Consider the following 57,671-nt stretch of genomic DNA (forward strand, 5'->3'; position numbering starts at 1 on the left):
GGTGTATGCGGCGGTTGTAAATGGCAGGTTCTCCCCTATTCCGAGCAAATCAAGTATAAGCAAAAACAAGTAACGGACAACCTCACCCGCATCGGCAAAATCGAATTGCCGGAAATCTCTCCGATATTAGGTTCAGAAAAAACTCAGTTCTACCGGAATAAACTGGAGTACACTTTTTCCAACAAACGTTGGCTGACGACAGAAGAGGTTCAGCAGAATGTAGTGTACGAACAGATGAATGCCGTAGGCTTCCATATTCCCAATGCTTTCGATAAAGTGCTTGCCATAGAAAAGTGCTGGTTGCAGGACGATATATCCAACCGCATCCGCAATGCGGTACGCGACTATGCCTACCAGCACAACTATTCCTTCATCAACCTGCGTACGCATGAAGGAATGCTACGCAATATGATTGTGCGTACCTCTACCACCGGCGAACTGATGGTAATCCTCATCTGCAAGATAGAGAAAGAGGAGGAAATGGCTCTGTTCAAGCAAATGCTGCAATACATAGCAGATACATTCCCCGAAATCACTTCCCTGCTATACATTATTAATAATAAGTGCAACGATACCATCACCGACCTCGAGGTACACACCTTCAAGGGAAAAGACCACATCTTCGAGGAAATGGAGGGACTGCGCTTCAAGGTAGGTCCCAAATCTTTCTATCAGACCAACTCCGAACAAGCCTACAACCTCTACAAAGTAGCACGCAACTTTGCCGGACTGACCGGTAACGAGCTTGTTTATGACCTTTATACCGGCACGGGTACCATTGCCAATTTCGTATCCAAGCACGCACGCCAGGTAATCGGCATAGAATATGTGCCCGAAGCCATTGAAGACGCCAAGGTCAATGCCGAGATTAACGGAATTAAAAACACATTGTTCTTTGCCGGAGATATGAAAGACATGCTGACACAAGACTTCATCAACCAATACGGCCGTCCCGATGTCATCATCACCGACCCTCCCCGTGCCGGAATGCACCAGGATGTAGTGGATGTCATTCTGTTTGCCGAGCCCAAACGCATCGTATACGTCAGCTGTAATCCGGCTACGCAGGCGCGCGACCTGCAACTGCTCGATGCGAAATATAAAGTGAAGGCCGTTCAACCGGTAGACATGTTCCCGCACACCCACCATGTGGAAAACGTAGTATTATTGGAATTAAAAGATTGAAAGTACAAGTAGTTTTCAATCGTAAATTGTAAATTGTCTAATCGTAAATTAAAACCAGTCGTGGCAAAAGAAAAAATTACAGCAAGAGCCCGCACACAATATACGGACTACATGGTGAAGGAACCGATGGAGCTCATGGAGTTTCTGGCAGCTAAAATGCCGGACGCCAGCCGCACCAAGCTGAAATCATTGCTGAGCAAACGCATTATATATGTGGACAGCGTTATCACTACACAATACAATTTTCCCCTGAAACCGGGTATGAAAGTACAAATCAGCCGTGAGAAGGGACGTAAAGAGTTCAACCATAAACTGATGAAGATTGTATACGAGGATGCCTATATCATCGTGATAGAGAAGATGCAGGGTTTGCTGTCCGTCAACACTGACCGGCAAAAGGAACGTACCGCCTATACCATCTTGAATGAATACGTGCAACGCTCGGGCAAGCAGCACCGTGTACACATCGTGCACCGCCTGGACCGTGACACCTCCGGCTTGATGATGTTTGCCAAAGACGAGAAGACCCAACGTACACTACGCGATAACTGGCATGGCATTGTAACAGACCGGCGATACGTAGCCGTAGTGGTCGGCGAGATGGAAAAAGATGCAGGAACCGTGGTTTCTTGGTTGACAGACCGTAAGCTGTATGTATACTCCAGCCCGACAGATGACGGGGGACAAGAATCCATTACGCATTACCGTACCATCAAACGAGCCAATGGATACTCTCTCGTTGAACTGAACCTGGAAACGGGACGAAAAAACCAGATACGTGTACACATGCAGGATTTGGGGCATCCCATTATCGGCGACGGACGCTATGGACTGGAAGACGTAAATCCTATCGGACGCTTGGCCCTGCATGCTTTCAAACTCTGTTTCTATCATCCCGTCACGGGAGAGCTGATGCGGTTTGAAACACCTTATCCGGGAGAGTTCAAGAAATTGGTTTTGAAGAATAAGTAAAAAGCTGACATACAATAAAAAACGGAGCAATTGATTTGCTCCGTTTTTTATTGATAAGCATGTCGTCATTGCCGACGCATACGAAAAGGCTGTCCGTGAATATTATCTTGATATTCCCTCCAGCTATTATACCAAGTACCACTGAAAGAATAAGAATCAGCCATGGCTCCTTCAATGTAAGCCATGCTGCCATCATCATAGAATTCCAATTCCATCAGATTGTAAGCCCCACTAACCCAATTCCATCTGAAAAGCAAATAATTCGGGTCGCCATATGAACCAATAGTACCTTGGTTGCGCGCGTTAAAGGTCATAATCGTCCCCCTACCCCAAGTATATGCCCCGAAATCTATTTCTTCAGATGTATACCATTCACCGGGCAGATTATATTCCGTTTCTTCCTCACTATCACATGATGTCAATCCTAATACAAGGACAAACAACAATAACATTTTTGTGTATTTCAACATATTATTCATAAGCCATACTTTATTTATAATTAGCATCTACCATCATAACAACCACTCCATCCAGTTTACCGGATAAATAATGTTCGCGCACCCATACATTATCAAAGTACTTGATTTCACCGGCACCATAATTCAGAGTCAACCCCTCCATAGACTTATCCATCCATTTCCAAGTAAAAGTACGTGAAGTCGTTTCATAGGGACGGGACTCGCCTCCGCGATAATACTCCCAGATTTCCTGTCCAGAATTATCAGCCTTGGCAAACTTCAGCTGATGACTGCATAACACTTCAACTCCATCTTTGTTTTCCGTCTGATATTCTTCTATCCACGTCTTCCCACACAATTTGTCGTCGCTATTCTGCATGGTATAATATACATCATCCCCACAAGACGCCAGCCCAATCGTAAATACACACAACAGCAATATCTTCACATAATTCAAAGTCTTCATAAGTTATCGAGTTTAGTTAATACTTGCGGACAAACATACACAAAAAAAATGAAACACTTAATACTTATCCTGGAATTTCTTGTAGAAGACAAGGAATAAAATAAATCCCATCAGTGCAAACGGTACGCCTGCCAATGCGGGATAACGGTATCCTCCACTCAAGGCAAGACCTCCGATATAGGCTCCGATAGCATTCCCCAAATTGAAGGCCATCTGCACACAAGCGCCTCCCAACATTTCTCCTCCAGGGGCCACACGAATCATCAACACCTGCTCCGGACTGGAGACGGCAAACAAACCTGCCGTACAGAGTGTCATCAATATTGCCGAACACCACGGATAGGGCGAGAGTAAAAATATCAATAATAAAATAACACATATCATCCCTTGCACCACCGTACCTACCTTTCCCGGAGTGTACCGGTCGGACATGCGCCCACTGACCAGATTGCCGGCAACCATTCCGAATCCTGCCAGTACCATCAGCGCCGTAATGCTTTCCGCACTAAAACCGGAAACCTCAGTCAGCAACGGGGTGATGTAGCTATACCAGCAGAATACGCCACCGTTGCCCAAAGCCGTAGCTCCCAATATGAGCCACGGCGCCGGCTTCTTCAAAAAACGGAACTGTCCTTTAAATCCCGTGTCTTTCAGTCCTTCGACCTGCGGTACCCAACGCCAAATGTAGTACAATGTTATCAATCCCCAGGCACCTACCAGCAGAAACGTGGCACGCCAAGACAGTGTATGGCTCAACGAAGTACCCAACGGCACCCCAAACAGATTGGCCACAGTCATTCCCGCTATCATAATTGAAACCGCCTCCGAGCTTTTCCCCTTATCAGCCAATTTTCCCGCAACAATGGAAGCCACCCCAAAATAAGCGCCATGAGGAAGTCCGGAAACAAAACGTCCCAACAGCAAGACCCAATAATTGGGTGCCATAGACGCACAAATATTACCCACAATCATTAATGCCATCAAGACCAGCAGAATCTGCTTCAACGGGCGTTTACGGGCCAGGAGCAGCATGGGCGCACCAAAACAAACACCCAACGCATACGCAGAAATGAAATGACCGGCCACGGGAATGCTGATTCCCAAATCAGTAGCCACATAGGGCAAAATACCCATCATCGTAAATTCGGCAATCCCTAGCCCCAATGTGCCGAACGCCAATGCAATAAGACTCTTCTTCATACCTTAAAAAACAACCTATATTTTTTACCGGGCGCAAAGATAATGACATTGCATTCTCCAAATAAAAAGGATACCGAATTATTTTCAGTATCCTTCTTCATTTTTTATCTTATATCAATTGTATACCCACCTTTAAAGACTCCTCCCGGCGCCAAGTGCTGCATCCAGTCCTTATCCTTATATTCGCCCTTATAATGGGCACGGTCACAACGCCCGTACCACGGCTCGATGCAGACAAACGGAGCATTCTTGGCCGGAGGCGACCACAACCCCACCACCGGAGTGTCGAAATACAGACTGAGATAGGGCTTCTTCTCCTTATTATATAATGTAACTTCTTTCACTTGACTGTTTTCCAGAATCAGGGCATCTTTATCAAAGGAGTGGATGTCCAAAGGCAGCAGGCCATCTGTCAACTCAAGCAAATATTCCTTATCCGGAGCGGCACATCCTTTCTCGGAGATAAGGATATAGTGCAAACCTTCCGTCTTATCAAAGCCGAAATATCCACGGTCCGTTGTCTCCGTATCATAGTCCGGGTAATAGAAAGCCGGATGGGCCCCTATCTGGAAGTGCATTTCGCGTGTTCCGGTATTGATGACTTTCCAAAGCACCTCAATCTTCTTTCCCTCTATCCGATAGCCTATCTCAAGGCAAAACGGGAAAGGATATTTCTTGCGTGTTTCCTCACTGTCAACCAGTCGATAACGCACTTCATCTTCCAGTTCAAGCATCAATTCAAAATCCATATCGCGGGCAAAACCGTGTTGCGTCAATGCATAGGAAACGCCTTCGTGGCGGTATTCATTCTCCCAAACGCTGCCTACAATGGGAAAAAGCACCGGAGAATGCCGTTTCCAGAAAGCGGGGTCTGCCTGCCAAAGATATTCTTTTCCATCATGCAAGATACTGCATAACTCGGCCCCATGTGGGGAGACTTTAATTGTCAGTTCTGAATTAGAAAGTGTTTTCATATCATATATCATTTTGTTATTTTCTCATATAGTGTGGCATCTCTCCGGGTATTTCCATCGAAATCTCCACCAGGCCACCGACCACCCCGTCCTGCTTCCATGCCGTCTGATAAATCATTTTCTTGACACCGTTCTTCTCAATGGTGTAGGCATTCACTCCCCTCGTCTCCAGCAGTTCGCGTATCTTGGCTTGCGATTGCGGGTTGTGGCAATCAAAGAGATTCTTGCCTATCAGGTCACCGTGTTTGGCAAACGTACGGCATGCTTTCTCGTTCATATATAGGATGATTCCCTTTGTGTCGCATACAGTTACGGCACAGTTCATTTCATTGGCCCATTCGTACATAATTCTTTATTTTTAATTGGCTATTTTCTATGTACTTGAAATACATTTACAGAAAACTCTTCAAAGTCAAATGTCCTTTTCTCTATCGAATTATTATTGCATTAATCCTCCTTCTATGAAGAAAACGACTTCATTCAATCGTTCTCTATTCGATTCCTCACCTTTGAAAATAGCTGGAGTGAAGATTATCCTATCTTGAATCAGATTATCTACCAAATCCCACATGACTTCATGGTACAGCATCACCATTGCCACTTTTTCATTGTCAATACCATATTGGCTTGCTAAGGAGCCACAATTATTCTTTAGTTCCGCACTGATAGAGTTTACCAATTTTTCAGTTATTTGATGAAAGCGGTCTTGCCGTTTCTTTATAATAGGAAATAATACATCTCCATTATCATCTACCAGCCCATAAGGTTTTAACTGAGAAACGAGTTTGGCATCTGTTACTTTTCCGAATTGTGCTATTTCATCAGCACAATGATCCATAATGTCGTTGTCAGGAGCAATGCCGCTATTGATGTAAGTCAAAATCAAATTCTGTTCTCCGAAACCATTCGTACCGCATGCAAAGCCATTTCTTGATTCGTATAATACCCAGTAACAGCCACTCCAGCTTGTATAATTGTCAACATCCTCAAACAAGACTAACTTTGTCCACATTTTTCCATCCAGAAGGTATGAAAAAACAAGTGAGAGTACATTGTTCTTGAATCCCATTTCACTGATAGTTTGTGTCAATGATATAAAGTCTGCCTTTGTTTTGACATACATGGATTCAGCAATCTCCTTACTTAAGCTTCTTAGAGAATTGGTCTGTTCTTTGTCGAGAATGGGTATAGTAGTTTCCCATTTCCCTTTTGTTTTACTGACAAGTCCACCTACTTCCAATAACAATAATTGGCTATCAGAGCATTTAATACCCATTTCACGAAGTTCGGCTTGAGTACGTGGAGTCCGTAAATTGTATAGTATTTCCCAATTATTATCTGGCGTTACATAGTCTTCGGGCTGATGTCCGTTCACTGCAACAAACTGGGTTGCTTCCCATTCGCTATAAGGTCTTATCGATATTTGTGCTTTAATCATTGTGGTAACGGACAATAAGGCAAACAACAATAATAAGTCCGGATAATGTTTCATATATCGCTTAATTTTAGTTTTGTTCATCATTCATGCACTTCTCTTATGTAACAAAGATAACGTTTTTTTCAATTCCTCTCTCAAACCTATAACAAAAAACTTCCCGACTACCAATAAAAAACTTCCTAACTACTAATAGTAAAGTTTGCAAGTATAGAGATAAAGAATTACCTTCGCCCTTGGTTTGTCTATCCCAAGCCTTGGGATAGAAATCCCCAACCTTGGCATACACATCCGCAACCTTGGGACAAACTCTGTAAGCCCCAATAAACAAACGAACCTCATAACAACGCTACCATCATGGCAGAATACAACATGCAGGAACTGAACCTGCCGGGAGAAGACGGCAAACGCATCCTCTACCCACGAATGAAACTATACGGGCAGGTGGACTTGGAAACCATCACCGAAAAGATAGCATACGCCTCATCCTTCACACGAGGAGACATCATCGGACTGATGCAAGCCATCACCGACGAAATAGCCTACCAAATGGGGCAAGGTTACTCCGTGAAGATTGACAACTTAGGAGTATTCACCCCTGCCCTCGGTCTGCGGCAAGACCGTGAACGGGAGACGGGCGAAGAAGGAGACACCAAGCGAAACGCCGTCAGCATCTGCCTGAAGGACATACATTTCAAGGTGGACAAAGAACTACTGTACCGTACCGCTCGCCATTGCCACCTGAAACGTTCCACCGACAAATTCCAACGCTCCTCACAAGTGTTTTCTCCGCAGGAACGGCTGGAACGGGCAAAAAAATACCTGGAAAAGAACAGCTTCATGACCCAAGCCGACTATTGCCAACTGACCGGCTTATTGAAGTCCGCCGCCTCCCGCGAGTTGCGCGAATGGATAGCCAATCCCGAATCGGGCATCGACTACAAAGGACGAGGAACACACAAGATTTATATTCTAAGGAAACCATAACCCACATCCATTGAAGTAACAAAAACAATGAAGATACTACATACCAGCGACTGGCACCTGGGACACACCCTCTACAACTACGACCGCACCGTCGAACAGCAGGCCTTCCTACGGCAACTCACCCGCATAGTAACCGAAGAGCAGCCCGACGCCATGGTGGTAAGCGGAGATATCTACCACTACTCCTCTCCCGCTGCCGCCACGCAGAAGATGTACACCGACGCCATGCTGAACATTCACCAAGCCTGCCCCGAAATGACCATCGTAGTCACCGCCGGAAACCACGACAGCAGCTCCAAATTGGAGATAGACAGCAGCCTCTGGCAGCACTTCGGCTTGAACGTTGTGGGAAACATCGAACGTACAGCCGAGGAAGTGAATCTGGACAAGCACATCATCGAGATAAACAATGAAAAAAAGACAATAGGCTACGTCATTGCCGTGCCCCACGTCTATCCGCAAAACTTCCCCCTGCTGGACACTGAAACACCGCGCGACCAACGGCAGGCACGCTTCTTCCAGGCACTGCTGGACGAAGTGAAGAAACGGAATACGGCACAGCTTCCCGTCGTCCTCATGGCCCATCTCTCCATTGAAGGCAGCGACCGTAGCGGGCACGATGAGAGTATCGGCGGAATAGAGTATGTTCCCCTCAGCGCTATGGGAGAAGGGTACGACTACCTGGCACTCGGACACATCCATTGCCCTCAGGACATCAAAGGCAGTCATCACCACGCACGCTATTGCGGCACTCCCCTCCCCGTCAGCTTCGACGAAACCTATCCGCACTCCGTCTCCATCATCGAGTTGGAGAAAGGGGCAGAGCCACAAATCAGTACAAGGGAAATTGAAAATCCGATTCCGCTCGTCACACTTCCCCATGACCCGACACCTTTCGAAGACGCCTTGAAACTGCTGGAAGAATATCCGGAAGAGAAACCTGCATACCTCCGTCTGAATGTGCTGACAAAAGGCTACCTGCCCCCCGACTGCAACGAAAAAGCCTCGAACGCCGCCAAAGGCAAGGCATGCAAATATTGCTACATCAAGACTACCCGAGAGCGGCAGGCCGACACTGACGAGAGCAAGCCTATCTCCATCCAAGAGATGCAGGAAATGTCTCCCCTGGAAATAGCCAGACTCTACTACCGCGAAACCGAAGGAGAAGAGATGGACCCAGAACTTTGCCAGCTGATGGAGACTGTCATGCAAAAAGTGAAAAGCAAGAACAACTCCTAATCATTTGTCCGGAACATGAAACTCCAGAAACTCACCATAAAGAACCTTGCCTCCATAGAAGATGCCGTCATCGACTTTGAGAACGGACCGCTAAGCGAGGAATCCCTTTTCCTTATCTGCGGCGAGACGGGTGCAGGGAAGACAACCATTCTCGACGCCATCTGCCTGGCACTCTACAACGAAACGCCCCGCATGGACCATGCCGAGAACGAAAAATACAAAGACCTGAGCCAGACTTTCTCTGCCAAAAAGGAAGATGTTGCCATCAACGACAGCCGGCAACTGATGCGCCGTAACACCAGTGAAGCATGGACGGAGCTGGAGTTTACCGGCTCGAACGAAATGCCCTACACCGCCCGATGGTACGTGGCACGGGCACACCGCAAGATTTCAGGAGCCGTGCAGGATGTGCGCTGGACACTGGAAAACAAGAAAAGCGGTATACAGCTCAACAAAAAGAATGAGATAAAGGTGGAAATACAAGCTGCAGTGGGGTTGACCTTCGAACAATTCTGCCGCACCACCATGCTGGCACAAGGCGACTTTACCAAGTTCCTGCAAAGCAAGGAAAGCGAAAAATCGGACATTCTGGAAAAGCTGACCGGTACAAGTATCTATTCCGAAATAGGTGCCGAAATATATGCCGCCACCAAGGAAAGACGGACGGAATACGAAAACCAGAACCGGAAGCTGGAAGGCATCCACATCCTGGCAGAAGAAGAAGTCACTGCAATCAAGGAAGCCATAGCCACGCAAAATGCCGGAGTCAAGGAAGCCAATGAGCAGAAAACTACCGCCCTCGCAAAACGGGACTGGCTGAAGAAATACTCCGAACTCCTCCTCACCCGTGAACAGCAAAAGAAGATGTGGGAAGGGAAGCAAGCGCAACTGCAATCGGACGAATTCAAACAGAAAGAACTCCTGATTAAAGAATGGAATGCCACCGCCGACGCCCGCAACTGGCTCTCTACCTTGAAACAGCAGCAACAGCAACAACAACAGAACTATGCACAAGCCGGAATGTTAAGAGCATCCTTTGCCCGGCTGGACGGAGGAAGCAAGTGGCTATGCGGTTTCCTGAAAGAGCAAGAAGACAAGCTGCATCGTGCCGAGAAGTACTTGCAAGAGCATTCGCCCTTACTGCCCATGTTCGAGCAAAGCCAATCCATCATTACCGGCCTAAAATCCGCACTCGATGCCCAAACACGCATCGGCACCTACAACGCGCACCTTGAAAGACTTGCCGCGCAACAACCCGTAAAAGTCAAGGAGCGTACCGACAAGGAAGCTGCCCTCACCCGGAAAGAACAAGAGAACCATACATTGCAAAACGAAATAAACCTCCGGAACAAGCAGCTTGAAACCATGGACCGCCCTGCCCTGCAAGACAAGAAAAACAAACTCGATGCCGGACGGGAGAACCTGCTGCAAGCATTGAGCGCCTTGTCTTTACTGGCTGAAACGGAAAGGACACTGAACGAGGCAAAGGAAAACGAAAAGGCTTTGAACGCCAAAGTGGAGGCGTGCCAAAAGCAATACGTCCTCCTGCAAACGGCATTCGACAGCAAGAAAACAAGTTATGATGACATCCGCACCCTCTACGACAAGCAAAAGGAAGCCGTAGAAGAGTGGGCAAAGGAAACACGCTCCCGGCTTGTCGTCGGGGATACTTGCCCCGTGTGCGGACAAGAAATAAAATCGCTTTGCAAAGATGAAGATTTCCAGTCTGTCCTTGCTCCCATACGCACCTCCCTGGAAACAAAAGAGAAAGAATACAAGGAAACCGAGCAGGCATTGAACAACAACCGGACAGAATCCAATACCTACGGAACGCTGGCAGAGAATGCCCGTCAGTCCACAGCAAGAGCGCTCCGGAGCTACAACCTTGCCCGTACTGACGCACAGGCCAAATGCGCCCAATGCAACGACGTCGGCCTCTCCACAACCACCGGCGAAACCCTGAAGAAGCTACTGGAAGAGAACAAGCTGGAAGCAGACAAACTGAACGAAAAGCTCACGGAAGTTCAAAAGCTCAGCGCACAAATCATAACTCTGCAACGGCAAAAGGACGAATACCAAAAACATGTGGACGCTGCACGCCAAGCCTTCAACTCTGCCGACAGAGTGCTGAATGAGCTGAAAAACAACATCGTCAATTACGAGTCGCTCACCGCCAACGAAAAAGAGAACATACGTGCCACCATGGACCGCGTCACTCCCCACATCCTCTGGGAAGGATGGAACACGGAATGGGAGAACTCCCCCCTCTCCTTTATTGACCGCCTGACGCAAGCTACGCGCAACTACCGGCTGGCACAGGAAAAACAAAGAGAACTGAAATCCGCCATTGCCCTTATCCACAAAGAGCTGGAAGGGATAAACATCAACAAGGAAAGCATCGATGCCGCATTCCCCGACTGGCGCAACGCACCTGCAGCTACACAGGAAATGGAAATCAAGAACCTGGGGATTGCCTGGAATAATCTGAATACACAAGCAAGCGGACTGAAACAAAGCATATCCTCCACCGCAGACCAAATGGCAAGGCTGCAAAAGGATTTAACCGGGTTCTATGCCGCCAACCCCACTCTCGACGAGAATCGTATCACCGTCCTATCCGCTTGGTCCGGCTTCCGGATAGAAGCATTGCGTGCCTCATTGCAGACACTTAAAGAGGAAGAAGTAGCTGCATCGACCGCCTTTCATCTGGCCACCGGACAAGTGGAAGAGCACATCGGCCGGAAACCCCAAATAGAAGAAAACGAAAGCCTCGAAACCCTGGATGCACTCATCGCGAATCTCGAAGAAAAGATAACCGCCGGCAACCAATCCATCGGCCAGCAGAAGTTACGCCTGGAAGAAAACACCCGCAACATCGACCGGATAAAGGAAGAAAAAGAACATACCGACCAGCTGCGCGAAGAGTATCTGAAGTGGGACCGCCTCTGCCGTCACTTCGGCGACGAACGGGGAAAGAACTTCCGCAACATAGCCCAGAGCTTCGTCTTGAAAGAACTGCTGGCAGGCGCCAATTTCTATCTGCAACGCTTGACCGACCGCTACGAACTGGAATGCCAGGCCGGTTCGCTCACCATCCTGCTGCGCGACTTCCATCAAGGAGGCTCGGCACGTCCGGCATGCACCTTATCGGGCGGCGAAAGCTTCCTGGTATCTCTGTCACTTGCCCTCGGACTTTCTTCCCTCAGCCGCCAGAGCCTCTCGGTAGACACACTGTTCATCGACGAAGGCTTCGGCACACTGAGCAGCGACTATCTGAACACCGTTATGGACACATTGGAAAAACTGCACCGGATGGGTGGCAAGAAGGTAGGCATCATCAGTCACGTGGAAGGACTGAAAGAGCGCATAAAGACCCAGATACAAGTACGGAGGATAGACAGTTCAAGAAGCGAAATAGAAGTGGTAAATACCCTCTAAGCTGGTATCGGGATAAAGAAAACGAATGTTTTTTCGGCTCTTGATAGTACAAGCACCTGCATTATTTTACTATTTTTGCAGTCTCATAAAAAAGAAAAGACAATGAAAAAGTTCATGAAAGGAGTCCGGTTTACTCCTAAAAACTATTCCGACGAAGTAGAAGCCAAAATTCAACATTATAAGAAAGAAGGATATAAACTGCCGATGCGAAGCGCACTCCGCACCGAGGAGCAGTTGGCCGGTATCCGCGCAAGCGCCAAAATCAACACTGCCCTGCTGGATTATCTCTCCGAGAACATTCGCGAAGGCATGTCCACAGCTGAAATTGACCATATGGTGTATTGCTTCACCACAGACCACGACGCCATCCCCGCCCCCTTCATGTACGAAGGCTTCCCCAAAAGTGTGTGTACCAGCATCAACGATGTAGTGTGCCACGGCATTCCCAGCACCAGGGAATTCCTGAAAAGCGGTGATATTGTAAATGTCGATGTATCCACCATTTACAAAGGTTACTTTGCCGACGCATCACGCATGTTCATGATTGGCGAAGTCAGCCCCGACATGCAGAGACTGGTACAGGTCACCAAAGAATGCCGTGACATAGGCATACAGACCGCACAGCCCTGGGCACGCCTCGGTGACGTAGGCGCCGCCATCCAGGAGCATGCGGAAAAGAACGGATACAGCGTGGTACGCGACCTCTGCGGACATGGCTGCGGCGTCAAGTTCCACGAAGAACCGGATGTGGAACACTTCGGCAAACGTGGTACGGGCATGCTGATAGTGCCGGGCATGACGTTCACCATCGAACCGATGATTAACATGGGAAGCTACGAAGTCTTTATCGACGAAGCCGACGGATGGACCGTCTGCACAGACGACGGACTGCCTTCTGCCCAATGGGAAAGCCAAATCCTGATTACTGAAGACGGAAACGAAATATTGACACAATAAGGCGGACACTTCAAAACACCTATGGAGATAGTATTACTGATTATAGGGATAATCATCGGAACCGTAGTCGGCTATCTGGCGGCAGACCGCAAGTCTGCCGCACTGAGGGCAGAAATCAGCGGGACAAAGAAGGAAATAGAATTATTGAAGCTGCAGAAGGAAGAAGCCGAAGCGTTGCACAAGCGCATGAACACCGAGTTCGAGAATCTCTCCAACCGTATCTTCCAGAGCAAAGCCGAAGACTTTACCAGGCTGAATACCGAACACCTGGGCAATCTGCTCCGCCCGCTGGGCGATAACCTGAAGGACTTCCGCCAAAAGGTGGAACAAGTATACAGCACCGAAGCCAAAGAACGCTTCTCGCTGGGTGAACGCATCAAGGAACTGGTGGAACTGAACAACCGCCTCAGCGAAGATGCCAACAACCTGACCCGTGCCCTGAAAGGAGACTCCAAAATGCAAGGCAACTGGGGCGAAATGATTCTGGAACGTTTGTTGCAAGCCTCCGGACTGATTGAAGGCGAACACTACTTCCGCCAGGAGTTTCTAAAAGACGAACGGGGCGAAGCCATCATCAACGAGGAAAGCGGGCAGAAGATGCAGCCCGACATCATCGTGAAATACCCCGACGAACGGGAAATGATTATCGACTCCAAAGTGTCGCTGACTGCCTATGCTGCCTACACCTCTGCCGAAAGCAAGGAGGAGCAGGCACACTTCCTGAAAGCACACCTGCAATCTGTCCGCTCCCACATCGACGAGCTCAGCCATAAAGACTACTCGCATTACGACGCCCAATCACCGGATTTCGTTATGATGTTCATCCCCACCGAAGGTGCCTACCTCCTCGCCATCCAAAGCGATGCCCACCTCTGGGAATATGCCTACAACAAAAAGGTGGTACTAATGAGCCCCACCAACCTGATTAGCGCCCTGCGCCTCTCGCTCGACCTTTGGAAGAAGGAGAACCAGGTAAAGAATGTGCAGGCCATCATCAAGCGCGGCACCATCTTATATGAAAAAATCGCAGGCTTTACCGACACCTTCCTCGGTATCGGCGACCGGCTGGCCAGCCTGCAAAGGGATTACGATAAAGCCTTCAACCAGCTCTCGGACGGTAACGGCAGTGTAGTACGCCAGGCCGAAATGCTGAAAGGCATGAGCCTCACTCCCAAGAAACGCATTTCTCCAAGATTGCTGCCCAAAGACACCATTCAAGAAGAAACAGAAGAGGAAAACGATAACATTCAATAAAACATCCAACATGAAAACTCTGAAAGACCGCATTCTCCTTCACCAAGAACCATTCATACGAGGTCTGTGTCAACAGGAATTACCACCGGAGAAGTAACAGCCATTCTGGCAAATGCACTGATTCATATCAAGGAATAAAGAAAAAGCGACGAAGAATCCACTCCACTTTCTTTCATTAGAGAGGAAATGCCCCGAACAAAAAACTCCGGCAAAGCCCTGAAGGACAAGCCGGAGTTTTTTTTATCTCAAGACGGACAAGGAAGATTATCCGCCAAAGTTATCGAACATCAGGTTCTGAGCCGGAACACCGAGGTCGTCGAGCATCTTCTCAACAGCTTTCGACATCGGACCGGGACCGCACATGTAGTATTCGATGTCTTCGGGAGCTTCGTGGTCTTTCAAGTAAGTCTCGTAAATTACGTTGTGTACGAAGCCCGGAGTGTACTTCACGCCCGCTGCATCGGCTGCCGGATCGGGACGGTCCAGTGCAAGATGGAACTTGAAGTTGGGGAAATCCTTTTCAATCTGCAGGAAGTCTTCCAGATAGAACACTTCATTCAATGCACGTGCACCGTAGAAGTAATTCATCACGCGGTCTGTAGTGTGCAGCGTCTTCGTCATGTGCATAATCTGTGCACGCAACGGAGCCATACCGGCACCACCGCCGACCCACATCATCTCCTTCTTGGAGTCGAATATCGGATGGAAGTCTCCGTAAGGGCCACTCATGGTTACCTTATCACCCGGTTTCAGGGTAAAGATATAAGAAGAAGCGATACCCGGCATTACATCCATGAAGCCCGGGCCCTGGTCTTTCGGCTTGAACGGAGGCGTGGCGATACGTACCGTCAGCATAATGCGGTCGCCTTCGGCAGGATAGTTGGCCATAGAATAGGCACGGATGGTTTCTTCGTCATTGCGGCACTTCAAGCCCAGCAGACCGAATTTCTCCCATGCAGGCAGATACTCATCACCGATAAGGCTCTTGTCGATGTCCTTATCATAATCCATCGAATATTTAGGAATCTTAATCTGCGCATAAGAACCCGGAACGAAATCCATGTGCTCGCCTTTGGGCAATGCAACGATGAACTCTTTGATGAACGTAGCCACATTCTTGTTGGAGACAACCTCGCACTCCCACTCTTTTACGCCCAGTACGCTTTCGGGAACCTTGATGGCCATATCGCCTTTCACTTTCACCTGGCAACCCAGACGCCAGTGATCTTGTATTTGCTTACGGCTGAAGTGCGGAGTCTCAGAAGGCAAGATTTCACCCCCACCTTCCATTACCTGGCATTTGCACTGTCCGCAGGAACCTTTACCACCGCAAGCGGAGGAAAGGAACACACCGTTTACAGACAGCGTATTCAGCAATGTAGAACCGGAAGCTACGTCCAGTTCCTTGTCGCCATTGATAGTCAGTTTTACATTACCCGAAGGCACCAAGAAATTCTTGGCAACCAGCAGGATAACAACAAGCAGGATGACAACCACGAGGAATACTCCAATGCTTGCTAATATCATATTCATATCCATTGTTTTATTCCTTTCTTTTAGATGTTCAAACCAGAGAAACACATAAATGCCATTGCCATCAGACCTACAGTGATAAACGTGATGCCCAGCCCTTTCAGTGGAGCCGGAACGTCAGAATAGGCCATTTTCTCACGGATGGCAGCCAAGCCTACGATAGCCAGCAACCAACCGATACCGGAGCCCAACGCATAAGAGACAGCATCAGCAATGCCACCGATGAATTTCGGGTCGCTCTCACCCAGCGTGATGCGCTGCTGCATGAAAAGGGAAGCACCCATGATGGCACAGTTTACAGCAATCAGCGGCAGGAAGATACCCAGTGAAGCATACAGCGAAGGGCTGAAACGCTCTACAATCATTTCCACCAACTGAACGATAGCTGCGATTACAGCAATAAAAAGAATAAAGCTCAGGAAGCTGAGGTCAACGCCTTCAATGATTGCGTTGGCAGCCAGCACCTTGGTCTGCAATAAATAGTTGACCGGAAGCGTAACCACCAACACGAAAGTTACGGCGATACCCAGTCCTACGGCAGTCTTCACATTCTTCGATACGGCAAGGTAAGAACACATACCGAGGAAGAACGCGAATATCATGTTGTCCACAAAAATAGAGCGGACGAATAAACTTATTAAATGTTCCATATCTCTTCGATAAATTAAGAATTAAAGAATTAAAGAATTAAAGCAATGAGAACTTGTACTGCAGCAGAGCAGCCCATTTTTCATTCTTTCATTTTTCATTCTTCATTTATTTATTACTGCTTTTCCTGCAATTCTTTGTGACGTGCACGCTGATACCAGATGATGCAAGCGCAGAGAATCAACGCCATTGGCGGCATCAGCATCAAGCCGTTGTTCACATAGCCCAACTTCTGCAGAGGTTCATAGTTCAAGATGTTGAAACCGAGCAGCGTTCCCGAACCCAGAAGCTCGCGGAAGAAGGCTACGATTACCAGAATCTTGGCATATCCCAAACCATTACCCACACCGTCAAGGAATGATTCCCAGGGACCGTTCTGCATGGCAAATGCTTCCAAGCGTCCCATCAGGATACAGTTGGTAATAATCAGACCTACATATACAGAAAGCTGCACACTTACATCGTAAGCAAAAGCTTTCAGAATCTCACTTACAATAGTTACCAACGCGGCAACAACCACCAGCTGAACGATGATACGGATACGGTTGGGTATCGTCTTGCGCAGCAGTGAAATCACTACATTGGAGAATGCTGTAATCACCGTCACTGAAAGACCCATCACAATGGCAGGCTCCAGTTTGGCAGTAACAGCCAAAGCAGAACAGATACCCAATACCTGCACGGTAACGGGGTTGTTCAGTCCCAGCGGAGTAGAGAATACTTCTTTATTCTTCTTTGAAAACAATTGTCCCATATTCTTATTCCTCCTCATTATTATTAGTTAAAAAGTTCTTGTAGCTGCTCAGACAAGCCTTCAACATGGCATCCACACCTACAGAAGTGATGGTACCACCGGAAATGCCGTCCACCTGATAGTCAGGTTTCTCTACCTTACCGTTTTTCACAACACCGAGGACTACCTCGCCGTTCTCCAACGTTTTCTTTCCGGGGAACTCTCCCTGGAAATGCGTGCTGGCGATTTCGGCACCCAGACCCGGAGTCTCACTGGCATGAGAGAAGTAAACACCATAAACGGTATCCTTGTCGCTGTTCAGCGCAACATATCCCCAGATAGCGCCCCAAAGACCGGCACCGTAAACGGGAAATACATATTTCTTCTCACCGTCAACCTCTGCCACGAATACGTGCAGACGGTTATTTTCTTTGGCTTCCTTCTCGTAAGCGGTAGCAAATGCACCGGTATTCTCTGTCAGAGTACCGTCAACGTTCATCAGCATATCGCCCTTTACATATTTATTATATTCAGCTTCGGCATCCTTCACGTCCTTGATGTTGAGTGCAGCAAGAATCTGCTTCTTCGTGTCAAGTTCCACATTCTTGTTCTGCGTCTCGCGCAAGGAAGAACTTACGAATGCCAGCAGGAATGCAACGATAACAACCATTACCGAAGCATAAATGATAGTATAACTATTACTATTGGTATTCATTTCTTTTCCGGTATTTAATTGTTAGACTTGATTGCACGTTTCTCGCGACGTCTGATGTTACCCTGTACCACACAGTAGTCAATCAGCGGAGCGAAGATATTCATCAGCAGGATGGCAAGCATCATACCTTCGGGATAACCGGGGTTGAGCACACGGATGATGATAGCCATAGCACCAATCAGGAATCCGAAGATATACTTACCGGTCTCTGTACGTGCCGATGTAACGGGGTCGGTAGCCATGAACACGGCACCGAAGCAGAAACCGCCCAGCACGAGGTGTTCGTACCAAGGCATCTGTGCCATCGGAGTGTCGGGACCGATTGCATTGAACACCCATGCCATGAAGGCACCGCCTACGAATACGGAGAACATCGTCTTCCAGCTTGCAATACCCGTCCACAACAGCAGAATGGCACCCAGAGCGATGGCGATAACGCTTGTCTCACCGATAGAACCCGGAATAAGGCCGGTCACCATGTCCCAGGAGAACTCCGGAACGGCGCCCGAGGTAGCGGCTGCACCCAACGGAGTAGCTACCGTCAGACCATCTACCGACTGTCCCAGACCGAAGATACTGTCGCCCGATACCCAAACGGCATCACCGGACATCTTCGTAGGATAAGCAAAGAATAAGAATGCACGGGTAATCAAAGCTACGTTGAACACGTTCATACCCGTACCACCGAATACTTCCTTAGCAAAAATTACAGAGAATGCAGTAGCCACCGCCAGAATCCACAACGGGCAGTCTACCGGAACAATCATCGGAATCAAGATACCGGAAACCAAGAAGCCTTCCTGAATCTCCTCCTTCTTCCACTGAGCCACTACGAACTCAATGCCGAGACCTACTACATAAGATACAATGATTTTTGGCAATACAGCCAGAAAACCGTAGATGAACATTTCCCAGAAGCCTCCGGCAGCACCGGTAGCGTGGAAATGCTGGTAACCTACGTTATACATACCGAACAGCAGCGCCGGTACTAACGCAATGACCACCATCGACATGATGCGTTTGCTGTCAATGGAGTCGTGAATATGCGTTCCCGATTTCGAAGTGGCATTGGGCACGAACAGGAATGTTTCGAAGCCATCAAACACCGAACGAAATGCGTGGAATTTGCCGCCTTCCTCAAAGTTCGGCTTTATCTTGTCGAGATAATTTCTTAACGCTTTCATTAATATATTTACGATTTTACGATTTACAATTTACGATTTGCCATACGCCCCGATTATGCCATTTCGGCACGAAGCATATCGAGCCCTGCACGTACGATGCGCTGCACTTCCACTTTGGAAGAACATACGAATTCGCAGAGAGCGAAGTCTTCGGGAGCTACTTCGTAGATACCCAGAGCCTCCATACGGTCGATGTCACCTGCAATGATTGCTTTCACCAAGTATTCGGGGAAGATGTCCATCGGAAATACGCGGTCGTATTCGTTGGACATAATCATGTGACGTTCACCACCCTTGATACGGGCATCTATCACATATTCCTTCTTGCCCATCAACCAGCTGAAGTAAGAGCGGTTGACGCTGAACTGATTGAAACGCGGCATAATCCAACCCAACATTTCATGGATTTCATCTCCTTCGGGAATAACGGTCAGCTGGCTGTCGAAAGAGCCGAGGAAGCCGTTCGGAGAAACTTTCTTACCGGTCAGCACGTTGCCGCTGATGTAGCGGAGGTCTTTGTCGGTAGTCACGTTACCTTTGAAAACGTTCGTCAACAGAGCGCCGACTTTCAGCTTGCAATAAGCGGGTTTCAACACTTCGGAACCCGTTACAGCCACCGTACGGGTCATGTCCACACGACCGGTATTCATCAGACGTCCGATGAAGAGTACGGCTTCGGCACTGATGGTCCAGACCGTTTCACCCTTCACTACCGGAGAGATGTGGTTAATCTGTACACCCACGTTGCCTGCCGGATGTGGTCCGTCGAAAGCTGTTACGGTAACGTTCTTTGCCTGCACAAGAGCAGCAGACTTTTGTTTTACACTAATACCCAGATACGTCTTTGCCATCTTTGACAAAGCGTCGAGTCCCGTCTGGAAGTTTGCTTCTTCTCCCTTCAGCGCGAATTCAAAATCGGGAGCCAGCGGATTGCTGTCGAAAGCCGAAATGAAGATAGCTTTCGGAGTTACCGTCGGATCAGCGATAACGTCGTACGGACGTTGGCGGATGAAAGCGAACATACCTGCTTGCAAAAGAGCTTCTTTTACTTGCTGGCCGCTCATCTTGGACGGGTCCATCTTGCCGAATTCCTCATAGTCTTGCTCAGTGGCAGCCTCTACGACGATGTTCAGCACCTTGCGGCGTGCACCACGCTCCACGCTTGTCACTACGCCGCTAACGGGCGAAACAAATTTCAATTCAGGATGATTCTTGTCGATAAACAAGGGTCCCCCGGCCATCACATATTCCTGCTCTTTGACCACCACTTTCGGAGTGATGCCTGTATAGTCATCGGGAACCAGCGAATAGAATCCCGGTTCCTTAACAGACACAAGTTCCTGGGCAGCAGCGCCTTTCAGGTTGATGTCAAGGCCTCTACGTAACTTAATTACATTTGCCATGCGTTTATTTAAAATAATGGTTTCATTAATTTGCCGCAAAAGTAGCAAAAAAGAACGTGAATAAAGAGTAAAAAAGAAAGGAATTACGGAGAAATTTCCGTAATCCCTTTCGTTAACGAACACGAGAACAAGGATTAGGGGTTAAGGATTAGGGATTAATACCCTGCGGAATCATAGTGCAGCCCACTAATCCTTAATCCCTAACCCCTAATCCTTATCATCACTTTTCTTCAGCGAACATCGGGTCCCATGCCGGCAGGCAGACGGGCTTTTGTTTAAACAGTTCCATCACTTTGGCGGGAACATACTTTGTCTCCACTACCAGACGGAACATGTATTCATTGAACCACTCGTCGGTCATGATGAGATGTCCCTGATAACCGGAAGCGGCTCCCCAACTGTTCTCTACCATCCATTTTACGGGCTTTCCGTCTTTGTTCAAGTCAACGGCCATCAAGGTCATGGCGTGGGAAGAGCCACTGGAGAAAGTCTGGATACGTTGCTTCTTGTCCATCCCGAAGGTGGTGCCCATCAGTGATTCGTAGTCATAGTTTTTCACATCAAGCAGACCGCGTTCGGAGTTCAGGAACTTGCCCACATCGCAAGAGAAGTACATCATGGTGCTGTCCTTCAAGGAGGCAATGGCCATCTCTTTGATGTCCTCTACGGGCAGGTTGACATAAGTCCAGTTCTTGCCGTCGTAACGATGGCGGTCATAGTCTATTTCATAGCACTTGTAATACTCGCGACTGGGGTCGTTCATCAGCATTACGTAGTTGGTCAGCAGTTGTTTGTCTCCATATTTCTCAAGGAAAGACATGGGAGTGTGATGCTCTGTCTCCACAGGATTACCCTTGGCATCGTGGCGGACATAGTCGAACTCCGTGGGAGGTACACCGAGGTTCAGCACCAGCATGCGGTAGATGGTTCCGAGCATCGTAGTTTTCTCCTTCTCCAGAGCTTCGGGCTTGGCACCGGCGGCAGCCATGTCACGCAGTTGCAGACCATACTCTTTCAGCTTCAGAGAGATGAGGTTGGCCATGCGGGAGGTATTTTCACTGCTGTTTGTTTCGGGCATGGCATCTTTGGGAACAAGGCCGTATTTGGAAACAATGTCGGCCACACCGGTAAAGGTACCCCCATCGCTCAGCGGATGCTGGAAGAGCCATTCCACGGTCTTATCAGTCAGGGGACTCTTGGAGGTGTCGATGATGCCTTGCAAGAAGAGGTTTGCCTTCTCCAACTGGTCCCAGAAGAAGGGATAGACTTCGGAGAACTCGAAAGACTGGAAACCGTATTCGGCAAGGGTCTTGGCACGCATCACATTCAGCCCCGTAAACAGCCAGCAACGGCCAGACGACTTCTGGTCGGTGATACCTTTGGATTCTACCTTGATGGAGAAGTGGGTATCCATGCCCTGCATATTCTCCTGGTTGAGTGCCAGTTTACGGATGTCATTATTGCCTATGGCATTGCGGAGCGCCTTGTCGGCAGCCGTGCCTTGATAACTTTGCTTGATTTGTCCAAGCATTTCGGGGCTGATACCCCCTTTTCCCTCTTGTGCCTGCACGGAGAGCAGTGCGGCACTCAGAACAATTACAGATAAAAATCGTTTCTTCATTCAGATTATGTGTTTTTAGTTATTGATGTCTTGCTTCGTGAAGCAGACAAAAGTAATGTCTTTTTTGATAATTTTAGTGACATCTTTAGATTTATTATCTATTACAGTGAAAACTATTCGGGATAAAATAGTTTCCTTTGCACCCACATTTCGTACGACATGAAAAGATATATACTAAGCATTATCGCACTGGTGCTGTTCGCCACCACCTTTTATGCCCAGGAACAGACTGCGGCCGCCACAAACGACAGCGTTCCTGCACTGACCAAAAAAGAACTACGCAAGCAAAAGGTAGCGCGTCGGAATCTGCATTACAATATTCTGGGCGGACCCAGCTACACCCCCGACTTCGGTGCCGTGCTGGGAGGAAGCGCCCTAATGACCTTCCGTATGAACCCCAGCGACACCACGCAGCTGCGCTCCGTAGTGCCCATGGCCATCGCCTTCATGTTCAACGGTGGCATCAATCTCTTCTCCAAACCGCAACTCTTCTTTAAGGGCGACCGTTTCCGTATCTTCGGAAAGTTCAGCTATAAAAATACGGAAGAAAACTTTTACGGCATCGGCTATAATACCAATAAAGATTATGTACGAAGCGACAGTACCAGCAAATACCGGTACAGCGGCGTGCAAATCAACCCCTGGTTCCTTTTCCGACTGGGCAACAGCAATATCTTTGCCGGACCTCAAATCGACATCAATTACGACCACTTGACGGAGCCCGGCAAGTTCTTGGTGGACGAACCCTCGTACAAAGAGGCAGGCGGTACGGCTAATGGCTATAACAACTTCAACTCCGGCCTCGGTTTCCTGCTGACATACGACAGCCGTGACGTCCCTGCCAACGCCTACCGTGGTATGTATCTGGATTTCCGCGGCATGATGTACGCCAAGTTCATCGGCAGCGACCAGACCTTCTACCGCCTAGAGATAGACTACCGCCAATACAAGTCACTGGGCAAGCGCAGGGTGCTCGCGTGGACGGCACAGACCAAGAACGTGTTCGGTGACGTCCCTCTGACGCAATATGCCCTCACCGGAACGCCTTTCGACCTGCGCGGCTACTACATGGGGCAATATCGCGACAAGTCCTCGCATGTGGTCATGGCAGAGTACAGACAGATGCTCAATACCGACCGCAGCACTTGGGTGAAGCGGATGCTCAACCACATAGGTTTTGTAGCCTGGACCGGCTGCGGCTTCATGGGCCCCACTCCCGGCAAGATAGAGGGTGTACTGCCCAACTATGGTGTAGGTCTACGCATTGAGGTACAGCCACGCATGAACGTCCGCCTGGATTTAGGCAAAAACACGGTAAACAACCAGATGTTGTTTTACTTCAATATGACAGAAGCGTTTTGAGTAACGCCCTGCCTACCTGCCCATCCCTTTCCTATGGAGAATGATGATTGAAAGCCTTTAATCGCCTCTCACTCACAAGGTTATTCAAGCTCACCTCTATAGGAAGCTCACTTCCTTATAACATCGGAACACCTTGAGAAACAAACATTTTATTTTTCTTTTCTTTTTCTTGCATCGGTAAAAGATTATCCATACTTTTGGCAATCACATTTCTTTTTATCAAAAAAGAAAGCAAACGAGCGGATACATGAAAGCCCTTGAAGTACTCTTCTGGATAAGTTTATTCATAGTGTTCTATACTTATATAGGATATGGTATACTATTATATATCCTGGTCAAGATAAAAGAATGTTTCCGTAAGCCTGCGCCCCGTCCGATGCCTGCCGACGATGCTTTACCCCCATTGACGCTATTTATCGCCGCCTACAACGAAGAAGATGTAGTGGATGAAAAAATGCACAACTGCCTGGAGCTGGATTATCCCGCCGACAAGCTACGCATCCTCTGGGTGACCGACGGCAGCAACGACCATACCAACGAACGCCTCTCCCACTGGCCGCAAGCCATCGTCCTCCACCAACCCCAACGCCAAGGCAAGACAGCCGCCCTGAACCGCGGTATACATTTCGTAGAAACGCCCCTTGTCGTGTTCACCGATGCCAATACTCACCTCAACCGCGAAGCCCTGCGGGAGATAGTGCACGCCTTCACCGACCCTAAAGTGGGATGCGTGGCAGGCGAAAAACGTATCGCCGTGCAAAGCAAGGACAATGCTGCCTCGGGGGGAGAAGGGCTATACTGGAAATACGAATCCACCCTCAAAGCGCTCGACGCACGCCTCTATTCGGCAGTAGGCGCAGCGGGTGAACTGTTTGCCGTGCGCCGCGAGCTGTTCGAGGAAATGCAGACAGATACGCTGCTCGACGACTTCATACTCTCCCTGCGCATCGTCATGCAGGGACACACCATTGCCTATTGTGCCAATGCCTATGCCGTAGAAAGCGGCTCGGCAGACATGCGCGAGGAAGAAAAGCGCAAGGTGCGCATCGCTGCCGGGGGCTTGCAGTCCATCTGGCGGCTGCGTCCGTTGCTCAACCCATTCCGTTACGGCACATTCTGTTTCCAATATATTTCCCACCGGGTGCTGCGCTGGTCGCTCACTCCTATCCTATTGTTCCTATTGCTTCCCCTCAACACAATTCTCATCTTTACGACAAGCACGCCATTACTGTATGCCATCATCTGGCTGTTACAAGCTCTTTTCTACCTCATGGGAAGTTGGGGGTACTACCTTTCAATGAAGCATATAAAAAACAAGATACTTTTCATCCCCTACTATTTCCTCTTCATGAACGTCAACGTCATACGAGGATTCAACTACCTGCACAAGCGCAAAGGCAATGCAAGCGGCGCATGGGAGAAGGCCAGAAGGGCATGAAACTAATACTGTAAGAATGAAAAACATTTTGAAACAAGCTGAAAACGCCGAGAGACTATTGAAGCTGACGTCAGATACCATGCTCCTTCTGAACCGGGACGGCATTTGCATGGACATCGCAGTGCACAATGTAAACCTTTGGTTCATGAAGGAAGAAAAGCTGCTGGGCAAGAATCTGTTCCAACTGATACCGCCGTCCACTTACTACCAAGTATATCCGGAGTTCAAGAAGGTACTGACGCAAAAGGTACGTTCAGTCCATAATTACGAAATGACACTGGGTCACACTACCTATTACTTTAAATGCATCATGTACCCGTACGACGGCATGGTCCTCTGCCAGTACCGCGACATCACAGAACGCAGCCAGCGCAAACTGGAACTCGAAAAGAAAAACCACGAGCTCAACGAAATACAAAAGGCCGCCCTCATCGGAAACTGGCAATACGATACCCAGACCCGCATATTCTGTTATGCAGGCCATACGGGTATCATGTGTTCGGAAGAGGTGCAGCACATCAATATGGACAATTATCTGGAACTCATCCTTCCTGAAGACCGGAAAAGCTTTACCGGCTGGATGAAAGAGAATCTGAAAGGCAAGATGGAAAACAGCGTGGACTACCGCATCTTCCTCAAAGGAAACATTTTCTATATCCGCCTCAAAGCGTTTGCCCGCGAACGGCAGAAAGACGGGAATGTCACTATAGAAGGATACATACAGAACATTACCGACATACAGAAACGGCGCAACGACATCAATCTGCTGACACATGCCATCAACAACTCCACCGAGGACATTTATTCGGCACACGAAGACGGCACGCTGATATTCTGCAACCGTTGCTTCAAGGAACGGCATGGCATCGGTAATGGCCAAGACATCACCCGGATGAAGATATACGACCTGCCCTCATACGGCAGGGATGAAACATCCTGGAAAGAGTTTGCCAACCGTGTCAAACGTGGAGAGACGAACCACGGATACATCGTCTACCATCCGCTGCCCAAGCGTCCGGAAGTACTCGCCATTGAAGGAAACGCTTATTGGGTGACAAGCGACAAAGGGGAAGGAACCATCTGGACATTCGGAAGAGACGTATCGACACGCATCCGGCATGAGCAGCAAATCAAACAGTTCAACCAGATTTTGGACAAAATCATCGAAAACCTCCCGGCAGGCATTGTTGTGAAGGACATCAACAACAACTTCAAATACCTCTACCGCAACCGCGAATCATATAACCGCGAAATCCCCATACAAGAGGCATTGGAAAAGGATGACTTTGACTTTTATCCCCTGGATACTGCCCAGGAAAAGAGGGCGCAAGACATCGAAATAGCCAGAACCGGCAAAGAGATGCACTGGATTGCGGAAGAACGCGACGGAAACGGAAATCCCATCTATCTGGACAAACGGAAGATGAAGATTGAAAGCAACGACTTCTCCCCCATCCTGCTGAACATCGAATGGGACATCACGGAAATGGAACAGATGAAACGGGAACTGCTCGTAGCCAAGGAGAAAGCCGAGACCTCCGACCGGCTCAAATCTGCCTTTCTCGCCAACATGAGCCACGAGATACGCACACCGCTCAATGCCATTGTAGGCTTCTCACGAATTATTGCCGAAAGTACCGACGAGGAAGAACGGCTAGGCTATTACGAAATAGTGGAATCGAACAACGAACGCCTGCTCCAGCTCATTAACGAAATCCTCGACTTATCAAAAATAGAATCGGGCATCGTGGAGTTCACCATCACGCCCGTACGCCTCCATCCACTCTGCAAGGAGATACACGACGCACATATTTTCCGCTGTCCCGAAGGAGTGGAACTGATATACGAACCCTCTGACGAGAATATCGTGATTGACGGAGACAAGAACCGGATTTTCCAGGTCATTTCCAATCTGATAGGCAATGCCTTCAAGTTCACCACCACCGGGCACATCAGTTACGGGTATCGCCAGGAAGGCAAGTATGTAGCATTCCACGTCACCGATACGGGTATGGGCATTGCACCGGACAAGGTGGACCGGGTATTCGAACGTTTCGTCAAGGTGAACAACTTTGCCCAGGGCACCGGATTGGGACTTTCTATCTGCAAAACCATCATCGAACGTCTGGGTGGCAACATATCCGTCACTTCAGAGGTGGGTAAAGGCACCACATTTACTTTTGTTCTCCCGCTGGAATCCACCAGCAAAACAGAGGCGGAAAAGAAAGAAGAGGACAACCAGGAAACGACAGCAGAGACACACTCCACAGAGCAGAGGGGCAAAAATGCAGCCCCCGGAGATTCCCCGAAGAATGAAGAGGTCGGAGCACTCCCTACCCCTCCTTCCAAGACCATCCTGATTGCCGAAGATACAGAAAGCAACTTCATCCTAATTAACGCCATTTTAGGCCGACTCTATCGGCTGAAACATGCCAAAGACGGCATGGAAGCCGTAACGATGTTCGAGGAAGTCCACCCCGACCTCATCTTGATGGACATGAAAATGCCCAACCTTGGCGGAATCGACGCCACTCGCATCATCCGTGAACTGGTACCGGACATCCCCATCATCGCCCTTACGGCCTATGCCTACGAGCACGACAAGCAAGCTGCCCTGGAAGCAGGTTGCAACGACTTCCTTACCAAACCCTTCACTCAAGAAGTGCTGAAGGAAACCATCAAGAAATGGCTGGATGATAAAGGATGACTGAAAAACAGTCATCCTCCACTTTATGCAAAAATATCACTTCGCTGGATATAAGCAATCACATCCCCTTTATTGACCACATCCCCTTGCTTGGCACAGACTTCCACCACACGTCCGGTAAATCCGGTCCATATCTTCTCGTATTCGCCCCACGGCGTAGAGATGTAGCAGAACACCTCATCATGCTGGTACTTGCGTCCGATGAAAGGAGCAGAAGAAGGACCTTCGACGGAAACCTCCCAAAGCACTTGCCCCTTGGAAGGCGCGATTATCGGGTCTGCCTTGGCACGCTTCAGCTTCTTGATTTCTTCTTCCGAGTATCCGTTTTTGGCCATCGCCGCATCCTTGGCACGCTGCAGGTCATCCTCAAAACGTTTCTTGGCAACGCCGGATTTATAGTCGCGATACTGCCGGTCGTGCATGGCAAGCTCGAAGAGTTCCTCGTCATCATCGCCATATTCCCAACCGTTTTCGTCCATCTCTTTCCGGTATGTATCCAGAGCATCCGGGTAGTTCAGCTGCGGGTCCGTATCCACGAACTCAAAGCCTTTGGACTTAGCCAGTTCCACTATCTCGGGCGCTAAAGTACCGGGGAGGCGTCCACTCTTGCCCAGAATCATGTCCCACGTATGGTTGTCTATCATCGTCCAACGCTCCTCTCCCTTTACCTGCTGCATGAGGTTCATCAAAGCCACATTCTTCACATACTGGCTGAAAGGAGTCACCAAAGGAGGATAACCCAGCTTGGGCCATACATATTCCACTTCGTCGAACAGCATGACGAGCAGGTCGTCCAGACTGAGTTCCGGCTCGTTCTTACCGCGCAGTATCATGTTGATGCCGGAATGCACTCCCTTCAAGTCGGCCATCATGGAGCCCATCATGCCACCCGGCAAACCGCACTTCAGCAAGAGTGAGGACATATGTTTATTGGTGGGGTCCATGAAATAACCCAAGAACTCGTCAATGAACTCCTGCGTCATGGCACGGGCTTTCATGTAGGCTTTCATGTTTATGTCGGGCACTTGGAAACCCAGGTCTTTCAGCATGGCCTGCACGGAGATGATGTCCGGATGAACCTTGCCCCACGACATGGGTTCCATCGCCACATCGATGATGTCGGCACCGTTCTCACAGACTTCGAGAATGGAAGCCATGGAAAGTCCGGGACCGCTATGCCCGTGGTATTGTATCAGCACATCGGGGTGCTTCTCCTTAATGGTTCTGACAAGCTGTCCCAGCATACCCGGACGTCCGATGCCCGCCATATCCTTCAAGCAGATTTCAGGTGCCCCGGCTTCAATCAACCGGTCGGCAATACTGGCATAGTATTCCACCGTATGGACGGGAGAATACGTGATGCAGAGCGTAGCCTGCGGTATCATGCCCGCTTCCAGAGCATATTTGATAGAAGGAATTATATTCCGCGTCTCGTTCAATCCGCAGAAGATACGGGTAATGTCCACACCCTGGGCATGCTTCACCTTGTACATCAGCCGGCGCACATCTGCCGGAACGGGATACATGCGCAGTGCATTTAGCCCGCGGTCGAGCATATGCGTCTGTATGCCTGCTTCCCTAAAAGGTGCGGTAAAGGCGCGTACAGCCTTGTTGGGATTTTCACCATACAGAAGGTTTACCTGCTCAAAAGCTCCTCCGTTTGTTTCAACGCGTGCAAAACAACCCATTTCAACTATCAACGGAGCAATACGTACCAACTGGTCTACCCGGGGTTGATACTTACCGGACGACTGCCACATGTCCCGGTAAACAAGACTGAATTTAATTTCCTTTTTCATCATAGTCAATAATAAGAGATTTTCCTTCGGTTAACTTAACATATACAAATATAAAGGATTATTCTGACATATAGTCAAGAATAACCCTTAAAAATTCATCAGAAGCAATATGTTATATATCATATTGCTACTATCAAATTATTATCAGATGAAATCTTTCAATTCATCCTGCAACTTCTGGCGCGTAAAGAAGATGCGGCTTTTCACCGTTCCGAGCGGAAGGCCGAGGCGTTCGGCAATCTCGCGGTACTTGAAACCGGACACATGCATGGAGAAAGGGACTTTATAGTCGCGTGGAAGGGCATTGACGATGCGATGCATTTCTTTCAGGTCGTAGGCACCCTCGGTACTGGCAAAACCAGAGTCCTGGGGCATGCTGAGGTGATACTGATTGTCCGTCTGGTCCACAAAAGTCTGTTCGCGAACTATTTTCCGGTAATTATTGATAAAGATGTTGCGCATAATGGTATACATCCAACCTCTGAAATTGGTGTCGGGTTCAAATTTGTCTTCGTTATCCAAAGCCTTGAGAGATGTCTCTTGCAACAAATCATTCGCTTCTTCCCGGTCGGCTGTCAACTTGTATGCAAAGCGAAGCAGTTCTTCTTGCACTGCAAGCAAATCTTTTCTAAAACTGTAAGTATTCATACTTTGCTCAATTTTTAAATAGTTAATAATGGTTTAGGTTTTACGATTGCAAGTATAAGGAAGATTTGAAGCCCCGGGGGACGGAATACGGTTTTTATTAGGGGTGAAAACTATCATTTGACAGTTTACACCCCCTCTCTGATAGTTTACGGGTGATATTATATACTGAAAACCATCATTTTTCCGAAGATTTCGTAAATGTTACGTGATTTTTTTATAGCTTTGCCTACATATAGGAAAACACTTTTATTACATAAAAACACTTTATTTTATGAAATCATTTCAATTTAAGTCACTTCTTCTGCTGGCTGCCCTCATCATTTCCCTGCCCTCCTTCGGACAAGGACTGAAGGCGTTCAAGCTGAAGAACGGTCTTTCCGTATATATATGGGAAGATGAATCCAAATCGGACGTGTTCGGACTGGTAGGCGTACGTGCCGGTTCCATCAACGACCCCGAAGAGTACACGGGACTTGCACACTACCTGGAGCACGTCATGTTTAAAGGAACAGACAAGATAGGCGCGCTGAACTGGACGGAAGAAGAACCGATCTACAAGGAAATCATCGCCAAGTACGACCAGATGGCCGAAGAAGCCGACCCGGCAAAAAAAGAAGCCATCAGCAAGGAAATCAATGAGCTGACCGTCAAAGCTGGAAAATTGGGACTTCCCAACGAATACTCCAACCTGATGGAAAGCATGGGTGCCAAAGGGGTGAATGCAGGCACCTACTATGACTGGACCTTCTATCACAGCTCCTTCCCTGCCTATCAGATAAACAAATGGCTGGAAATCTCCTCACAACGTTTCCTGCATCCCGTATTCCGTTCCTTCCAGTCGGAGCTGGAAAACGTGTACGAAGAATATAACCGTTCACAAGATGACCAGGGACGTGCACAGAACCAGTTCGTGATGGAGAAAGCTTTTGAGGGACATCCTTACTCCCGTTCCATCATCGGCCTGCCCGAACATCTGAAGAATCCCCGCCTGAGCAAGCTGATTGAATTTTACGAACAATGGTATGTCCCCGAAAACATGGTACTGGTACTCGTAGGAAACATCAAAGCCCAACAAATCAGCGGACGCATCAATGCCGCCTTTGGACGTCTGGCTGCTAAGCCCGCACCCGAGCGCAAGGTCTACCAGAACCTCGAAATAAAGGGCCGCAAACAGTATTCGGCTAAAGTAGGATTCTACCCGCAAGTGGCAATGGTATTCAATGGAGTACCTGCCGGACATCCCGACGAAGACGCTCTGGACATCGCTCTGGCACTGCTGAACAACAACAGTCAGACCGGAACTATGGACAAGCTGGTACTGGACGGTGAACTGACCAGCGCCGGAGCCTACACCCGTACTTTCCGCGAACAAGGACGCGCCATCGTAGCGGCCATTCCCCTCTACGACGAAAACCAGCGCCGTTTCGAGTCGACCAAGAGCGCCGAAAAGAAAGCCTTGAAAGCCATCCAGCAAATCGCCAACGGAGAATTCGAGGACTGGAAAATTGATGCCATCAAAGCCGAGAAATGCCGCCAGTTCGACCTGGAAATGGAGTCGAACGAGGACAAGGCCATGATACTGATGAACGCCTTCTACAACGAGCAGGACTTGGGCGACATACTCAATTACAAGGACAAGATTATGGCCATCACCACTGACGACATCAAGCGAGTAGCCAAGAAATATCTGTCAGACAATTACCTGGCCCTATATATCGAAAAAGGAAAGCCTGACAAGAACGCCAAGATTGAGAAGCCGGGTTACAAACCCGTAGAACCTCCGATAGGAAAAGAATCGCTCTATGCAACACAATTCAAAAACCTGCCCATCGGACAGATGGAGGAGAAATTCGCAGACTACGGCGAAGTGCAAATCAAGCAACTGAACGACCGTTCAAAGATGTACTACACACCCAACAAGGAGAATAACGTATTCCAGTTGGTTGTACAATACGGAGCCGGTGAACGCGAATTCCCAAAACTTGGCTATGCCGCCCAGTTGATGAACAACGCAGGCATCATGGGGGCCTACGAACCGCAAGAGTTGAAAGAAGAACTCAGCAAGCTGAACGCAACCTGCCACGTGACAGCCGATGATGACAACCTCTACATCATCATGGAGGGCTACGAAGCCACCCTGCCGCAAGCCTGCCAGCTACTTTCACGCCAGATTTTGATGCCAAAACTGGACGAAAAGCAACTGGCACGTCTGAAAGGTTCGGCAATGGGTATGCGCCAGCAGCGCAAAGACAACGTCAGCATCCTGAACGAAGCACTGCGGCAGTACATGCTCTACGGAGAGAAATCAGACTACATCAAGGAACTGACCGACAAGGAGATTTACGAATTACAGATTTCAGAACTGACGGGCGACATCAACCGCGCCTCCAACTACGAGGCAAAGGTGTTCTTCACCGGAACACTCCCCTTCGACCAAGTATACGATATCCTGAGCAAGAACCTCCCATTGGTGGCCAACGAACGCCCGTCCAACTCCCCACAGGCAAAGGACATGATGCCGGTGACCGAAAACACCGTCTACTTCCTGCCTAACAACGATGCAGAACAAGCCCAAATCCACCTCTACATCCCGATGCAGAAGGCTGACAAAAAGGACGACGTGCTGCGTAGCGCATTCAACCAATACTTCGGTCTTGACTTCACCGGCATCGTTCTGAACGAAATCCGCGAAAAACGCTCCATGGCCTATACAGCCTATGCATTCGTCGGCACGCAAGGCATAGCCGGAAAAGCAAGCTATCTGCGCGGCTACATCGGTACCCAGAACGACAAGGCAAACGATGCATTGGACGTACTGATGGGTCTCGTCAACGACATGCCGAAAAATCCGGAACGTATCGACAACATCAAGAGCTACCTCCGCCAAGCCATGCTGACCAGTCACCCCAGCTTCCGCAACAAAGCCATGGAACTGGTAGACTTGGGCTACAGAGGCTACACAGACGACCCAGCAAAGGAAAACCTGCCGAAAGTAGATGCACTGACCTTTGACGACATCGTGAAATTCTACGAAGAGAACATCAAAGACAAACCTTACTGCATTTCCATCATGGGCAACCCAAAGAACATTGACCTGAAGCGACTGGAAAAATTCGGCAAGGTAGTGAAACTGAACGAACGCAAACTTTTCAACACGAAGGATGCATTGTTCTAACCTTGTTTTATCCCTTTAGCAATCCCATCCTCCTTCCCCCTTATCAGGGGAACGAGGAATATGAAAGATTCCCCGACATTTCGGTTGCAAATGCCGGGGAATCTTATTTTTAACACCTGGAGTTCTTTTGCACATTGCCCGGAATTTCACCGGAAAATCCCTGAGATTCTCAGACAGCAGACAATGGACTACATTTCCCGCTCCTCCTCATTGCCCGAAAGGATAGGCAGGCAAATCCTATACTTCACCGCCAGTATGCGAGTAACGAACACCGTCACACCGCCCACAATCTGACACACGAAAGACTCCATCCCCAGAAGATGGCACATCCAGTAGAAGGTCCCTCCTACCACACAAGCCATCGCATAAATCTCCTTCCGGAATATCAGCGGAATTTCGTTGATGAATACGTCACGTATCACACCTCCCGCAGCCCCGGTGATGCTGCCCATAATGATGGCCACCCAAAAGGGATAGCCCAGCGCGATGCTCTTGCCCACGCCGACCACCGTGAACAGTGCCAGGCCAATACTGTCGAATATGAAGAACGTATTGTGCAGATGGATGAGATGTTTACCGAAGAGGATGACCCACAACAAGGCCAGTCCGGTACAAATCAAGTAAATGGGATCCGTCATCCAGCCCGGGGTGACGTCCAGCAACAGGTCGCGTATCGTACCGCCGCCAATGGCCGTCACAAAACCCACCACATACGCTCCAAACCAGTCGAACCGCTTGGCCGAGGCCAGGCGTATGCCACTGATGGCAAAGGCAAATGTGCCAATGAAATCGAGTATCTGAACAAATGTTGGCATTATCACTTTGAGAATTAAAAATTATAAATTAAACATTGAATAAGTGTGTATTTTCAACAGACACTCTGAAAATAATAGGCAAAGTAACAAATAATTTCCCTAAGAAAACGTATTTTTGTCGTATCATTTTTCACCAACTACGACAATGAGAATAACAATCGTATCGGGCGCACGCCCCAACTTCATGAAAATAGCCCCCATCTGCCGCGCCATCGACGCCGCCAGAGAGGCAGGAAAGAACATCTCCTACCGCATCGTCTACACCGGTCCGCAGGATGACACCAGCCTGGATGCCTCGCTCTTCTCCGACCTTTCCATGAGGAAACCGGATGCCTACCTCGGTGTCACCGGACACAACCACTCGCAGGTGGCAGCCTCCATCATGCTCGCCTTCGAGCGGGAGTTGGACGGGCATCCGGCACAAGTCGTACTGGTGGTAGATGACATGACCGCCACTATGAGCTGCTCCATCGTCGCCAAGAAGCGCGGACTGAAGGTGGCGCACGTCATAGCCGGCACACGCTCTTTCGACATGAACATGCCCCGCGAGGTGAACCGCACCATCGTGGACGCCATTTCCGACTATCTCTTCACCGCCGGCATGGTGGCCAACCGCAACCTCAATCAGGAGGGCATGATACCCGAATATATCCACTACGTGGGCAACATACTAATTGACACCATCCGTTTCAACCGCCACCGCCTGGTGCAGCCCATGTGGTTCTCCAGCCTCGGCCTGCGGAAAGGGAACTACCTGCTGCTCACCCTCAACCGCCGCGACCTGCTGGAGAAGAAAGCCGTACTGCACTCCCTGCTCCAGACCGTCATCGAGAAGGCCGGCGGCATGCCTATCGTCGCCCCGCTACACCCCTACGTGCAAAAGGCGGTGAAGTCGCTGGAAGTGAATGCTCCCAACCTGCACATCCTGCCTCCGCAGAGTTACCTGCACTTCGGATTCCTCATCAACCAGGCACGGGGCATCGTCACCGACTCGGGAAACATCGCCGAAGAAGCTACCTTCCTCGACGTCCCCTGCATCACCCTCAATACCTATGCCGAGCATCCCGAAACCTGGCGCATCGGTACCAACGAGCTGGTAGGCGAAAATTCCTTCGCCCTCTCCGCCTCGCTCGACAAGCTGCTGCACGGAGAATGGAAGCACACCACCCTGCCCGACCGCTGGGACGGACGAACGGCGGAACGCATCGTACAAACACTACTGAACGGCAACAATTCATAATCCTCCATAAACTCTATCCCAAGCTTGCAAACGTCTATCCCAAACCTACGGACGCTTATCCCAAGCTTGGGTCTTTCTATCCCAAGGCTTGGGATAGAACTTTCTCCATACGTCGTGCAACTTTATCCTTTATATCCGGCAACTTTTCTATAAGGATTCTGTACGTTTTTTATCTGTATCCGGCAAACAAGACATACGACTTTCACGTTCATTTAACCATATCTCCCGTTTCTTTAGTCTATATTTGCTTCTTGATTAACCTTAATTTGTTAACTTTGCGCCCGAATTATCTGTAACTTATGAAGCAAAGATATACAATTTACGCCCTTTTCCTGCTGTCACTGTTCGTCTCCATCAGCGCATCCGCCCAGATAAAGGGTGTCATCACAGACTCCCTCACGAACGAACCGCTGATGTATATCACCGTACAGTATGAAGGGAAAGGTGTAGGCGGCATCTCCAACGCAAACGGTGAATACCAGGTGGAAACCCGCAAAGGCTGGGATGAGCTGACGTTCTCCGCCGTAGGCTATATCACCAAGAAAGTAAAACTGAAACCCGGCACCCGGGTGCTGAACGTCAAACTGCAATCGGATGACATCATGCTCTCCGAGGTCGTCGTGAAGCCCAAGAAGGAGAAATATTCCCGCAAGAACAACCCCGCCGTGGAGTTTATGAAGAAGGTCATCGAGAACAAGAAGGCCCTGAAACTGGAAGAGAACGACTACTATCAGTATCAGAAATATGAAAAGATGAAGATGTCGCTCAACGATGTCACCCCCGACAAAATGGAGAAAGGTATTTACAAGAAATTCTCCTTCTTCAAAGACCAGGTGGAGGTATCGCCCAAGACCAACAAGATGATTCTACCCATCTCCATCAAGGAGACGGCGAGCAAGACCATTTTCCGTAAAAGCCCCAAGAGCGAAAAGACCATCATCGAAGGCATGAACTCCACTGGTATCGAAGAGTTCTTCAACACCGGAGACATGCTGGGGACCATCCTTACGGACGTATTCTCCGACATCAACATCTACGACGACGACATCCGCCTGCTGCAACGCCGCTTCGTCAGCCCCATCGGCCGCGGAGCCATCAGCTTCTACAAATACTACTTGATGGACACGCTCATGGTGGATAGGCAGGAGTGCGTGCACCTCACCTTCGTTCCCCAGAACCCGCAGGACTTCGGTTTCACGGGGCACCTCTACGTGGTGAAGGACTCCACCTATGCCGTGAAGAAATGTACCATGAACCTGCCCAAGAAGACGGGTGTCAACTTCGTGGAAAACCTCGACATCGTGCAGCAGTTCGAACAACTGCCCGACGGAAACTGGGTGCTGACCGATGACGACATGACCGTGGAACTGCACTTTGTGAAAGGCATCCAAGGCCTGGAAGTACAGCGGACCACCAAGTACAGCGACTATCAGTTCACAGAGATAGAACCCCGCCTCTTCCGCCTGAAAGGAAATGTCATCAAGGAGGCGAACATGCTTGCCAAGAGCGACGAGTATTGGGCGAAAGTGCGCCAAGTGCCTCTCACCAAGAAGGAGAGCACGATGGACGTATTCATGAACCGTATCGAACAGATTCCCGGCTTCAAGTACGTCATCTTCGGAGCGAAAGCCTTGATTGAGAACTTCGTGGAAACGGGCAGCAAGAAACATCCCAGTAAGTTCGACTTCGGTCCTATCAATACAATGATAACCAGCAACTACGTCAACGGCACCCGTTTCCGTCTGAGCGGTATGACAACCGGTAACCTCGACCCGCATTGGAGCCTGAGCGGTTACGGCGCCTACGGAACCAAGGACAAGAAATGGTTCTACTCCGGGCAGGTGGCCTACTCCTTCAACAAACGCGAATACGTATTGTGGGAGTTCCCGAAGCACTACATCGCCTTCAAGTACACCTACGACGTGATGTCTCCCATGGACAAGTACCTCGCCACGGACAAGGACAACTTATTTGTCGGCTGGAAATGGACCACGGTAGACCAGATGTCCTACATGCGCGATGCCACGCTGACCTACGAGCTGGAAACCAATACCGGCTTCTCCGTACAGGCCATGGCACGCCACCGCAACGACCAGCCTGCGGGGCAACTGCAATACTGGAAGAACAACGGAGAAACACCCGGACAGTGGGATGAAAAGAATACGCTGGTGCACGACATCACCACTACCGAGCTGGGTGTGACCCTGCGTTACGCTCCCGGCGAAACCTTCGTCAACACCAAACAGCGCCGCGTGCCCGTATCGTTGGATGCGCCCACCTTCACCCTCTCCCACACCGCCGGATTCAAGGGCGTGCTGGGTGGAGAGTACAACTTCAACCTGACGGAAGCCAGCATCCGGAAGCGCTTCTGGCTCGGCTCGTGGGGCAAGCTGGACGTAACGGCACGTGCCGATGCGCAATGGAACACCGTTCCCTTCCCCCTGCTGAACCTACCGATGGCAAACCTCTCGTACATCACGCAGAACAACGAGTCCTTCAACCTCATCAACAACATGGAGTTCCTGAACGACCGTTACGCCTCCCTCAACCTAAGCTACGACATGAACGGAAAACTCTTCAACCGCATCCCGCTCATCAAGAAGCTGAAGTGGCGTGAGATGTTCCGCATCCGTGGTCTGTGGGGCACGCTGACGGACAAGAACAACCCATACAAGAGCAACAATCCCGACTTGTTCCTCTTCCCCATGCGCGACGGTGTACCCACCAGCCACGTCATGGGCAAGACTCCCTATGTGGAAGCCAGTGTAGGTATCTACAATATCTTCAAGCTGCTCCACATAGAATATGTACGCCGACTGACCTATACGGATATACCGGGAGTGAAGAAGGGCGGTATACGCTTCATGATATTAATGATTTTTTAAGAGTTACATACTATGCAACCATTAGCAGAACGGCTTAGACCAAGAACATTAGATGAATATATCGGTCAGAAACATTTAGTGGGACCGGGTGCAGTGCTGCGTAAGATGATTGATGCAGGACGTATCTCTTCGTTTATCTTATGGGGCCCTCCGGGAGTGGGAAAGACAACCCTGGCACAGATTATCGCCAACAAGCTGGAAACCCCTTTCTATACACTTAGTGCCGTGACCAGCGGTGTGAAGGATGTACGCGACGTGATAGAGCGTGCCAAGAGCAACCGCTTCTTCTCGCAAGCCAGTCCCATCCTCTTCATCGACGAGATACACCGTTTCAGCAAGTCGCAGCAAGACTCGCTGTTGGGAGCCGTGGAGCAAGGCACCGTGACGCTGATAGGTGCCACCACGGAGAACCCTTCGTTCGAGGTCATCCGCCCGCTGCTGTCCCGCTGCCAGCTCTATACCCTGAAGTCACTGGAGAAGGACGACCTGCTGGAACTGCTGCAACGCGCCATCACCACGGACACCGTGCTGAAGGAACGGAAAATAGAACTGAAAGAAACCACTGCCATGCTCCGCTTCAGCGGAGGAGACGCCCGCAAGCTGCTCAACATCCTCGAACTGGTGATAGATTCCGAAGCCACCGACCCTGTCCTCATCACCGACGACATGGTGACCGAACGCCTGCAACAGAACCCTCTTGCCTACGATAAGGACGGCGAGATGCACTACGACATCATCTCCGCCTTCATCAAATCCATTCGCGGCAGCGACCCGGACGGTGCCATCTACTGGCTGGCGCGCATGGTCGAAGGAGGTGAAGACCCTGCCTTCATAGCCCGCCGCCTCGTCATCTCCGCCTCCGAAGACATCGGACTGGCCAACCCCAACGCACTGCTGCTTGCCAACGCCTGCTTCGACACGCTGATGAAAGTGGGATGGCCCGAAGGACGCATCCCCCTGGCAGAAGCCACCATATACCTTGCCACAAGCCCCAAGAGCAATTCAGCCTACATGGCCATCAACAATGCCCTGGAACTGGTACGCGAAACGGGCAACCTCCCCGTCCCCCTGCACCTGCGCAACGCCCCTACCAAGCTGATGAAGCAGTTGGGCTACGGCGAGAAGTACAAGTACGCTCACGACTACCCCGGCAACTTCGTCAAGCAGCAATTCCTGCCCGACGAACTGAAAGACCGCCGCATCTGGGAACCACAACTCAACCCTGCCGAGCAGAAGCACAAGGAACGGATGCAGCAACTCTGGGGAGAGGAAAAGAAATGGTAAACTATCAATTAAAATTAAAAATTAAAAGTTAGAGATTAAAAGTCGGATACAGAAAATCCCCACAACAAATAACTTATAACTCATAACTCCATGAATATAGTAGTATTAGACGGCTATGCCGCCAACCCCGGCGACCTCTGCTGGGACGAATTGCAAGCCTTGGGCGAGTGCACCATCTACGACCGCACCGCCCCTGCGGAAGTATTGGAACGCGCTGCTGGTGCAGAAATCCTGCTGACCAACAAAACTGTACTCACCGCTGAACACATGGCGGCACTGCCCGAACTGAAGTATATCGGTGTGCTGGCCACCGGATATAACATCGTAGACACCACTGCCGCCAAAGAACGCGGAATCATCGTCACCAATATTCCCGCCTACAGCACCGACTCCGTAGCCCAAATGGTCTTTGCCCACATCCTAAACATCACCCAGCAAGTGCAACACCACTCCGAAGAGGTGCACCGGGGCCGCTGGACAGCAAGCAAGGACTTCTGTTTCTGGGACACGCCGCTCATCGAACTGCGCGAAAAGAAGCTCGGAATCGTAGGCCTGGGCCACACCGGTTTCACCACCGCCCGCATCGCCATCGGCTTCGGTATGAAGGTATGTGCCTACACCTCCAAGACCAACTTCCAGCTTCCTCCCGAAATCCGCAAGATGGAGCTGGACGAGCTGTTCCGCGAATGTGACATCATCAGCCTGCACTGTCCCCTCACCGACTCCACCCGCGAGATGGTAAATGCAGAACGGCTCCGACTGATGAAGCCCACCGCCATCCTCATCAATACCGGACGCGGCCCGCTCATCAACGAACAAGACCTTGCCGACGCACTTAACAACGGTACCATCTATGCCGCCGGCGTAGACGTACTCTCGCAAGAACCTCCCCGTGCCGACAATCCGTTGCTCTCCGCCCGCAACTGCTACATCACTCCGCACATTGCCTGGGCAAGCACCGCCGCGCGCGAACGCCTCATGCAGATTATGCTCGAGAACATCAAGGCCTACCAAGACGGCAAGCCGGTGAACGTAGTGAATAAATAAGCAAACAACATGGGAAAGTCCGCCGTAAAAGGTCTGTTCTACATCTGTCTGATAGCAGCGACATTCGTCTTGGCCACCATCACCATAGTGGCAGCCTTCTCAGGAAATGTAGCTCCGGTCGATTCCGTCATCATGCCATTACTGGGGCTGGCAGTGCCCGTACTCCTGATTGTCAATCTGATAACGGCACTCTGCTGGGCATTGGCCCGTAAGCGCTGGGCACTGGTTCCGCTGGTGGCATTCTTCTGCAACTGGGGATATCTGACGTCTGTCTTCCAGCTCCACCTGCCGAAAGACAAGACCCCGGCAGGCAAGTATCTGAAGATAGCCACCTACAACATACACAACTTTGGAGGTGAGATTACCGGTTATTCCTGCAAGGAGATAGCCCGGTACATGCAGCAGGAGGGCGTGGATGTGCTGTGCTTCCAGGAGTTCGGAGACAACAGCGACTTCCCCACGGACAGCATACGGCGCATACTCTCGCATTGGTCACACGCGCTCATCCCTTCCGAAGACTCCAAGGGCGTACTGCCTATCGCCGTATTCAGCCGCTATCCATTGGCGAACTACCGTTTCATCACTTACCAGCAAAGCTCCAACTGTAGCATGATGTGCGATGTAGCGATGGGTACGGATACCATACGTCTGATAAACAACCACCTGCAGACCACCAGCGTCAGCCAGAAGCGCAGGAAGTGGGAACGCGAGCTGGCCACCGACGACACCCGCCGCGAAGTCCAGGCAGCCAAAGATGCCGCAGGCACCCTGCACGAAAACTTCATGAAGCGGGCCACGCAGACTTACGTCATCAGTCACTACGCTAAGACCAGCCCCTATCCCGTGCTGCTATGCGGCGACTTCAACTCAATACCTTCCTCCTACACCTACCATCATTTGAGGAAAACCCTCAAAGACGGATTCCGCACTGCCGGAAACGGATACATGTACACCTACCGCTATGCCAAACGCATGTTGCGTATTGATTACATCTTCCACTCCCCTAGCCTGAAGGGTATCGAATACTACTCTCCGGACCTGGATTTGTGCAGCGACCACAATCCAGTGATTATGGAGGTTGAAATACAATAAAGTAAAGAAAGCCAAAAATAATAAGGGCTGTCCCGGAAATCCCGTACCAGCAGCATCGTCAGTATGCCCCCACTTTCTTTAACATAATCTCTTTTAAATTAGCTCCTTAAAACGTTATATGTCTCAAAATAAAGGCAATAGTACGCAAAATTATATATAAAGCCATTACATTACGATTACAAATTTTAAGAACTTGCATGGTCTTTTTCATTGAAAGGAGGGAGAAGGAAGATGAAGGGAGGCAGAGGGAGTTATCAGGATTTATTCAATACAAGGCAGTACCACTGTGAAACGGCTTCCACGGCCTTCCTCGGACTGGAGTTCGATGCGTCCTCCCATCTTTTCGACAATGAGCACACAGATGGACAAGCCCAGCCCGACGCCTTGGGAAAACTCGCTGCGCTTGTAGAAACGCTCGAAAATCATCTTCTGCTCGCTGTGCGGAATGCCTATGCCGGTGTCTTCCACATAAAGATGTACCTCGCTCATGCCGGACGGACAGCAATACCCCAGCCGGATGCTGCCTCCTTTCGTAAACTTGTTGGCATTGTTCAGGAAGTTGGTGAGTACCTGTGTCAGTCGCATGGGGTCTACATTCACCTGCACATCTTCGGGAGGGAAATCCTTGAGGAACTGCAACGGCGGCCGGATAAGCAGGCTATGCGTCTGATAGACGTCATCGAGCAACCGGCACACGCTCTCCCGCTGAAAGGTGAACGAGAGGTTACCCGACTCGATGCGCGACAGTTCCAGCACATCGCCCACCAGCTTCAGCAGCAGTTTGGTATTGGTGTTGATAATGTCCACAAACTCCTGCCGCTCTTCGTTTGAAAACTCCGGCTCATTGGCCAGCATGTCCGAGAAGCCGACAATGGCATTGAGCGGAGTGCGGATCTCGTGGCTCATGTTGTTGAGGAACGACTGTTTCAGCTCGGCCTGCTCTGCCAGCTCGCGAGCTTGGATAAGCTCTTGTTCGTGGTCCTTCACCTCCTGGATATTCCGTAGCAGTCCGGTTATGACAGTCCCGTGTCCGGGAGCGTGAATGGTATTGTAGCTGAACTCCCACCACTGGAACTCGCCGCTAAAACTGCAACGGTATTGCCCCTTATGACGGCTCTGCACGTGCCTTGCCCCTACGTTCTTATGGAAAGCGGGCAAATCGTCGGGATGGATATAGGGAATGATTTCATCCAAGCGGAAGTGTCCGTGGGGGCGGTGGATAAGTTCGCAGAACTGCAAGTCGCAGGAAACGGAATCGCCTTCCAGCCGCCAGGCATATGCCGAACTCCCTTCGATGGCAAGGCAAAGGGTTTCGTGTTCGTAGAGCAGGGTTTGCAGTGCCTCACGCTTGTGCCTGCGTTCGCGCAACAAGCTGAAAGCCAGCAGGGCTATTACCATCAGGATGAGGATAGCGCCCAGAAAAGAACTGAAAATGATAGGATAGTGATATCGTTCCGAAAAGGGGATATACATCACTGTGTATGCTGCCGGGATGTTCTCAAGCGGAATCCCGTACTTCTGCAACGCATGCCAGTTCAGCACATACTGCTTGGCACACTCCGTCACCGGTCTCTGGGGCGTCTTCCCTTCAAGGCGTTCCTTGATGCCGTCTGCCATATACCTTATCTGGCTTTCCAGCGGAGTGAAATATCCGCCTATCATGTAGTCCACAAAGCCAAAGCCCTCATTGACGGTCTGAAAGGTGGGCCCCTCGAAGAGCGTGGCAACCCGCTTGGTGGTATAGTCGCGTTTGGTATAAAGCAACATCGTGTTTTCGCCGCGTCCCAACCACATCAGGCGGCGCATATCCACAGAGTCGCTCACCATGCGCACAATCATCGTGGAATCCAGCAATACGTTTATGTTCTGCCGCTTCAGGATGGGACTGACAGTTTCCCCTTCACGCACGCGGTGATAAGAAAAACCGGCAAAGTGGGCGCCTTCGTTGGAGGTCACGATGTTGAAACCCTGCCCCTCGCACTGTTCCTTCAGTGCCTGCCATATCTTGCGGTCCAAAAAGGTCAGACCGTTCATCAGGCAGATGCGCGACTTACCCATGATGCTCTCTACCATGCGGATGGTACGTAGATAGTCGGGCATGTCGGCATAGCCCGTGACGTTGGGGTATTGCCGCAGCAAGGGGAAGTTGGGATAGTTCACGCCGCTGAACACTACGGGTATCTTATGTGCCACGGGATGCCCGCAGGCCATCAGTGCATAGGTTGCCTGGTCGTCAAGCACCGCCACCAGTTCGGCGCCCCAGACAGAGAGGTCATCAAGGAAAGCAGACATCCGGCGATTCTCCGACTGCTCCATGTAGCGGTCGCAATCCAGATAATACTCACGGATGTCACACTTCATACCGAGACGGCGGAACTCTTTCTGTAACAGTTCCAAAGCTTTGTGGGCGGGAGGATAGCCCGGCTCGAAGGAATGTATCAGCGCGACGCGACGCGTCTCCGCATGGGCGGGGCAGGCACACCACACGAGGCAAAGGGAAAGCGTCAATATATATACGGCAACTACCGTTGTTTGCTTCATATCCGGAAGGTCCTTTTCGACTTGTATCAGCAAAGATACGAATGTTTTTTAAGAATAATGGACTATTTCTTCTGTTTCTGTAACAAAGAATACGTTTTCTTAAATCATTGACACATCCCAACTTATCTTTCAGAGGATTTACCGAATATCCCTAAAGAACCGATTCTTCGTCCAGTATTCCAAAGTGGAGATCTATTTGTTCTTAACCTTCGGCAACACCGCATTCAGTACCATATATCCCAACATACCGGCAACAATCGTTCCCAGCAATACACCAAACTTCGCCTGGTTCAGCAGATCCGGATATTCTCCTGCAAAAGAAAGGTTGGCAATAAATAAAGATACCGTAAAGCCAATACCCCCCAACAAGGATACTCCGGCAACACTTCTCCAATTCATTCCCGGAGGCATTGAGGACAAACCACTCTTGACCGCCAGCCAGGTAAACAGAAAAATACCGATAAACTTGCCAAGAAGCAATCCTGCAGCCACCGCTATACTAACAGCTCCAACAACGCCACCGCCTCCACTGAACACCACACCGGCATTGGCAAAGGCAAAGAGCGGCAGTATCACAAAGTTTACCGCACCATGCAAATTGTCTTCCAGGGATTGCAAAGGACTAATTACATGATCAGAAGCGCGCTCCACTTGTTTTAGAGTGGCAATCTGCTCATTGGTCAATATAATATTATCTGATTTGGTAACCGGAAAATCACCGATAATGTCGCGGATGCGTTTAATGTATTTCCCGGCATCCAAACGGGGACGGGCCGGTATTACAAAGGCCAGTATCACTCCGGAAATAGTGCTGTGAATGCCCGACTGAAGGAACAAATACCAAATAATTACCCCGATAAGCAGGAAGAATATCTTCTGTGTCATACCGAATTTCCCCATATAGTAAAGGAAGAAATAAAGGACAGCAGCTACAATAAGATATCCGTATGCCACTTCGGAACTATAGAAAATGGCAATAACCAGAATGCCGCCAATATCATCGACCACTGCAAATGCCGTCAGGAAAATTTTCAGGCTCAAAGGCACCCGTTTACCCAGCAGACTGAGTACACCCAATGAAAAAGCAATATCCGTAGCCATCGGTATAGCCATACCGCGCGTTTCCGGAGTACCCTGAACGACCAAAAGTGAATAGACAATGACCGGCACCAGCATACCGCCACATGCCGCTACAAAGGGTAAAGAGGCCTTACGAAAGGAAGAAAGTTCACCCACCAGCAGTTCCCGCTTTATCTCCAACCCCACGGCCAGAAAGAAAACAGTCATCAGGCAGTCGTTTATAAACTCAATCATTTTCAATGGATGACCGCCATGGGAGAACAAGTTGAAGTCTCCGATGCGCAGATGCAGTTCCTGCAAAAGAAAGCCCTGATACAACGGAGCCATTGGTGAATTAGCAATAACGGCCGCCAAAATAGCCATCAAAAACAGCAAGATGCTCGCCGCTATATTCAGCGACGAGAAGTTTTTCACAGTACGTAAAATAATCATAAAGAAGTATATTTGATTTAAGATTTCATCCTTTCGACATCAATCCAGCTTCAAGACTGCCAGGAACGCTTTCTGAGGTACCTCCACATTACCAATCTGTTTCATACGCTTCTTACCTCTCTTCTGTTTCTCAAGCAATTTTCGTTTACGGCTCACGTCACCTCCATAACATTTGGCCGTTACGTCCTTACGCACAGCCTTAATCGTTTCCCGGGAAATAATCTTGGCACCGATAGCAGCCTGAATGGCGATATCGAACTGCTGTCTCGGAATCAGGTCTTTCAACTTCTCGCACATCCGGCGTCCCAATTCGTAGGCATTGTCAAAGTGTGTCAAGGTAGAAAGAGCATCCACCGGCTCACCGTTCAGCAAAATATCCAGCTTCACCAGTTTGGAAGGGCGGAAACCGTGGGGATGATAGTCAAAAGAGGCATATCCCTTGGAGATACTCTTCAATTTATCATAAAAATCGATGACTATTTCGCCAAGAGGCATGTCATAGTATATTTCTACGCGGTTACCTGAAATATATTCCTGCTTCACCAGCTCGCCACGCTTGCCCAGGCAAAGAGTCATGATAGGACCGATGTAATCAGTGGTGGTAATCACCGAAGCACGGATATAGGGCTCCTCAATACGGTCTATCATGGTAGGGTCGGGCATGCTGCCGGGGTTATGCACTTCGGTCATATTTCCCTGCTTGTCATAGATATTGTAGGAAACGTTGGGCACGGTGGTGATAACGTTCATGTCAAATTCGCGGTCAAGGCGTTCCTGCACAATCTCCATATGGAGCAGCCCAAGGAAACCGCAACGGAAACCAAAGCCCAAAGCCAATGAAGACTCAGGCTGGAAAGTCAGCGAAGCATCATTCAACTGCAGCTTCTCCAAAGAAGAACGCAAGTCCTCGAAATCTTCTGCCTCGATGGGGTACACACCGGCAAAAACCATCGGCTTTACCTCCTCAAAACCGGCGATAGCCTCTTCGCAAGGACGGGCAATATGCGTAATCGTATCACCCACTTTCACTTCCTTCGAGGTTTTGATACCCGAGATGATATAGCCCACATCCCCCGTACGCAACTCCGGACGTGGCATCATTTCCATTTTGAGCACTCCGATTTCATCCGCATCATATTCCTTGCCTGTATTGAAGAATTTCACTTTATCCCCTTTACGAATCACACCGTTCACTATCTTGAAATATGCAATGATACCACGAAAAGAATTGAAGACAGAATCGAAAATCAACGCCTGCAACGGAGCTTCCTCGTCACCCTCCGGATGAGGGATACGCTCAATGACCGCAGCCAGAATCTCTTCCACTCCCATGCCTGTTTTGCCGGAAGCACGGATAATTTCATCACGCTTGCAACCCAACAGTTCAACGATTTCGTCCTCCACTTCCTCGGGCATGGCGCTTGCCATGTCACATTTGTTGATGACGGGGATAATCTCCAAATCATGCTCAATCGCCATATAGAGGTTTGAAATGGTCTGCGCCTGCACTCCTTGCGAAGCATCTACAATAAGCAAGGCTCCTTCACAAGCGGCGATGGAACGTGACACCTCGTACGAGAAGTCCACGTGTCCCGGAGTGTCTATCAAGTTCAGAATATACTTTTCACCTTTATAGGTATACTCCATTTGTATGGCATGGCTCTTGATGGTGATACCTCTTTCCTTCTCAAGGTCCATGTCATCCAGCATCTGTCCGTTAGTTACTTGTATAGTATTGGTAAATTCCAGCAGACGGTCTGCCAAGGTTGATTTACCGTGGTCGATATGGGCAATAATGCAAAAATTTCGTATATTCTTCATTGTCAATAACTATCTATTAATTGGGTGCGCAAAGATAATGAAAACAGAGCAAATAAAAAAAATGCGTTGATAACATATTCATGTACCAACGCATCTTTTTATAACATTCCAATCAATTCCTCGCTTAGTTCAGCTTTACAAACAATTCGCCTTCCACTTCAGAAGTAGAAACCTTGTCTTCTCTTAACAACCAGCCCAATCCCAGGAAGAAGTCCTTGTCAATCAGTTTAGTTGCTTTCTTGATTTGCTTGTGAGTCAAGCCATCTGTGCCATTCAGTGCAGTCCAAATCTGTCCTGCAACATTACCAGCTTTTTCTTTTAACATTTCTATTTGCTTTTAGTTAAACGTTATCCTCATCTCCAAAGATAGAGATGTCGGTGTTTTTATATCGCTGCAAAGATAGGTATATTTATGTTATACAACACGTTATTAGGCACTTTTTTTCTTACTAAGGGGTAAAAAAGTTCTTTTTTCTTACTTTGAGGACATTTTTTCCAGGTATTCGGTCCAAATTTGGGCAGCTACCTCTACCATCCTGGCACACGGGCGTTTAGCATAATACTGCTCGGTACGGGCTTCCGGAACGGACGAACCTTCCGGTTTTCTCAACCCCAACAATTCAGCACATATCAAAGAGCCGTTTCGTTTCTTGAACTCAGCAGCCAGCTCCTGCACCAACGCATAGTTTGCCGCCTTACCTTCACGGTCCTTGCCTTCCACAGCTCCTTTTTCCAATCCGGCCAATAGGAACATGCCGCATGCAGCACCGCATGTCTGCCTCATACGACCTATGCCACCACCAAAAGAGGCGGACATCCGGAAAGCCTGCTCTTCTGTAAAGCCATACATATCTGCAAAAGCTCCCACCACCGACTGCGAGCAGTTATAGCCACTCTTGAAAAGCTCCACAGCTTTTTCGATTCTGCCTTTTGTTTCCATAATCATTCTGTAATTTCCAACAACATCGGGCAATGGTCCGAGTGGACAACGTCACCCAATATTCTCGCCTCCTTCAACATCGGACGCACCGGCTCACTCACCATGCAATAATCAATACGCCACCCTTTGTTCTTGGCACGTGAGTTAAAGCGATAGCTCCACCACGTGTATTCCTGCTTGTCGGGATGAAGCCAACGGAAGGAATCTATGAATCCCGCATTGAGAAAGCGCGTCATCCACTCCCGCTCTTCTGGCAAAAAGCCGCTGTTGGTGGCATTCCTGACAGGGTCATGAATATCTATTGCCTCATGGCAGATATTATAATCACCGCAAAGAATAAGGTTAGGACGCGTACGTTCCAACTCCAATACATACTCTTGGAATTTCTCCAACCAGACCATCTTGAAGGCCTGGCGTTCGTCGCCGCTGGTACCGGAAGGATGATAAACACTCACAACGGACACATCACCGAAGTCGGCACGGATAAAGCGCCCTTCGTTATCATATTCTTCAATGCCCATGCCGTACTCCACATGGTCCGGTTCTTGCTTGCTCAGAATAGCGACTCCACTATACCCCTTCTTCTGTGCAGAATATAGGTAATGCTTATACCCCAAAGCATCCAGCGCCTCCGCCGGATACTGTTCCGGTTGCAGCTTTGTTTCCTGCAAACAAAGCACATCCGGCTGCTCTTGTGCCAGCCACTCGGGAAAACCTTTTGTCACGGCAGCCCTCAGCCCATTTACGTTATATGTAATAATCTTCATACTTATTTGATTTCTTAGAAATGAATTATTCAAGATGTCAACTCGGATACCAGCAGCATGATATTCAGCACAGTGACCACCGCAGCAATGGCGTAAAGTACAAATGTACTCCATTTACTGTTTACATACTGCCCCATCACTTTGCGTGAAGAAGTCAGTCCCACTTGCAGGAAAACCGTAAACGGCAGCTGGATGCTCAGTATCATCTGTGAAATCAGCAGTCCTTTGAACGGGTCTCCGATAAAGAAAATCAGCAGCAGTGCAATACCCAATGACAGAATCACACCCACCTGCGAGTGACTGTCTTTGATATGATAGGATTCTCCGAAAATACCGGCAAAGATAGAACCTGCCGCCATACCACTGGTTATCGTGGAAGATATACCCGCCATCAGTAATGCCAATGCAAAAACCACGGCAGCACTGTTCCCCAGCAACGGCTCCAGCAAGGATTTGGCCTGCTGCAACTCTTCCACCTGAATACCGCTTTTAAAGAAAGTTGCCGCAGCCAGCAGTATCATGGCACTGTTGATGGCCCATCCCACAATCATAGAGAACAGCGTGTCGAACAATTCATATTTCAACACCTTACGGATGGATGCATCATCTTTCTTATTATATTCATGGCTCTGTATCACTTCCGAGTGCAGAAACAGATTATGCGGCATCACCACCGCACCGAGTACACTCATGATAATCAGCATGCTCCCATGCGGGAACGAAGGTGTCACCCACCCTTGTGCGGCCAGCGGCCAATCTATCTTCACCAGAAACAGCTCATAGATAAAGGAGAGCCCGATGACCGAAACAAAAGCAATGATGGAACGTTCTATCTTCTTGTAGGAATTAGTGAAAAGCATGACGACTACAAATACGGTAGTCAAGATAGAGCCCCATATGATGGGAATGTCAAACAGCATCTGCAAAGCGATGGCACCTCCCAATATCTCTGCCAGCGAAGTCGAGATGGAAGCCAGCACTGCTGTACCCAATATGGGACGCGACACCCAGGAAGGAGTATATTTGGTAGCGGCTTCGGACAAGCACAAGCCGGTTACAATGCCAAGATGCGCCACATTATGCTGCAATACAATCAGCATGATAGTGGATAAAGTCACGACCCACAGCAATGAATAGCCAAATTCAGACCCTGCCGCAAAATTAGATGCCCAGTTCCCCGGGTCAATAAAGCCCACAGTCACCAGCAGTCCGGGACCTATATATTTAAAAACGTCCAGACCGCCCAGATAGCGTTTGTGGTCTCTCCGTTTCAAGTCTTTAAAAATATTCTTCATTGTGTCTGTTCAATTAAGAGCGTAAAAATACTCAAATAATAACAAATACCTCCATGTTAGGTTCAAAAAAAGCCCCTGGCATCTTTCAATGTCAGGGGCTCTCATCCATTCTTTCAGGCAGGAGGCTCAATACCCCATCTCGTGCAATGCCTTGCACAATTGGTCGGGGCAGGAAGTGGAACGTCTTCCGCAGCGAATTCCTTCCAAACGAGCAATCACCGCATCTACCGGCATGCCTTTCACCAAACGTGAAAGTCCTTGCAGGTTTCCATTACATCCACCCCAAAATGCCACTTCTTTCACAATACCATCTTCCACATCCAGTTCGATGTTACTGCTACACGTACCTTGCGTCTTGTATGTATATGTCATTATTCTCCGCCTTCTTCCGGTTTCATGTTAGTATAAACCGTCTGTACATCATCAAACTCTTCGAGACGCTCTATCATCTTGTCGATGGTTTCGCGTTGCTCGGGAGTCACATCCTTCATATCGTTCGGGATATAGGTAAACTCACCGCCGACATCTTCAAAACCGCACTCTTCCAAATGTTTCTGGATAGCTGCATAGCTTTTCGGATCACCATAAATAGTGATAGTACCTTCTTCTTCATCCTCTTCGTAGTCTTCCTCTACGTCATAGTCTATCAAGTCAAGAATGAGTTCCTCCATATCGATACCGTCTTTCTTCTTGAAAGTGAACACACACTTGTGGTCAAACAAGAAAGCCAGTGAACCCATTGTTCCCAAGTTACCGCCGAACTTATTGAATACGGAACGCACATCGGCTACTGTACGGGTAGTGTTATCGGTCAGTGTATCCACAAAAACAGCTACACCGTGAGGACCGTATCCTTCATAAGTCATACCCTTATAGTCGCTCTGGTCCTTACCCATCGCATTTTTGATAGCACGTTCAATATTATCCTTCGGCATGTTTTCACGCTTACAAGTAGCGATAACCGAACGCAGTGTCGGGTTGTTTTCCGGCTCCGGACCACCGGCCTTCACCGCAATAGCAATTTGTTTACCCAGTCTTGTAAAGGTCTTTGCCATGTGACCCCATCTTTTCAATTTGGCAGCTTTTCTATATTCAAACGCTCTTCCCATTGGAACTGTATTTTAAATTATGAATTATAAATTCTGAATAATGAATCAACGCAGTTTGGCATTCAACTTGTCCTCCAGGTTCTTCACTAGTTTGGACATAATCTTGTCAATCTGCTTATCGTTCAACGTGGCATTCTCATCCTGCAGCAGGAAGCTCACCGCGTAACTCTTCTTACCGACTTCCAGATTCTTACCCTCGTAAACGTCGAAGAGAGAAACCTCCTTCAGCAGCTTTTTCTCCGTCTCGTAGGCAATCTTCTCGATTTCCGCAAACTGCACTTTCTTGTCGAGCAGTAACGCCAAGTCGCGTTTCACGGCAGGGAACTTGGAGATTTCCGTATAGCTCACCTTCACATTGCGGATAGCCTTCAGCAATTCTTTCCAGTTGAAATCGGCATAGTAAACCTCGTTGTCAATATCGAATGCCTTCAGCAGCTTCTTTGTTACAATACCGAAAGTAGCCAACCGCTTTCCACCCCTTGTCTGTACGGATAAACCGGCAGCATAGATGTCATCAGTCAGATTGCCGACAACCAAATCATGCATGTGCAGCCCCAATCTGGCAAAGACATTCTCAACGTATGCCTTCAGCTCATATACCGAGCTGTTCTCATCCGGATGAGCCCATGAGTTGGTCACCCTCTTGCCAGTCACCCACAAACCAAGATGATAGTCTTCGGAATAAGCGGCAAGCACCTTTTCCGGATTCTTCTTCTCCTCGTTGAAGTGATAACAATTACCGAATTCAAAGAATTTCAGGTCTGCATTCTTACGGTTGGCGTTGTGCGAGATGCTTTCCAATCCACCGAAAAGCAGTGTCTGACGCATGGCATTCAAGTCTGCACTCAACGGATTCAGCAACATTACCAGATTCTTTGACGGATAAGACTCCAAGTTGTCATAGTAAGCGGCACGCGTCAACGAGTTGTTCAGAATCTCATTGAAACCACAGCCCACCAGCTGCTCGGCAACCAGGTTCTGCAGTTTGTTGGATTTATCATATTCACCCTTGGTAGTCAGGCAAGACTTCAAGGTAGTCGGAATCTCCACATTATTATATCCGTAGATGCGCAGAATATCCTCTATTACATCGCAATCGCGCTGCACGTCCACACGGTAAGGAGGAACATCCAGTGTAAGCCCTTCGGCTGTCTCGTCTACAATCTTCATTTCCAGACTTGTCACGATGCTCTTGATGGTATCCACCGGAATAACTTTACCAATCAGTGAGTTCACTTTCTCATAGGCAAGTTCCACACGGAAATCCTTGGCAGGAGCGGCGCACACATCTTTTATTTCAGAAGAAATGGTACCTCCGGCAAGTTCCTTTACCATCAAAGCTGCCAGCTTCAGGCAGTAAATAGTGGCATTCGGGTCAATACCTCTTTCAAAACGGAAAGAAGCGTCTGTGTTCAACGCATGGCGACGGGCTGTCTTGCGCACCCATGTGGGATGGAAGTAAGCACTTTCAAGGAATACATCTTTGGTGGTTTCCGTAGAACCGGAATCCAGACCGCCGAACACACCGGCAATACACATCGCCTCTTCCTTGTTGCAAATCATCAGGTCGCGTTCGTTCAATTTACGCTCCACGCCATCAAGAGTTACAAACGGAGTACCTTCCGGCATGGTCTTTACAATCACCTCACCGCCTTTAATCTTATCTGCATCGAAGCAGTGCAGCGGCTGGCCGAAAGCATGGACGATATAGTTGGTAATATCCACCACATTATTGATAGGACGCAGGCCGATAATACGCAACTTGTTCTGCAACCATTCGGGGCTTTCTTTCACTGTAACCCCTTTCACCGTAACGCCGGCATACCGGGGACATGCCTCGCTGTTCTCTACAGTTACTTTAATATCCAAATCGTGATTTTCTACCGCAAAAGCGTCTACCGAAGGTTTCTTCAAGGCAGCCTGCTTACCGTTCTGTATCAAGTAGGCATACAAGTCGCGTGCCACCCCATAATGTGAGCAAGCATCGGCACGGTTGGGAGTGATGTCCACTTCCAGCACGTAATCGCTCTTGATGTTATAGTAGTCCTTGGCAAGCGTACCCGGAACAGCTGTTTCCGGCAGTACGATGATGCCTGCGTGGTCCGTACCGATACCGATTTCATCTTCAGCACAAATCATGCCGACAGATTCCACGCCACGAAGTTTTGATTTCTTGATGGTAAAGCATTCGTCACCGTCATACAGTTTTGTACCCAACGTGGCTACTACCACTTTCTGTCCGGCAGCTACATTCGGAGCGCCGCATACAATCTGCACGGGTTCACCTTGTCCCAGGTTCACCGTAGTGACGTGCATATGGTCTGAGTTAGGATGAGCTTCGCATGTCAGCACTTCGCCGATGACCAGTCCTTCCAGTCCGCCTTTAATAGTTTGCACCTCTTCCACACTTCCCGTTTCCAGTCCGATGGAGGTCAGTGCCGCAGCAACTTCATCCGGTGTCAAATCGAAATCGACATACTCTTTCAACCAATTATAAGAGATATTCATATCATTATATTTTTATTGTTTCCAAAAGTGACCTGCAAAGGTAATAAGATTTTTTGGTTGGCAGGGAATTATAAATGAAGAAAATAACAAAAAGGCGATGAAGTGCTTTCCCTTCACCGCCTTTCTCCTAATATTCTATATAAATCTACAATTTATACATTCATTGCATTGGCGCCTAAAGCTCCCAATATGGCGGAAGCAACAGCTATCACTACCTTCAAAATTTTGTCCCAAACGTTCTTTTTCATAGTTTTAATCTTTCAAAATTAGTAAATACATCTTATCCTAACGGGTTCTCTCCCTGGTCACCGTCGGAACCGCCACCGGAATTACCACCATCACCGGCATCATCCTTACCGTCCGTAACCACTCCCGTCCATTTCTCAAACTCCACCCCTTGGAGCAGGGCACGCGTAGTGCCGATGGCAGCCGGGCGCGTATATTCCGGAGTAAACTGGCAGCGTAGAGCAGTCACCTGATTGGGATTCACGTCTTCAAATTTGACCACTCCTTTACCTCGCGTACGGGCCTTCATGGTGAATGTGCCTAAGCCATCCAGACGCACCGTACGGCTGTTCAGCAACTGGCTCCTCATTACCGTCATCAGGTTACGGATTACATTATGTACGTCACCCGGAGTCAATGAAGACTTCTCGGCAATCACCTCAGCCAGCTGTTGCGCATCCACGGCCCTTCCCACTTTCTTCAAACTCAGATGCCAAAGTTTGGCACCTTCTTTTGTCGCCAGAGACGACTGTCTTGCATAATAAAATAAAGGCATAGTTTCTTTCTCCTTTTTACATTTTTAATTCAACATGGTTTTTAATCTCGTTTTGTTGATCAACAATGCAAAGGTGAGGATATATTTGCCTGTAAACAAAGAAAACAGCCTCGCTGAAGCTGTTTTCTGAGATAAGTTCATAAAGTATTGATTTACAAGCTGACAGATTAGGCAAGCCAACTTAATCAAGATATCCTACGATGATGATTGCCTGTACTGCCATATAGGTCAAAGATACTATGACATGGGGAATCTTCAGCTCATTCGCCATAATCTGATAAGATGTTTGCGATGCGGTAGTCCGATATTCTCATGAAGCATCAGGCGGTGAATATTTGGCACGCTTGCAGAAATTGAAGAAGCAGAAGACTAGAACGGAACAGACAACGGTATAGATGAAATCCGCATTGACAAACGTATTGGCAACCGACAGCATTGTCAAGGTCGTAGTTAAAAAAGCTGTATTTTCATCTATTATTTTACTATGGCCTCTTTTATACACTCCACGATATAATATACATCTTCATCAGTCACCCACGGCCCGGCAGGAAGGCACATACCGATTTTAAAAATAGCTTCGGATACCCCATTGATATAAGCCGGAGCATCCTTATAGACCGGCTGCTTGTGCATCGGTTTCCAAACCGGGCGTGCCTCTATTTTTTTGCCAAGCATAAAAGCACGCAAAGCCTCCACATTCTCGTTGGGCTGGCAATCTGTTGTAGCACAATCTACGGCATGAATCACACCTGCAGCACCACCTACGGCAGTCCTGACAACATCCTTATAAGCATTTTCCTGCCCTTTGATGCGAAGTGAAGAATCCAGAGTGATTGTACAAAGCCAGAAATTAGAGTCATAATCAGCCGAAGGAGCTTCATGCAGCAATACCCCCTCCACATCCTTAAGCAGTTCCTTATAGAGAGCCTGCACATGTCGGTGATGTGCAATATGCTTATCGGCAACGGTCATTTGACCACGACCAATACCTGCACATATATTACTCATGCGATAGTTATACCCTATCGCCTCATGCTGGTAATAAGGATAAGCCTCACGAGCCTGCGTGGCATACCACATGATTTGATTCTTGCTTTCGGCATCTTTACAAATCAACGCACCACCGCCACTGGTAGTAATCATCTTGTTACCGTTAAAGCTCAGCACCCCGAACTTGCCGAACGTCCCCAGTACCTGTCCCTTAAAACGGGAGCCAAAACCTTCGGCAGCATCTTCCACCACTGGAATAGCATACCTATAGGCTATCTCCATGATACGTGTACAGTCATAGGGCATGCCGTACAATGCCACAGGAACAATAGCTTTTGGCTTTTTTCCAGTCTTGGCAATGCGGTCCTTGATGGCTTCTTCCAACAGTTCCGGAGACATGTTCCAAGTTTCTTTCTCAGAATCCACAAATACCGGAACAGCCCCCAGATAAGTGACCGGATGCGAAGACGCACAGAATGTGAAGCTTTGTACAATCACTTCGTCACCCTGTCCCACTCCGCAAGCCAACAGAGCCAAATGTACTGCCGCCGTACCGGCCGAAAGTGCCACCACTTCCTTGCCTTCGCCTACAAAACGTTTCAAATCCTCTTCAAAAGCATTCACATTAGGACCAAGAGGAACCACCCAGTTCGTATCGAAGGCTTCTTTTACATATTTCTGTTCAATACCCTCCTCGCTCATATGGGCAAGGCAAAGATAAATAGTTTTATCCATAAATATATATGTGATTATTTAATGATCAGACTTCGGATTCCTCACATAGTGGGGAATAAAAAGAAAGGAAACGGCTTTATAAATCCTTTCCAGATATCGGAATAATTTACTCATAAATGTTTCCATGACCGGGATACAGACTGCAATCCTTTGTTAATTCCATGATACGTTCTTTCGAGATCCGTGCATCTTCCCTATCGCTATTAGGGAATGAGGCAATGACTTTAACACCCGGGATATATGAATCACCCGAGAAAACATTGTTCTCGACTTTATAGGTAAGGCAGCTTTTATCATGTCCGGGAGTTTTAAACACTTCCACGAAAATTCCCGGAAATATTTCCACTTTATCATTCTCATGTAAAACCGTCACATTATCTCCCATCCATATTACAGGATCATTGTGATAACGGGAAAAATTAAGTTTATCCGAACCTAAAGCCTCCTTACCGAAAGAGGAAGTGTAAACTGTGCAATCAGGATACAATCGTAATAAATCTTTTATACCATAAATATGGTCGTAATGAGTATGAGTCAGAAACAAGGCTTGTACCGTTCCGCACTTTTCCTGAACACACTGCTTTATAGGAGCAATATCCCCAATATCTATCAATACATGCCCATCTTTCCCCTCAACAGACAGTATATAAGTATTGGAGGTGAAAACAGAATTGACAATCTGATGGATGTTCATTTCAGTTATGACCGTTGAAAGCCTCGGTGGTAGCATTACCTTCCTTATTGATCCCTTCTCTAACGAACACTTTCTTTATGGTTA

Annotated in this window: 47 protein-coding genes and 1 pseudogene (2 of these 48 only partly in view); 16 read left to right on the top strand and 32 right to left on the bottom strand. The window is 48.8% G+C overall.

The window, feature by feature from the left end; genetic code table 11:
• Both rlmD and ACESTD_RS05790 read left to right on the top strand, forming a co-directional pair.
• Positions 1-1,185 carry the 3' portion of a 23S rRNA (uracil(1939)-C(5))-methyltransferase RlmD gene (gene rlmD, locus ACESTD_RS05785; RefSeq protein WP_008663284.1) on the top strand. The gene continues 237 nt to the left of window position 1, outside the view, so the window shows 1,185 of its 1,422 coding nt (coding positions 238-1,422); its start codon lies beyond the left edge, outside the window; the stop codon is at positions 1,183-1,185.
• Between the two features lie 60 nt (positions 1,186-1,245).
• The gene (locus tag ACESTD_RS05790; RefSeq protein ID WP_005828353.1) at positions 1,246-2,157 is read left to right on the top strand and encodes an RluA family pseudouridine synthase; all 912 of its coding nucleotides are present in this window, start codon (positions 1,246-1,248) and stop codon (positions 2,155-2,157) included.
• Between the two features lie 65 nt (positions 2,158-2,222).
• Here ACESTD_RS05790 and ACESTD_RS05795 read toward each other — a convergent pair whose 3' ends face one another.
• The 6 genes from ACESTD_RS05795 to ACESTD_RS05820 form a co-directional block, all read right to left on the bottom strand.
• Positions 2,223-2,636 (bottom strand): hypothetical protein, encoded by a 414-nt coding sequence (locus ACESTD_RS05795; RefSeq protein WP_005836471.1) that lies wholly within the window; start codon positions 2,634-2,636, stop codon positions 2,223-2,225.
• A gap of 10 nt (positions 2,637-2,646) precedes the next feature.
• The gene (locus ACESTD_RS05800) at positions 2,647-3,081 is read right to left on the bottom strand and encodes a hypothetical protein (protein ID WP_005828348.1); all 435 of its coding nucleotides are present in this window, start codon (positions 3,079-3,081) and stop codon (positions 2,647-2,649) included.
• A 57-nt stretch (positions 3,082-3,138) separates the two neighbouring features.
• The gene (gene araJ / locus ACESTD_RS05805; protein WP_005836469.1) at positions 3,139-4,281 is read right to left on the bottom strand and encodes an MFS transporter AraJ; all 1,143 of its coding nucleotides are present in this window, start codon (positions 4,279-4,281) and stop codon (positions 3,139-3,141) included.
• A gap of 104 nt (positions 4,282-4,385) precedes the next feature.
• Positions 4,386-5,255, bottom strand: a complete 870-nt coding sequence (locus ACESTD_RS05810; RefSeq protein WP_005836467.1) for an aldose 1-epimerase family protein — start codon at positions 5,253-5,255, stop codon at positions 4,386-4,388.
• A gap of 16 nt (positions 5,256-5,271) precedes the next feature.
• Positions 5,272-5,601 carry a PAS domain-containing protein gene (locus ACESTD_RS05815; RefSeq protein WP_373158724.1) on the bottom strand — a complete coding sequence of 110 codons (330 nt, stop codon included), beginning with the start codon at positions 5,599-5,601 and terminating at the stop codon, positions 5,272-5,274.
• Between the two features lie 93 nt (positions 5,602-5,694).
• Entirely contained in the window at positions 5,695-6,777 is a 1,083-nt protein-coding gene (locus ACESTD_RS05820; protein WP_373158723.1) for a hypothetical protein, read from the bottom strand.
• A gap of 270 nt (positions 6,778-7,047) precedes the next feature.
• Here ACESTD_RS05820 and ACESTD_RS05825 point away from each other — a divergent pair, with 270 nt between their 5' ends.
• The 5 genes from ACESTD_RS05825 (at position 7,048) to ACESTD_RS05845 (ending at position 14,565) form a co-directional block, all read left to right on the top strand.
• On the top strand, positions 7,048-7,677 hold the full coding sequence (locus ACESTD_RS05825) for an HU family DNA-binding protein (protein ID WP_009036951.1): 630 nt from the start codon (positions 7,048-7,050) through the stop codon (positions 7,675-7,677).
• A 27-nt stretch (positions 7,678-7,704) separates the two neighbouring features.
• Entirely contained in the window at positions 7,705-8,916 is a 1,212-nt protein-coding gene (locus tag ACESTD_RS05830; RefSeq protein ID WP_342984868.1) for an exonuclease SbcCD subunit D C-terminal domain-containing protein, read from the top strand.
• Positions 8,917-8,931: 15 nt separating this feature from the next.
• Positions 8,932-12,354, top strand: a complete 3,423-nt coding sequence (locus ACESTD_RS05835) for an AAA family ATPase (protein ID WP_373158722.1) — start codon at positions 8,932-8,934, stop codon at positions 12,352-12,354.
• A gap of 102 nt (positions 12,355-12,456) precedes the next feature.
• Positions 12,457-13,311, top strand: coding sequence for a type I methionyl aminopeptidase (gene map / locus ACESTD_RS05840; protein WP_005828329.1), 855 nt, complete (start codon positions 12,457-12,459; stop codon positions 13,309-13,311).
• A 21-nt stretch (positions 13,312-13,332) separates the two neighbouring features.
• A complete protein-coding gene (locus ACESTD_RS05845; RefSeq protein WP_005828327.1) occupies positions 13,333-14,565 on the top strand; it encodes a DNA recombination protein RmuC in 1,233 nt (410 codons plus the stop codon).
• 264 nt (positions 14,566-14,829) lie between these two features.
• Here ACESTD_RS05845 and nqrF read toward each other — a convergent pair whose 3' ends face one another.
• From nqrF to ACESTD_RS05880, 7 genes are all read right to left on the bottom strand, one after another.
• Positions 14,830-16,104, bottom strand: a complete 1,275-nt coding sequence (gene nqrF, locus ACESTD_RS05850; RefSeq protein ID WP_117990854.1) for an NADH:ubiquinone reductase (Na(+)-transporting) subunit F — start codon at positions 16,102-16,104, stop codon at positions 14,830-14,832.
• 17 nt (positions 16,105-16,121) lie between these two features.
• The gene (nqrE, locus tag ACESTD_RS05855) at positions 16,122-16,748 is read right to left on the bottom strand and encodes an NADH:ubiquinone reductase (Na(+)-transporting) subunit E (RefSeq protein ID WP_005828321.1); all 627 of its coding nucleotides are present in this window, start codon (positions 16,746-16,748) and stop codon (positions 16,122-16,124) included.
• Positions 16,749-16,861: 113 nt separating this feature from the next.
• Entirely contained in the window at positions 16,862-17,500 is a 639-nt protein-coding gene (locus ACESTD_RS05860; RefSeq protein ID WP_005836455.1) for an NADH:ubiquinone reductase (Na(+)-transporting) subunit D, read from the bottom strand.
• 4 nt (positions 17,501-17,504) lie between these two features.
• Entirely contained in the window at positions 17,505-18,194 is a 690-nt protein-coding gene (locus tag ACESTD_RS05865) for a Na(+)-translocating NADH-quinone reductase subunit C (protein ID WP_005828316.1), read from the bottom strand.
• 14 nt (positions 18,195-18,208) lie between these two features.
• Entirely contained in the window at positions 18,209-19,378 is a 1,170-nt protein-coding gene (locus ACESTD_RS05870; protein ID WP_373158721.1) for an NADH:ubiquinone reductase (Na(+)-transporting) subunit B, read from the bottom strand.
• A 53-nt stretch (positions 19,379-19,431) separates the two neighbouring features.
• Positions 19,432-20,781 (bottom strand): Na(+)-translocating NADH-quinone reductase subunit A, encoded by a 1,350-nt coding sequence (locus ACESTD_RS05875; RefSeq protein ID WP_005836451.1) that lies wholly within the window; start codon positions 20,779-20,781, stop codon positions 19,432-19,434.
• 220 nt (positions 20,782-21,001) lie between these two features.
• The gene (locus tag ACESTD_RS05880; protein ID WP_005836449.1) at positions 21,002-22,402 is read right to left on the bottom strand and encodes a C1 family peptidase; all 1,401 of its coding nucleotides are present in this window, start codon (positions 22,400-22,402) and stop codon (positions 21,002-21,004) included.
• Between the two features lie 159 nt (positions 22,403-22,561).
• Between ACESTD_RS05880 and ACESTD_RS05885 the strand changes: the two genes are divergently transcribed.
• From ACESTD_RS05885 to ACESTD_RS05895, 3 genes are all read left to right on the top strand, one after another.
• Complete coding sequence (locus ACESTD_RS05885) at positions 22,562-23,764, top strand: BamA/TamA family outer membrane protein (protein WP_005828308.1); 1,203 nt, start codon at positions 22,562-22,564, stop codon at positions 23,762-23,764.
• A gap of 247 nt (positions 23,765-24,011) precedes the next feature.
• Entirely contained in the window at positions 24,012-25,202 is a 1,191-nt protein-coding gene (locus ACESTD_RS05890) for a glycosyltransferase family 2 protein (RefSeq protein ID WP_005836447.1), read from the top strand.
• Positions 25,203-25,218: 16 nt separating this feature from the next.
• The gene (locus ACESTD_RS05895) at positions 25,219-27,909 is read left to right on the top strand and encodes an ATP-binding protein (RefSeq protein ID WP_117589049.1); all 2,691 of its coding nucleotides are present in this window, start codon (positions 25,219-25,221) and stop codon (positions 27,907-27,909) included.
• Positions 27,910-27,932: 23 nt separating this feature from the next.
• Here the strand turns inward: ACESTD_RS05895 and ACESTD_RS05900 are convergent, their stop codons facing one another.
• Both ACESTD_RS05900 and ACESTD_RS05905 read right to left on the bottom strand, forming a co-directional pair.
• Positions 27,933-29,708 carry a biotin/lipoyl-binding protein gene (locus ACESTD_RS05900; RefSeq protein WP_025835515.1) on the bottom strand — a complete coding sequence of 592 codons (1,776 nt, stop codon included), beginning with the start codon at positions 29,706-29,708 and terminating at the stop codon, positions 27,933-27,935.
• A 144-nt stretch (positions 29,709-29,852) separates the two neighbouring features.
• The gene (locus tag ACESTD_RS05905) at positions 29,853-30,356 is read right to left on the bottom strand and encodes an RNA polymerase sigma factor (protein WP_005828302.1); all 504 of its coding nucleotides are present in this window, start codon (positions 30,354-30,356) and stop codon (positions 29,853-29,855) included.
• 271 nt (positions 30,357-30,627) lie between these two features.
• Here ACESTD_RS05905 and ACESTD_RS05910 point away from each other — a divergent pair, with 271 nt between their 5' ends.
• On the top strand, positions 30,628-33,531 hold the full coding sequence (locus ACESTD_RS05910; RefSeq protein ID WP_005828298.1) for a pitrilysin family protein: 2,904 nt from the start codon (positions 30,628-30,630) through the stop codon (positions 33,529-33,531).
• Positions 33,532-33,719: 188 nt separating this feature from the next.
• Here ACESTD_RS05910 and ACESTD_RS05915 read toward each other — a convergent pair whose 3' ends face one another.
• A complete protein-coding gene (locus tag ACESTD_RS05915) occupies positions 33,720-34,346 on the bottom strand; it encodes a trimeric intracellular cation channel family protein (protein ID WP_098032039.1) in 627 nt (208 codons plus the stop codon).
• Positions 34,347-34,491: 145 nt separating this feature from the next.
• On the opposite strand from ACESTD_RS05915, the gene ACESTD_RS05920 reads away from it, so the two are divergent.
• The 5 genes from ACESTD_RS05920 to ACESTD_RS05940 all read left to right on the top strand — a co-directional run bounded on the left by ACESTD_RS05920 (position 34,492) and on the right by ACESTD_RS05940 (position 41,894).
• The gene (locus tag ACESTD_RS05920; RefSeq protein WP_022401058.1) at positions 34,492-35,586 is read left to right on the top strand and encodes a UDP-N-acetyl glucosamine 2-epimerase; all 1,095 of its coding nucleotides are present in this window, start codon (positions 34,492-34,494) and stop codon (positions 35,584-35,586) included.
• 299 nt (positions 35,587-35,885) lie between these two features.
• The gene (locus ACESTD_RS05925; RefSeq protein WP_373158720.1) at positions 35,886-38,471 is read left to right on the top strand and encodes a DUF5686 family protein; all 2,586 of its coding nucleotides are present in this window, start codon (positions 35,886-35,888) and stop codon (positions 38,469-38,471) included.
• A 12-nt stretch (positions 38,472-38,483) separates the two neighbouring features.
• Positions 38,484-39,755: a replication-associated recombination protein A gene (locus ACESTD_RS05930; RefSeq protein WP_005828284.1), complete on the top strand. Its 1,272-nt coding sequence runs from the start codon at positions 38,484-38,486 to the stop codon at positions 39,753-39,755.
• A gap of 90 nt (positions 39,756-39,845) precedes the next feature.
• A complete protein-coding gene (locus ACESTD_RS05935) occupies positions 39,846-40,802 on the top strand; it encodes a D-2-hydroxyacid dehydrogenase (protein WP_005836435.1) in 957 nt (318 codons plus the stop codon).
• 9 nt (positions 40,803-40,811) lie between these two features.
• Positions 40,812-41,894 (top strand): endonuclease/exonuclease/phosphatase family protein, encoded by a 1,083-nt coding sequence (locus tag ACESTD_RS05940; RefSeq protein ID WP_195288725.1) that lies wholly within the window; start codon positions 40,812-40,814, stop codon positions 41,892-41,894.
• Between the two features lie 261 nt (positions 41,895-42,155).
• Here the strand turns inward: ACESTD_RS05940 and ACESTD_RS05945 are convergent, their stop codons facing one another.
• The 16 genes and pseudogenes from ACESTD_RS05945 to ACESTD_RS06020 form a co-directional block, all read right to left on the bottom strand.
• Positions 42,156-44,435 (bottom strand): ATP-binding protein, encoded by a 2,280-nt coding sequence (locus tag ACESTD_RS05945; protein WP_117713516.1) that lies wholly within the window; start codon positions 44,433-44,435, stop codon positions 42,156-42,158.
• 192 nt (positions 44,436-44,627) lie between these two features.
• Entirely contained in the window at positions 44,628-45,947 is a 1,320-nt protein-coding gene (gene nhaA / locus ACESTD_RS05950) for a Na+/H+ antiporter NhaA (RefSeq protein ID WP_005828276.1), read from the bottom strand.
• Positions 45,948-45,986: 39 nt separating this feature from the next.
• A complete protein-coding gene (gene lepA / locus ACESTD_RS05955) occupies positions 45,987-47,768 on the bottom strand; it encodes a translation elongation factor 4 (RefSeq protein WP_138298241.1) in 1,782 nt (593 codons plus the stop codon).
• Positions 47,769-47,892: 124 nt separating this feature from the next.
• Complete coding sequence (locus ACESTD_RS05960) at positions 47,893-48,093, bottom strand: winged helix-turn-helix domain-containing protein (RefSeq protein ID WP_005828272.1); 201 nt, start codon at positions 48,091-48,093, stop codon at positions 47,893-47,895.
• 150 nt (positions 48,094-48,243) lie between these two features.
• Complete coding sequence (locus tag ACESTD_RS05965) at positions 48,244-48,714, bottom strand: C-GCAxxG-C-C family protein (RefSeq protein WP_035448282.1); 471 nt, start codon at positions 48,712-48,714, stop codon at positions 48,244-48,246.
• A complete protein-coding gene (locus ACESTD_RS05970) occupies positions 48,711-49,475 on the bottom strand; it encodes an exodeoxyribonuclease III (protein ID WP_035448280.1) in 765 nt (254 codons plus the stop codon). Before ACESTD_RS05970 ends, ACESTD_RS05965 begins: the two co-directional genes overlap by 4 nt.
• Before the next feature lie 29 nt (positions 49,476-49,504).
• Entirely contained in the window at positions 49,505-50,770 is a 1,266-nt protein-coding gene (locus ACESTD_RS05975; protein WP_005836422.1) for an Nramp family divalent metal transporter, read from the bottom strand.
• A gap of 126 nt (positions 50,771-50,896) precedes the next feature.
• Positions 50,897-51,142, bottom strand: a complete 246-nt coding sequence (locus ACESTD_RS05980; RefSeq protein ID WP_005828266.1) for a TIGR03905 family TSCPD domain-containing protein — start codon at positions 51,140-51,142, stop codon at positions 50,897-50,899.
• Positions 51,142-51,879 carry a YebC/PmpR family DNA-binding transcriptional regulator gene (locus ACESTD_RS05985; protein WP_005828265.1) on the bottom strand — a complete coding sequence of 246 codons (738 nt, stop codon included), beginning with the start codon at positions 51,877-51,879 and terminating at the stop codon, positions 51,142-51,144. The genes ACESTD_RS05980 and ACESTD_RS05985 overlap by 1 nt, the downstream gene beginning before the upstream one ends.
• 45 nt (positions 51,880-51,924) lie before the next feature.
• On the bottom strand, positions 51,925-54,387 hold the full coding sequence (pheT, locus tag ACESTD_RS05990; RefSeq protein ID WP_373158719.1) for a phenylalanine--tRNA ligase subunit beta: 2,463 nt from the start codon (positions 54,385-54,387) through the stop codon (positions 51,925-51,927).
• Between the two features lie 152 nt (positions 54,388-54,539).
• Positions 54,540-54,635, bottom strand: coding sequence for a smalltalk protein (locus tag ACESTD_RS05995; RefSeq protein ID WP_005828262.1), 96 nt, complete (start codon positions 54,633-54,635; stop codon positions 54,540-54,542).
• Between the two features lie 32 nt (positions 54,636-54,667).
• Complete coding sequence (locus tag ACESTD_RS06000; RefSeq protein WP_098032043.1) at positions 54,668-55,168, bottom strand: HU family DNA-binding protein; 501 nt, start codon at positions 55,166-55,168, stop codon at positions 54,668-54,670.
• A 187-nt stretch (positions 55,169-55,355) separates the two neighbouring features.
• Positions 55,356-55,586, bottom strand: a pseudogene (locus tag ACESTD_RS06005) (hypothetical protein); the annotation flags it as partial.
• Positions 55,587-55,642: 56 nt separating this feature from the next.
• Positions 55,643-56,893, bottom strand: a complete 1,251-nt coding sequence (locus ACESTD_RS06010; protein ID WP_373158718.1) for a DegT/DnrJ/EryC1/StrS family aminotransferase — start codon at positions 56,891-56,893, stop codon at positions 55,643-55,645.
• A gap of 106 nt (positions 56,894-56,999) precedes the next feature.
• A complete protein-coding gene (locus ACESTD_RS06015) occupies positions 57,000-57,587 on the bottom strand; it encodes an MBL fold metallo-hydrolase (RefSeq protein WP_057098094.1) in 588 nt (195 codons plus the stop codon).
• Position 57,588: 1 nt separating this feature from the next.
• Positions 57,589-57,671, bottom strand: the 3' end of a protein-coding gene (locus ACESTD_RS06020; protein WP_057098095.1) for a sugar transferase. 526 nt of this gene lie beyond the right edge of the window; 83 of the gene's 609 nt are visible here — the last part of the coding sequence; its start codon lies beyond the right edge, outside the window — the gene reads right to left on this strand; the stop codon is at positions 57,589-57,591.

Origin of the sequence: Bacteroides sp. AR20 (assembly GCF_964250605.1) — a bacterium.
Lineage (GTDB): Bacteria > Bacteroidota > Bacteroidia > Bacteroidales > Bacteroidaceae > Bacteroides > Bacteroides uniformis.

Coding starts and splice junctions, on each gene's coding strand:
- ACESTD_RS05795 (WP_005836471.1), bottom strand. CDS start 2,636: ATGAATAATATGTTGAAATACACAAAAATGTTATTGTTGTTTGTCCTT.
- ACESTD_RS05800 (WP_005828348.1), bottom strand. CDS start 3,081: ATGAAGACTTTGAATTATGTGAAGATATTGCTGTTGTGTGTATTTACG.
- araJ (WP_005836469.1), bottom strand. CDS start 4,281: ATGAAGAAGAGTCTTATTGCATTGGCGTTCGGCACATTGGGGCTAGGG.
- ACESTD_RS05810 (WP_005836467.1), bottom strand. CDS start 5,255: ATGAAAACACTTTCTAATTCAGAACTGACAATTAAAGTCTCCCCACAT.
- ACESTD_RS05815 (WP_373158724.1), bottom strand. CDS start 5,601: ATGTACGAATGGGCCAATGAAATGAACTGTGCCGTAACTGTATGCGAC.
- ACESTD_RS05820 (WP_373158723.1), bottom strand. CDS start 6,777: ATGATGAACAAAACTAAAATTAAGCGATATATGAAACATTATCCGGAC.
- ACESTD_RS05825 (WP_009036951.1), top strand. CDS start 7,048: ATGGCAGAATACAACATGCAGGAACTGAACCTGCCGGGAGAAGACGGC.
- ACESTD_RS05830 (WP_342984868.1), top strand. CDS start 7,705: ATGAAGATACTACATACCAGCGACTGGCACCTGGGACACACCCTCTAC.
- ACESTD_RS05835 (WP_373158722.1), top strand. CDS start 8,932: ATGAAACTCCAGAAACTCACCATAAAGAACCTTGCCTCCATAGAAGAT.
- map (WP_005828329.1), top strand. CDS start 12,457: ATGAAAAAGTTCATGAAAGGAGTCCGGTTTACTCCTAAAAACTATTCC.
- ACESTD_RS05845 (WP_005828327.1), top strand. CDS start 13,333: ATGGAGATAGTATTACTGATTATAGGGATAATCATCGGAACCGTAGTC.
- nqrF (WP_117990854.1), bottom strand. CDS start 16,104: ATGGATATGAATATGATATTAGCAAGCATTGGAGTATTCCTCGTGGTT.
- nqrE (WP_005828321.1), bottom strand. CDS start 16,748: ATGGAACATTTAATAAGTTTATTCGTCCGCTCTATTTTTGTGGACAAC.
- ACESTD_RS05860 (WP_005836455.1), bottom strand. CDS start 17,500: ATGGGACAATTGTTTTCAAAGAAGAATAAAGAAGTATTCTCTACTCCG.
- ACESTD_RS05865 (WP_005828316.1), bottom strand. CDS start 18,194: ATGAATACCAATAGTAATAGTTATACTATCATTTATGCTTCGGTAATG.
- ACESTD_RS05870 (WP_373158721.1), bottom strand. CDS start 19,378: ATGAAAGCGTTAAGAAATTATCTCGACAAGATAAAGCCGAACTTTGAG.
- ACESTD_RS05875 (WP_005836451.1), bottom strand. CDS start 20,781: ATGGCAAATGTAATTAAGTTACGTAGAGGCCTTGACATCAACCTGAAA.
- ACESTD_RS05880 (WP_005836449.1), bottom strand. CDS start 22,402: ATGAAGAAACGATTTTTATCTGTAATTGTTCTGAGTGCCGCACTGCTC.
- ACESTD_RS05885 (WP_005828308.1), top strand. CDS start 22,562: ATGAAAAGATATATACTAAGCATTATCGCACTGGTGCTGTTCGCCACC.
- ACESTD_RS05890 (WP_005836447.1), top strand. CDS start 24,012: ATGAAAGCCCTTGAAGTACTCTTCTGGATAAGTTTATTCATAGTGTTC.
- ACESTD_RS05895 (WP_117589049.1), top strand. CDS start 25,219: ATGAAAAACATTTTGAAACAAGCTGAAAACGCCGAGAGACTATTGAAG.
- ACESTD_RS05900 (WP_025835515.1), bottom strand. CDS start 29,708: ATGAAAAAGGAAATTAAATTCAGTCTTGTTTACCGGGACATGTGGCAG.
- ACESTD_RS05905 (WP_005828302.1), bottom strand. CDS start 30,356: ATGAATACTTACAGTTTTAGAAAAGATTTGCTTGCAGTGCAAGAAGAA.
- ACESTD_RS05910 (WP_005828298.1), top strand. CDS start 30,628: ATGAAATCATTTCAATTTAAGTCACTTCTTCTGCTGGCTGCCCTCATC.
- ACESTD_RS05915 (WP_098032039.1), bottom strand. CDS start 34,346: ATGCCAACATTTGTTCAGATACTCGATTTCATTGGCACATTTGCCTTT.
- ACESTD_RS05920 (WP_022401058.1), top strand. CDS start 34,492: ATGAGAATAACAATCGTATCGGGCGCACGCCCCAACTTCATGAAAATA.
- ACESTD_RS05925 (WP_373158720.1), top strand. CDS start 35,886: ATGAAGCAAAGATATACAATTTACGCCCTTTTCCTGCTGTCACTGTTC.
- ACESTD_RS05930 (WP_005828284.1), top strand. CDS start 38,484: ATGCAACCATTAGCAGAACGGCTTAGACCAAGAACATTAGATGAATAT.
- ACESTD_RS05935 (WP_005836435.1), top strand. CDS start 39,846: ATGAATATAGTAGTATTAGACGGCTATGCCGCCAACCCCGGCGACCTC.
- ACESTD_RS05940 (WP_195288725.1), top strand. CDS start 40,812: ATGGGAAAGTCCGCCGTAAAAGGTCTGTTCTACATCTGTCTGATAGCA.
- ACESTD_RS05945 (WP_117713516.1), bottom strand. CDS start 44,435: ATGAAGCAAACAACGGTAGTTGCCGTATATATATTGACGCTTTCCCTT.
- nhaA (WP_005828276.1), bottom strand. CDS start 45,947: ATGATTATTTTACGTACTGTGAAAAACTTCTCGTCGCTGAATATAGCG.
- lepA (WP_138298241.1), bottom strand. CDS start 47,768: ATGAAGAATATACGAAATTTTTGCATTATTGCCCATATCGACCACGGT.
- ACESTD_RS05960 (WP_005828272.1), bottom strand. CDS start 48,093: ATGTTAAAAGAAAAAGCTGGTAATGTTGCAGGACAGATTTGGACTGCA.
- ACESTD_RS05965 (WP_035448282.1), bottom strand. CDS start 48,714: ATGATTATGGAAACAAAAGGCAGAATCGAAAAAGCTGTGGAGCTTTTC.
- ACESTD_RS05970 (WP_035448280.1), bottom strand. CDS start 49,475: ATGAAGATTATTACATATAACGTAAATGGGCTGAGGGCTGCCGTGACA.
- ACESTD_RS05975 (WP_005836422.1), bottom strand. CDS start 50,770: ATGAAGAATATTTTTAAAGACTTGAAACGGAGAGACCACAAACGCTAT.
- ACESTD_RS05980 (WP_005828266.1), bottom strand. CDS start 51,142: ATGACATATACATACAAGACGCAAGGTACGTGTAGCAGTAACATCGAA.
- ACESTD_RS05985 (WP_005828265.1), bottom strand. CDS start 51,879: ATGGGAAGAGCGTTTGAATATAGAAAAGCTGCCAAATTGAAAAGATGG.
- pheT (WP_373158719.1), bottom strand. CDS start 54,387: ATGAATATCTCTTATAATTGGTTGAAAGAGTATGTCGATTTCGATTTG.
- ACESTD_RS05995 (WP_005828262.1), bottom strand. CDS start 54,635: ATGAAAAAGAACGTTTGGGACAAAATTTTGAAGGTAGTGATAGCTGTT.
- ACESTD_RS06000 (WP_098032043.1), bottom strand. CDS start 55,168: ATGCCTTTATTTTATTATGCAAGACAGTCGTCTCTGGCGACAAAAGAA.
- ACESTD_RS06010 (WP_373158718.1), bottom strand. CDS start 56,893: ATGGATAAAACTATTTATCTTTGCCTTGCCCATATGAGCGAGGAGGGT.
- ACESTD_RS06015 (WP_057098094.1), bottom strand. CDS start 57,587: ATGAACATCCATCAGATTGTCAATTCTGTTTTCACCTCCAATACTTAT.